This is a genomic window from Myxococcus virescens, from assembly GCF_900101905.1.
Classification (GTDB): Bacteria; Myxococcota; Myxococcia; order Myxococcales; family Myxococcaceae; genus Myxococcus; species Myxococcus virescens.
The window spans coordinates 339,987-397,657 of sequence record NZ_FNAJ01000001.1 but is presented as its reverse complement, the minus strand read 5'-3'; the positions used below and the strand labels follow the sequence as shown (position 1 = coordinate 397,657).

The following is a 57,671-nucleotide window of genomic DNA, read 5'->3' as shown; positions in this document are numbered from 1 at the left end:
GCCTGGCTCGCTCTGCACGGAGATGCGGCCTCCGTGGGTTTCGATGATGCGCCGGGTAATGGCCAGCCCCAGCCCGCTGCCTTCCGTCCTGCGCGTCAGCAGGTTGTCCACGCGATAGAAGCGCTCGAAGATGCGATTGCGCTCCTGCGGAGCGATGCCCACGCCGTTGTCCTCCACCGAGAGGTCCACGCCCTTGCCGCTGCCCCGGACCTGGAGGGTGATGCGGCGGTTGTCCGGCCCACTGTACTTGTAGGCATTCTGCAGCAGGTTGAGCAGCGCGCCGGCCACCGCGGCCCGGTCCACGTCCAGCGCGGGCAAGCCGTCTGACACCTCCACCGTCAGGTCCACGCCGTCCTCCATGCGCTGGGTGCGGAAGGCCTCCACCGCCGCGTTCACGAGCTCCGACACCGGCACGATTTCGCGCTGGTACACCTTGCGCCCGCCTTCGATGCGCGCCCAGTCCAGCACGCGCTCGACGAAGATGGACAGGCGTTCCGTTTCGCGCATCAGCAGGGTGAGCACCTCCTGCATCTGCGCCGGGTCCTTCAGCCGCCCCAGGGCCAGGGTCTCGATGAACATGCGGATGGACGTGAGGGGGGTGCGCAGCTCGTGGCTCACCAGCGACACGAAGTCCGTCTTCATCCGCGACAGCTGCGCCTCACGGTAGAGCGCGCGGCCGGTGTAGACGACGCCGAAGGTGAGCGTCAGGTAGAACACGCCCAGCAGCACGCCGTACAGCACGCGGTTGCGCGTGGACGCGCGCGCCACCGGGTCCTCGCCGGTGGGCAGCACCACCAGCCGGAAGTCCTGGAGGGGCGAGGACAGCACGCGCTCAGCGAGCCCCGTGGGCCCCAGGGCGCTGGCGCGCGCCTGCGCCACCTCGGACACCAGCCGTCCCATCAGCCCGCCCTCGGAGGGCTCCCGGGGCACGGGCAGCAGGGCGAAGCGCACCGGTTCACTGGACACGGCCCGGGGGTCCACGCGCTCGGCCAGCAGGGCCTCCAGCTGCTGCACCGACAGCCGCACGCCGTGCACCACGCTGCCGCGTCGCTCGGCGGCCACCAGCACCGCGCGCCCGCCCGCGGTGAGCGAGAAGACGGTGGGCTCGGTGGGCAGTCCGCCCGCCTCGGGCACCACGGTGGTGAGCGCCTCCGCCAGCTGGGGGTCCCGGGTGCGGACCTGTCCGTCCTCCAACTGGAAGGCGCCGTCCGGCTCCGACACGGGCTGCCCGTCGGGGAGGATGAACTGGAGTTGGCCATTCACCGGCTCCAGGCTCGCCGAGGCGAGGATGCCCGGCAGTTCCTCCGACAGCGACTCCAGCGTGCCGCGCCAGGCGGCCTCCAGCCGTTTCTCCACGGCCGCGCGCTCGTTGATGATGGCCACCACCCCGAAGCCGGACAGGCCGGCGGATGGCACCACCACCAGGACGATGAGCAGCGCGAACGTGCGCCGGAAGTTGAGGAATCGGGGCGGAGTGCGGGACACGGCCCCTCTCCTTTACCCCTACCCGGCGCTACACGCTCGTGGCGTTTCATCCGCGCCCGCGACAGGGAGTGTCCACCACTCACCCGGAGTGTGTGCGGACATCATCGACTTCGGGGGTGTTCTGGTGCAAGCATGGGTGCCTGCGGGGCAGGCGTGCGACGTGGGCCGGCCGCCTTCTTCCCCGCTCAGGATGCGGCCGCCCGGTGGCTGGTGGGTGGGACGGGCCGCCGCGAGGAAGGGAACCCCTCCATGAGACGGACGGTCCTGGCCACGGTGCTGGCCTCGATGCTCGCGCTTCCGGCGTGTGAAGACCGCGATGCCCAGGCGACCTGGACCCAGGCGTCGGGCTCGGTGGCGCTCAGCCGGGATGACGCCTTTCTCTACGTGGTGGACTCGGACAACGGCGTCCTCGCCGTGGTGGACACGGCGCGTCGTGAAAAGGTGGGCGAGGTGAAGGTGGGCCTCCTTCCCGAGCGCGTGGCGGTGGGGCCGGACGACACCGTCTACGTCTCCAACCGCGGCTCGCGCAGCGTGTCCGTCATCCGCCGGGGGGACTGGAACGAGGCGGCCCGCATCGCGGTGGGCGTGGAGCCCGTGGGCCTGTCGGTGTCGCCCGCCGGGGACACGCTGTACGTGGTGAACAGCGCCGCGCTGGCGACGTCGAGCCACGGCTCGTTGATGGCGGTGGACACGCGCTCGCTGTCGGTGCGCTGGGAATTGCCGGTGGGGGATGAGCCCCGAGGCATCGCGTTGGCGCAGGGCGGCAAGCGCGCGCTCATCACCCGCTTCCGCCAGGGCGACCTGGTCTCAGTGGACCTGACGGACGCGGACCGGCCCCGCGTGGTGCGTGAGCAGACGGACCTGTACGCGCGCGCCAATGTCCGGGACCACGTGGCCGCGTCCCCGGACGGGCTGACGCCGCTGCCCCCGGCCGCGGACATCCGCTTCCAGCCGCGCAGCATGTCGAGCGTCGCGGTGACGCCGGATGGAGAGCGCGCGCTGGCGACGGTGATGTGGGCGCGGGAGGACCCGCTGTCTCCAGACGGGACGCCCACTCCGCCGAGCGGGGGCTCGCTCTACGGCGGTGGTGGGCCCTGCAACACGGGCGGCGTGGTGGCGCCAGGGCTGGTCACCTTCGACACGGACACGGGCTCGCCCCGGGTGGATGACCTGGACCGGTGCCGTCCGCCGCCGGACCTGTCGCCGGACTTCCCGCCCTCCACCATCATCAGCCCGGAGTCGACGCACCCCATCCAGGGGCCGGTGGCGGCGGTGGTGGACCCGACGGGCCTGTGGGCCTTCGTGGTGAACCGGGAGACGGACAACGTCGCCATCATCCCCACGGGACGCCGTTCGGGCTCGGATTTGAGGTCGGGCCTGGGCAGCACGGTGCGCCAGTTGGTGCGCGTGGGCTCCGGCCCCACCGGCATCGCGATGACGCGGGATGGGCGCAAGGCCTACGTCTACAACGCGTTCGACCACACGGTGACGACGCTGGTGAGCGACGGCGCGGGTGGCACCGCCAACATCCGCACGGACGGCGCGCCGCTGCCCATCGCCGGGGACGTGCTGGGGCCCAATGAGGTGGCGGGCCGCAAGCTGTTCTTCAGCGCGCTGGACTCGCGCATGGCCAGTACCTCGGTGGGCGCGTCGTGCGCGAGCTGCCATCCCGATGGCCGCGAGGATGGCCACGTCTGGGGCTTCCCGGACGGGCCTCGTCAGACGCCCAGCCTCGCGGGCCGGAGCATGACGAAGACGGGGCCGTTCCACTGGAGCGGCGAGTTCTCCACCATGCGCGACTTCCTCGACGCGACGGTGCGCCACCGCATGGGTGGGACGGTGTTGGACGGCGTCATGGTGGCGCAGTTGTCCGACTTCATCGACGTGTTGCCCGCGCCGGACAACCCGCACAGGGCCGACGTCCTCACCGACGCGCAGACACGCGGCGAGGCCGTGTTCCGCAAGGCCGCGTGTGACACCTGCCACGGAGGGGAGCACTTCACCCTCAACACGCAGGCCGACGTGGGCACCTTCGTCACCTCGGGGCCGCTCCAGGATGACCCGGTGGTGCGCAAGCAGGGGCTCAACACGCCGTCGCTGTTGGGGCTGGCCCGCACCGCGCCGTACCTGCATGACGGCAGCGCCGTGTCGCTGAAGGACCGGCTGATGCAGGGCCGCGAGTCGAACCAGCACGGCGTGACGGCGCAGCTCACCGACGCCGAGGTCGACGACCTGGTGGAGTACCTGCTCACGCTGTAGGGGACGGAATCTGTCCGGTGGGCCTCAGGGCTCGCCGGCGTCCCCCGCGTCTTCTTTGGGGGCACCGGGTATCCCCGCGTCGAGCACGGCGGGCCTGGTGGCGATGAGCGCCGAGCGCGCCACCTCCACGGCCCGCTCCGTCTCACCGCCCAGCCAGGTGACGACGACCGCGCAGTCCGTGTCGTCATCCCAGGCCAGCACCTGGGACATGCCCTGGGCGGGCGCGCGCCGCACCGCGGCACGGCCGAGCGCGGGCACTTCCACGCCGCCGGCCTGGAGCGTGGGGGCCATCAACTCGTGGATGTCCGACTGGGCATAGCGGGCGTTGCAGTCCCAAGTGATGGAGACGGCGAGGCCGGGCTCCGCGTCCGAGCGGAAGCTGCACAGCGGGCCACATGTCGGGCAGGCGCGCTCCTGCTTCATGGTGAAGCCGGGGAGCATCAGCTCGCGGTCGTCCGCGGACAGCAGCACCTCGCAGTCGGGGAGCGCCGCGCGCTCGGCGGGGGGCGCTGGGGTGCCCGCGTCCACCACGGGTGTGTCGGAAGGTCGGCTCCGGCATGCCGCCAGTGCCAGTGCCATGAACAATGCCGCGCGCCCTCCAGCCCTCATCCCGTGTGACTCCCGTGTGCGCCTGCCGAAGCGGCGCGGATGGTAGACCGGAGGATGCCTCGCGCGGCGACGTTTCCCGCATGTCGCTGACCGCTTCCGGACGCCGGCCCCGCTTGGCCTCCGGGCGAGCGGGCTTGCCTCGTGCCTTATACGCCCGTCGGACTAAGCTGAGGCTTCCCACCATGCGCTCCACCCCCTCCTTGCCCTTGCTCGTGTTTGCCCTGGTGGGAGACGTCCAGGCTCGTCCGGCGGAGGGCGCTCCCGCGGCTGTCATGCCGTCGCAGTCGAGGGGGGCGGGCGCCGAGGCTTCGAAGGCGGGAGTCCCATCGGCGGGCTCGTCGAAAGCCTCCGCGCCGTCCCTGCCAGGACCGCCTGCGTCTGGGGGCGGGGCACCGGCACGTGTGTCCTCGGGAACCGCGCCCGCGGCGGCTTCTGCGCCAGCGGAGTCTCCTGGGGCGCCTCCGCGCAACCCGGCGCCGGACACCTCCTGGGCGGAACCCGGCCAGGTCCCCGCGCCTGCTCACAACGAAGCTCCGGACGACGCGGCCTGGGAGTCCTTCCCGGGCGCCACCGCTGTCCCCGAGGCGGAGGCGGCGGCCACGCTGCCCCAGCTGCCCGAGGTTCCGCCGCTGGTGCCCGTCGACGAGGTTGCCATCCCCGCGCCCCGGACGCCGCCGGCCCCCGTCAGGCCGCCGCCCGTCCCCAACCGCGTGAGCCTGCTCGGCGCCCAGACGGTGGGGGCAGGGGGCATGGCCGTGGGCCTGGCCCTGGGCTTTCCCATCGTGTCCGCGCGAGTCGCCGTGGGCGTCCATCGCCGCGTGGACGTGTTGGCCGGCGTGGACAGCGCCTACGGGTTGATGAACGAGTTGCGCGTGGGCGCGCGGTGGATGGTGCTCGACGGCGGGCCCCGGTGGAGCGTGGGCGTGGCGGTGGAGGGCAGCCACGCCTTCTTCCTGCGGCCCGCGAGCGTGGAGGACCGGGGCGCGCGCTACTACAGCGGGCGCCGCAACTGGAACGTGCTGCCCGGCATCGTCGGCAACCTCCAGTTCCCGGGCGCCCGCTCGCCGCGACTGTTTCTGGACGTCCGCTACCTGATGGCGCTGGACACCGAACCCATTCAAGGGGTGCCGCTGGGCGGCCTGCCCCCTGACGTCGAGCTGTCCGGCGCCTTTCCGGTGCGGGTGGGCGCGGAAATCCCCGTGAGTGAGAAAACGTCCTACGCTCTGACGATTGGCGGGGACATCCGGACCCGGCCTGACGAGACGGACTTCATGCCCGTCATCACCTTTGGCGTCGTGACTGGTTTCTAGCGAGGTCTTTCATGCGTGGCAGTGTCATCGGCTCCGGCTCCTTCGGTACCGCCCTGGCGAACGTGCTCGCGGTCAATTGCGAGGAGGTTCGTCTGTGGGGTCGTGAGCCCTCCGTCGTGGAGGCCATCAACACGCAGCACGAGAACCCCACCTACCTGAAGGGCATCCCCATCTCGGAGCGCGTGCGCGCCACGAATGACCTCCAGGAGGCGCTCGCGGGTTCGGAGTTGGTGGTGCTGGCCACGCCCAGCCACGCCACGCGCGAGGTGGTGGCGAAGGCCCAGGCGTACCTGCCGCGCCATGTCCCCATCGTCACGGTGTCGAAGGGCATCGAGAACGGGACGCTGCTGACGATGACGGAGCTGCTGGAGGACTGCCTGCCGGAGGAGTTCCACCCGTACCTCGCGGTGCTGTCCGGCCCCAGCTTCGCCAAGGAGCTGGCGCGGCGCATGCCCACGGTGGTGACCATCGCCTCCCACTGGGACAAGGTGGCGCTGCGCTGCCAGAAGGCGCTCCAGACGGAGACGTTCCGCAGCTACACCTCCACGGACGTGGTGGGCGTGCAGTACGGCGGCGCGCTGAAGAACGTCATCGCGATTGCCGCCGGCATGGCGGACGGCCTGGGCATGGGCCACAACGCGCGCGCGGCCATCATCACCCGCGGTCTGGCGGAGATTACGCGCCTGGCGGTGCGCAAGGGCGCCAACCCGCTGACGCTCTCCGGTCTGTCCGGCATGGGCGACCTGGTGCTGACGTGCACCGGCGAGCTGAGCCGCAACCGGCACGTGGGGATGGAGCTGGGCAAGGGCCGCAAGCTGCCGGACATCCTCGCGGACATGAAGGAAGTGGCCGAAGGCGTGAAGACGGCCCGCAGCGCGCACGAACTGGAGCTCAAGACGGGCGTGGAGCTGCCCATCTGCCATCAGGTGTACCTGATTGCCCACGAGGGCAAGAGCGCGCGCACGGCGGTGGTGGACCTGATGACGCGCCAGCCGAAGTCGGAGCTGGCGGGCGTCTGAGCGGCCTTCAGTAGCGGCGCGGCGCGGCGTCCGGCGTGGCGCCGCGGACGCGCCACACGGTGAGCCGCTGGGAGTTGGTGTGGCTCACCACCAGGCCCTCCTGCTGCATCTGCTCCAGCAGGCGGTTCGTCTTGAGCCGGTCCAGCCCCACGGACTTCGCCAGCAAGTCACCGGGCATGCCGCTGATGTTGCGGCGCAGCTCGTTGACGATGGCGCGCTTGAACTCGTTCTTCTGGAGGCCGTCCAGGTCCTGCGTGCGCCACGCCTGGAGGACGCCCGCGGCGATGATGACCAACGTCAGGATCGCCAGGACGGGGTAGATGATGTGGCTGTTCTGCTCCAGCAGCTCGAAGTACTTCGGAGACAGGGAGGACACAGGCTTCGCGTAGTCAGCCTGGGCCAGCAGCAGGGGTGTGAGCGATGGAGTCGACACGGCTCCCCGACTCTACGGGGAGCCGTGCCTGCGCGGCAACCGCGGCCTCAGACGGCGCCGATGGCCTCGGTGGCGCCTTCGGCGAACAGCGTGGTGTCCGCCTTGGCCAGCAGCGTCGCCAGGCCCTCGCGCGTCGCGGCGCTGATGGCCACGCCGCCCCGGGTGCGCAGCAGCGCCGCCACTTCGTCCGGCGGAAGCAGGTCCGCCTTGTTCCACACCATGAGGCGCGGCTTCTCCATCAAGTCGAGCGACTCGAGGATGTTCTCCACCGCCTCCACCTGCTCGTCGCGGGCGGGGTCCGCCGCGTCCACGACGTGGAGCAGCAGGCTGGCGTCGTACAGCTCCTCCAGCGTGGCGCGGAAGGCGGCGACCAGGTCCTTGGGCAGGTCCCGGATGAAGCCCACCGTGTCGGTGATGATGACCTCCCGCTCCTGCGGGAAGCGCAGCCTCCGGCTGGTGGGGTCCAGCGTGGCGAACAGCTTGTTCTCCGCCAGCACCTCGGCGTTCGTAATCGCGTTGAGGAGCGTGGACTTGCCGGCGTTGGTGTAGCCGACAATGGAGATGACGGGCAGCTCGCGCCGGTTGCGCTGGGCGCGGCGCACGCTGCGCTCCCGGCCAATCGCGTCGATGCGCTTCTCCAGGTGGGTGATTCGCTCGCGCACGCGGCGGCGGTCGATCTCCAGCTTCGTCTCGCCTGGGCCACGTCCGCCAATGCCGCCCATGAGCCGGCTGAGCGAATCGTCGCTCTGCACCAGCCGCGGCAGCCGGTACTTCAGCTGTGCCAGCTCCACCTGGAGCTTGCCCTCGGCGCTCTGCGCGCGCTGCGCGAAGATGTCGAGGATGAGCTGTGAGCGGTCCAGCACCTTGAGACTGGTGGCCTCGCCGATGTGGCGGCCCTGGGACGGGGTGAGGTCCTTGTCGAAGATGAGCAGGTCCACCATGGACTGCATGGAGCGCAGGTTGAGATCCTCCAGCTTGCCGCGGCCGATGAGGTAGCGCGGGTCCGCCTCGCGCTTCACCTGGAGCACGGAGTCGATGACCTCCACGCCCGCGGTGCGCGCCAGCTCCTTCAGCTCCGCCAGGCTGGACTCGGCCAGGGCGCGGTTGCCGTCCAGGCACACCGCCACGAGGATGGCCTTCTCCCGGCCGCCCACCTTGCGCGACGCCGCCTTGCGGTTGAACTCCTCCTCCAGCGCGCCCAGCGTGTCCATGAGGTCCGGCTGCGCCACGTGGACGGAGGGCAGCGTCTCGACGTGCCAGAAGTCGCCGGAGCCGTTCTCCGGGATGAGGTAGGCGTAGTGCAGGACGCCGGGCAGGCCCTCGTGGCCCACGCCAACGGCCGCCACGCAGTCCAGGCGCAGCAGCGCGAGGTCCGTGAGGTCGTCCTTGGTGAGCGGCTCGCTCTTCAAGTGGGTGTGGATCAGGCGGAGGCCACGCAGACGTACCTGGCCCGCGCGGGCGCGGCCGATGTCCGGCAGCTCGAGCTTGTGGGCGTTGCCCACGATGACGTGCTCGATTTCTCCCTTCCGGTTGACGAGCACACCCACCTGCCGGTTCAGCTCACGCGACAGCTCGGTGAGATGCCGGGCAAGCTCGGGCGACACGATTTCGTGCGGTGGGACGCGCCGGCGGAAGGTGTTGCGCAACCGGTGCTGTTCGCTCGACTTGAGGCCCAGGGTGTTGCCGTAGATTTCCTTCAAACCGTGCTCTCCTGGCGGAGGCATTGGGGCCCCCACCTTTTTCGTACGACTTTATGACTGCCGCTGTGGGGAAAACACGCCGGACGCGCGCGTCTTCCATTTCTGACCTACGCTGACGCCCCGTGAGTTCGATTTCCACGGGACGCACCGCCCTCCGCTCCGCCCGGCGGGTGGTGGTGAAAATCGGCACCAACGCGCTGACGAACGCCACCGGACGTTTCAACCGTCAGCACTTCGATGCGCTGGGCCAGGATTTGTTGTGGGCCGCGCAGGGCCGCGAGCTGCTGGTGGTGTCCAGCGGAGCCATTGCCCTGGGGGTCGAGCGGCTGGGCCTGCCCTCGCGCCCTCGCGACATCCCAGGTAAGCAGGCGTGCGCGGCGGTGGGGCAGAGCCGGCTGATGCAGGCCTACGAAGAGGCCTTCGCCGCGCATGGGAAGGCGGTGGCCCAGGTGCTGCTCACCCACGAGGACGTGCAGGAGCGCCGCCGCTACCTCAACGTGAAGCACACCCTGGAGCGGTTGCTGACGGCGGGCGTCGTCCCCGTCATCAACGAGAACGACACCGTCTCCGTGGACGAGCTCAAGTTCGGTGACAACGACACGCTGGCGGGGCTGGTGGCCGGCGTGGTGGATGCCGACGCGCTCGTCCTGCTGTCGGATGTGGAGGGCCTCTACACCGGAGACCCCCGGCGCGACGCGGGCGCGGAGCTGCTGGCCACGGTGATGCAGGTGACGCCCGAGGTCTTGGCGCTCGCCACCGGCACGAGCAGCGGGGTGGGGACGGGCGGCATGAGCACCAAGGTGCGGGCGGCCGCGCGCGCGTCCGATTCCGGCATCCACTGCGTGATTACGTCCGGCGCCGTGCCCGGCCGCCTGCGCGCCGTCCTGGAAGGCGCGGACGTGGGGACCCACTTCGAGCCCACCGGCAGCCGCCGCAGTGCCCGCGCCGCGTGGATTGCCCATGCCCTGCGCGCACGTGGGACGCTCACGGTGGATGCCGGCGCGCGCGAGGCCATTGTCACCGGCAAGCGCAGCCTGCTGCCTAGCGGCGTGCGCGGCGTGGAGGGTGACTTCGGGCGCGGAGACCCGGTGGACCTGGTGGACGCGGCGGGGGCCGTGTTCGCGCGGGGGCTGGCGGCCTACGACGCCAACGAGCTGCGACGCATCGCCGGACATCGCACGGCGGACATCGAAGCGGTGCTGGGCTACCGCTACCTCGACGAGGCCGTGCACCGCGACGACCTGGCCGTGCTGTAGCCGGGCAGGGCGCTGGTCAGATGGACGAGGTGGACACCGACTTGCCGCCGCTTTCGCCCAGTTGCATGAGCGCGCGGAACTCCGGCGAGTCCACCTTCATCAGCAGCAGGGAGACCTCGAGCTCTCCGGGGACGCGGCCAAGCTGGAGCTTGCGCTCCTGGCCGTGGAGCAGCGCGAGCTCGGAGTGGCCCTTCGCCTCGGGCAGGAGCAGGTCGAGCTGGAGGAGGAAGGACTGGCCTTCGGCCTTGGGCGTGAGGACCAGCCGGTAGTCCGGCAGGGGCGCTCCCGGACGGCGGCGCTCGGCGCGAAGGGTGCGGCCCGTCTCGCCCAACAGCTTGGGCTGGGCCACCAGCCGCCCGTCACGACGGACCTCGACGGCGAAGTAGAGGGGCTCCGCGCGCACGGGCGCAGGCGCGGCCATGCTCGTGAAGCCCACGAACATCGCCAACCCGGCCACCACATTACGGACGAGGGTGATGCCGCTCATCGTGAGTCCCTTCGGAGGCTCCGCTCGCCGCTTCGGCCGTGCGGCATCCGGACAGGCAGGCCCGTCCACGTCGCTTCCACTTCCACGGAATGGAGCAGCAATAACCCAGATCATGCCCGCAGTGCGAGCCCCCCGCCCAAGTCCTTGCCAGCCGCAATGAGTACAACCATGCGTACAGGTGATTACCTGCTTGTTTGTTCAGGCGTGTCCGGCTATCTCGCCGGACGCGAGCGGCCCTCTCACCTGTTTCCCACCCACACGTCCACTTCTTGACCCTCTCGGGTCCGCCCGGCATCGTCGCCGCCCTCTCCAATGGACCGCACTGAACGCATCCTCGACCTCGTGGCCCTTCTGCTCGACGCACGCGAGCCCATCTCCTGGGCCGAGCTGCGCGAGCACTTCCCTGGTGACTACGGCGGCTCCGATGATGCCGCCGAGCGCAAGTTCGAGCGCGACAAGGCGGAGCTGGTGGAGCTGGGCTTTCCGCTGACGTACGTGCAGGGAGACGACGAGCGCCGCGACGGCTACATCGTCGACCGGGACGCCTACTACCTCCCGGAGGCGGACCTCTCCAAGGAGGAGCTGGCCGTGCTCTACGCCGCCGGCTCCGCGGCGCTGGCGTCGGGGGCCTTCCCGGGCCGGGATGACCTGGCGCACGCGCTGCGGAAGATCGGCTTCTTCGCCGGTCAATCCCTCCCCACACCCCGGGTGCGCATGGAGCTGGGCTCCGTGCACGAGGGCCAGGAGAAGGAAATCTCCGTGCGCCTGGAGCAGCTCTGGGATGCGTGCGCGGCCCGCAAGTGGGTGGACCTGACGTATGCCAGCCCCAAGCAGGCGGGCACCACGCAGCGGCGGGTGGACCCGTATGGCCTGGCGCTGCGCCGCGGCGCCTGGACGCTGGTGGGGTACTGCCACCTGCGCAAGGACTTGCGGACCTTCCACGTCCACCGGATTCGCGAACTCAAGGTGAACACGGCGCGCCCGCGCACACCGGACTTCCAGGTGCCGGCGGACTTCTCGCTGGAGGCCCACGTGGCGTACTTCCCGTGGCAGCACCGCTTCCATGAGCAGGTGGAGGTGGCGCTCCACCTGTCGGGCACGCTCGCCTCGCGGGCCGCGGGCCTGTTGCCCGGCGCCACGCTGGAGCCAGCGGAGGAGGGGGCGGTGCGGGCGCGGCTGCCGGTCACGTTCGTGGACGGCCTGATGCGCTTCTGCCTGGCGCTGGGGCCGGACTGCCGCGTGGAGGGCCCGGAGCGGGCGCAGGCGCGTCTGCGGGAGATGGCCTCGCGCATCGTGTCGTGCCACGACGATTCGCTGGACAAGGTGAGCGCATGAGCAACGTCCACGAGCGGCTCCGCCGCCTGCTGTTCCTGGTTCCCTACGTCTCCAAGCACCCCGGCGTCACGGTGGACGCGCTGGCGCGCGCCCTCAACATCAGCCGCGAGGACCTGCTGGAGGAGCTGGACCTGCTCACCTGCGTGGGCCGGCCGCCCTTCAACCCGGACGACTACATCGACATCTACGTGGACAACGACCGCGTCTACGTGGACCTGGACCAGCGCCTGTTCGCGCCGCCCCGGTTGACGCCGGGCGAGGCCGCGGCGCTGGCCGCGTCGGCGGAGCTGCTGCGGCCGGCCACGGGGGACGCGTTGCAGAGCGCCCTCCAGAAGCTGGAGCGCGTGCTGCCGCCCGCCACCCGCGAGCGCTACCGGGAGATGTACCGGAAGATTGATGCGTCCACCGAGGCACCCCAGGCCCTGGGGCCGCTCACCCGGGCCATCATCGAGCGCCTGGAGGTGACGTTCGGCTATGCCAGCCCCGGCCGGTCGCCAGAGCCGCGCACCGTGCGCCCGTACGAGCTGCTCAGCCACCGGGGGCAGTGGTATCTGCAGGGCTATTGCCACACCCGGCAGGACGCGCGCCTGTTCCGCCTGGACCGGATGGAGGACATCCTCGTCACGGACGTGTCCTTCCAGCCGCCCGCGGACGCCCGGGCGGACGTGCCCAACCCGGCGCGGGGGCTGACGGACTCCTCGGTGCGCGTGCGCTTCTCCCCCGTGGCCGCACCCTATGTGAAGGAGCGCTTCGGCCAGGACGCCCGCCCGCTTTCCGACGGGAGCGTGGAGGTGCTGGTGGCGGGGGACAGCGAACGCTGGCTCACCCAGTGGGTCCTGTCCTTCGGTGGCGAGGCGCAGGTCATGGAACCGGCCTCCGCGCGCGCGGCCGTTGCCCGAGCGGCGCGGGCCTCTGTAGGATTGTAACCCCCCATGCCTTTCCAGCTGACGATCTCCGAGGGTAGAGAAGCCGGTAAGGAGTTCGTCTTCGACCAGGACTCCGTTCTCATCGGCCGTTCGACGGATTGCGACGTCGCGCTGTTCGACCCGGGTGTGTCCCGGCGCCACTGCCGCATCTTCCTCGACGGTGATGTCTACGCCGTCGAGGACCAGGGCAGCGCCAACGGGTCGCTCGTCAACGGCAGTCCGGTGAAGACGCAGGTGCTTGAGGACGGCGACAAGCTGACCCTGGGGCCGGTGACGTTCATCTTCGCCATGCTGACGGACGAGCCGGCCACGGGCGAAGAAGAGCTTCCCGCCGGCGCTCAGGACGGCGATGGCAGCACGCGCATCGTTTCCCTGGATTCCCTGAAGCGGCAGCGCAACAAGGGCGTCGCGTTGGCCCCGGAAGGTGCCGACCAGGAAGCGCTGAACGAAATCCGCGAGGGCGCCACCCGCTCCAACCTGCAGGCCCTGCGCCCCGTGTCCCAGGGGCAGAGCGGCTCACGGCCGGCGGCCATGGAGCGCTCGGCGCCAGCGGCGCCGCCCGCGAAGCGGCCGTCCAGTTCGCCTCCGCCGGCCCGGGCCCGTCCGGCGCCGTCCGCGTCGGGCGGCGGTGGCCTGTCCGCGGCGGAGCGCGCGCGCATCCGGCGTGAGTCCCCCGGCGTGGTGTCCAGCGCGAAGCTCTTCTGGGCGGATGCCAGCCAGGGCGTGCGCACCGGCATCATCGGTGGCGGCGTGGCCATGGTGCTCGCGCTGTTCGGCGTCCTCTACTGGCTGGTGCTGAGCGGCGACGACGGTCAACCGGTGGGCGAGGAGCCCTCGATGTTGACCGGCCAGCCCATCCGCGACTCGTTTGGCCTGGGGCCGGGCGTGACGTGGGAGCGCCCGGACATGAAGGTCTTCGAGTGGGAGTACACCGCCGCCACGCGCGCGGTGGTCATCCTCCACTACCAGGCCCAGGGCATCTCCAAGGACGAGGTCGTGGTGAGCGTCAACGGCGTGGACGTGGGCAAGGTACCGCCCGACACGCTGGCCAGCCAGGACCGCTCCATCGAACTGATGATTCCGGCCCAGCACCTGAAGAAGGGCGAGCCCAACCGCATCATCTTCGACAACGTGAAGAATCCGCCGGGTGAAGACCCGTGGGTCATCTGGAACATCTGGGTGGAGCGCGCGCTGCTGCCGGACCTGCTGCCGGAGGAGCTGGTGCGCGAGGCCACCGAGTACCACAAGCGGGGCTTGAAGCACTTCCAGACGCCGGACATCGGCGCTCGCAACCGCTACGAGGCCTGGAAGTCCTTCCGCGTGTCGTGGCTGATGCTGGAGGCCCACCCGGAGCCGAAGCCCGACCTCTACTACGACGCCCAGGAGCGCATGAAGGCGGCGCAGCAGGAACTGGACCGCACCTGCTCCAAGCTGCTGCTGGAGGTGGAGGGCTACTACAACCAGGGCAACTACAAGAGCGCCTCCGCCACCCTGGACCACGTGAAGGAGTACTTCCCGGAGTTCGACCAGCCGTGCGCCACCCGCGCGGACGCCAAGCGCGCGGAGTACGGCCTCTAGGCCGCGTCACGGCTTTCCGGTGTCCGTGAAGTCGCGGGGTTGTCCCGTCGGCTTCCGGACACCGGCTGGCACTGGAAGACAGGCTGCGATGCGGCTCGGGTTGCCGGGTCGCGCGGGCATCCGCACCGTTGGGAGGCCATGCGTGACCAGGAGGCGTTGACCGAGCAGTCGGGGGACGTGGACACGGGCGCGCCGCGGCGTGCGCCCACGCCCCCAGGGCCCGTGCCGGAGCATGGGCCGGTGTGGAGCCCCAACGTCTCCGGGCTGCTCCTGTCGCGCTACTACCTGCCGCGCCGCCACGGGGTGGTGCAGGGCAACGCATGCCAGCTGCTGCGCGACGGCGTGGAGGCCTACCCGGCGATGCTGGAGGCCATCCGCGGGGCGCGCCGTTATGTCCGCATGGAGACGTACATGTTCGTCTCCGACGCCGTCGGCGAACTGTTCGGCGAGGCGCTGGCGGAGGCGGCCGAGCGCGGCGTACACGTGAAGGTGTTGTACGACGCGGTGGGCTCCTGGACGAGCCGCCGGAGCTTCTTCGCCGGGCTGCGTGCGCGCGGTGTGGACATTCGCGCCTTCAAGCCCTTCAGCCTGTCACGCGGGCTGCGGCACCTGCTGCGGAGGGACCACCGCAAAATCCTGGTGGTGGACGGTGAGGTGGCCTTCACCGGGGGGGTGAACATCTCCGCCCACTGGGCGCCCGCGGAGATTGGCGCGGCGTGGCGGGATGACGTGCTGCGCATCGAAGGGCCGGCCGTCCACGAACTGGAGCGGTGTTTCTCCGCCACGTGGCGGATGATGTTCCAGGGCCGCTTCCACCGGCTGACCCGGCGGCTGGAGCGCCTGCGCAACCCACCGCCCCGGCCCGGCACGGTGGGGCTGGCGGTGTTGTCCAGTCGGCGAAGCATCCACCGGGCCTACCTGCACGCCATCCGCCGGGCCCGGCGCAGCGTGCTGGTGGCCGCCGCCTATTTCATTCCGGATCGGCGCATGGTGATGGCGCTGCGCGAGGCGGCCCGGCGCGGGGTGGAGGTCCATCTGCTGCTCAACGCTCGCAGTGACCACCCCATCCTGGAGTTCATGGCCCGGGCCTTCTACGAGCGGCTGCTGAGCGCGGGCGTCCGCATCTTCGAGTGGCAGCGCGGCGTGCTGCACGCCAAGACGGCCGTGGTGGATGGGGTGTGGGGCACCATCGGTTCTTTCAACCTGGAGCGCCTCAGCCTGGCCTTCAATCATGAGGTGAACGCTGTCTTCGCCGACCCTCGCTTGGGACAGCAACTGGAGGACTCCTTCCGCGGCGACTGCGGGGACTGCCGCGAGGTGACGCTGGCGGAGTTCCGCCGCCGGCCCCTGTGGCAGAAGCTGCTGGAGCGGGCCCTGTCTCTGCTTCGCAAAATCATTTGAGCCACACCTGTCCGCCCCTCAGCGGGCCGCATGGTTCCGATGAGCGGGGCTGCACATCCGCGGCTCGAAGCGTCCGGCCCTCAATGCGCTCGCAGGAACCCTTTGCAACGCGTCAACGGGGGGCCTAGAAGTTCCCGCATCCCGCGCAAGGAAGGACGGCAACACACATGACCGACAGTTTCGGCACGAAGTCCCAGCTCAAGGTGGGCTCTGCCACCTATGACCTCTTCAGCCTGGGCAAGCTGGCGAAATCCCACCCGGCGGTGAACCGCCTGCCGTTCTCGCTGAAGGTCCTGCTGGAGAACCTGCTGCGCCACGAGGACGGTCGTGTGGTGAAGCGCGAGCACGTGGAAAAGATGCTGGCGTGGGACCCCAAGGCCACCCCGGACGTGGAAATCTCCTTCCACCCCGCCCGCGTGCTGCTCCAGGACTTCACGGGCGTGCCCGCGGTGGTGGACCTGGCGGCCATGCGTGAGGCGCTGGCCTCCATGGGCGGCAACCCGGACAAGATCAACCCGCGCAACCCGGCCGACCTGGTCATCGACCACTCGGTGCAGATTGACTCCTTCGCGACGTCCGCCGCGTTCAAGGAGAACGCCGAGCTGGAGTTCGAGCGCAACCGTGAGCGGTACGCGTTCCTCCGCTGGGGCCAGAGCGCGTTCAAGGGCTTTGGCGTGGTTCCGCCGGACATCGGCATCTGCCACCAGGTCAACCTGGAGTTCCTGGCGCACGTGACGTTCCGCCAGGGCAGCACCGTGTACCCGGACACGCTGGTGGGCACCGACAGCCACACCACGATGATCAACGGCCTGGGCGTGGTGGGCTGGGGCGTGGGTGGCATCGAGGCCGAGGCCGCGCTGCTGGGCCAGCCGATTACGATGCTGATTCCGCAGGTGGTGGGCTTCAAGCTCTCCGGCAAGCTGCCCGCGGGCGCCACCGCCACGGACCTGGTGCTCACCGTCACGCAGATGCTTCGCAAGAAGGGCGTGGTGGGCAAGTTCGTGGAGTTCTACGGCAGCGGCCTGAAGAACCTGTCCCTGCCGGACCGCGCCACCATCGCGAACATGGCGCCCGAGTACGGCGCCACCATCGGCTTCTTCCCGGTGGACGAGGAGAGCCTCAACTACCTGCGCTTCACGGGCCGTCCGGACGACCTGGTGGCCCTCACCGAGGCCTACGCCAAGGAGCAGGGCCTGTGGCGGCGTGACGACGCCGAGGACCCCATCTTCAGCGACACGCTGGAGCTGGACCTGTCCACCGTGGTGCCCAGCCTCGCCGGCCCCAAGCGCCCGCAGGACCGCGTGCCCCTCAAGGACATGAAGTCCGGCTACGAGAAGTCGCTGGTGGAGATGCTGTCGGCCGGCAAGAGCAAGGGCGAGGACGAGGAGGGTGGCAAGGGCAAGGCCGCCGCCGCTGCGGTGCCTCCCGAGCGTCTGGCTCAGACTGTCACGGTGAAGAACGGCCGCCAGAGCTACCAGATGGGCCACGGCGCGGTGGTGATTGCGTCGATTACGTCCTGCACCAACACCTCCAACCCGGCGGTGCTGGTGGGCGCGGGCATCCTGGCCAAGAAGGCCGTGGAGCGCGGCCTCAACCCGAAGCCGTGGGTGAAGACGTCCCTGGCCCCGGGCAGCCGCGTCGTCAGCGAGTACCTGCGCGACGCCGGCCTGCTGCCGTACCTGGAGGCCGTGGGCTTCCACATCGTGGGTTACGGCTGCACGACGTGCATCGGCAACTCCGGTCCGCTGACGGAGCCCGTGGCCAACGCCGTCACCGAGGGTGACCTCGTGGTGGCCGCGGTGCTGTCCGGCAACCGCAACTTCGAAGGCCGCATCAACCCGCACGTGCGCATGAACTACCTGGCCAGCCCGCCGCTGGTGGTGGCCTACGCGCTGGCGGGCGAAGTGGGCATGGACCTGGACAACGAGCCGCTGGGCACCGACCCCAACGGGCGTCCCGTGTTCCTCAAGGACATCTGGCCCACCAACGAGGAGATTCAGGAGGTCATCCGCACCTCCGTGAAGCCTGAGCAGTTCCGCAGCCAGTACGCCAACGCCATGGAGGGCGACGCGCTCTGGCAGCAGCTGCCGGTGGGCAAGGGCTCCACGTTCCAGTGGGACGACACGTCCACCTACGTGCGCAAGCCGCCCTTCTTCGACAACCTGCCGAAGGAGCCCAAGGCGACGCAGGACATCCATGGCGCGCACGTGATGGCGCTGCTGGGTGACTCCGTCACCACGGACCACATCTCCCCCGCGGGCAACATCGCCAAGACGAGCCCGGCGGCCAAGTACCTCATGGCCAACGGCGTGGAGCCCAAGGACTTCAACTCCTACGGCGCGCGCCGCGGCAACCACGAGGTGATGGTGCGCGGCACCTTCGCCAACATCCGCCTGAAGAACCTGCTGGTCCCGGGCGTGGAGGGCGGCGTCACCGTCCACATCCCCACGCGCGAGCGGATGAGCATCTACGACGCGTCCATGAAGTACCAGGCGGAGGGCACGCCGCTGGTGGTGCTGGCGGGCGCGGAGTACGGCACGGGCTCCAGCCGTGACTGGGCGGCCAAGGGCACCATGCTGCTGGGCGTGAAGGCCGTCATCGCCAAGAGCTTCGAGCGCATCCACCGCTCCAACCTGGTGGGCATGGGCGTGCTGCCGCTCCAGTTCGAGGCGGGCCAGGACGCGCAGTCGCTGGGCCTCACCGGCCACGAGAAGTTCGACATCACCGGCGTGGCGCAGGACCTGGCGCCGCAGAAGAAGCTCACCGTGAAGGCCACGGGTGAGAGTGGCACCAAGGAGTTCACGGTGGTGTGCCGCATCGACACGCCGAACGAGCTCGACTACTACCGCCACGGCGGCATCTTGCAGTACGTGCTCCGCCAGCTGGCCAAGGGCTAGCGCGGAGAGGAAGGAACCGGCGCCCTGCTTTCCTCGGCGGGCGCTGGTAGCACTACGGCCCGGAGTCGCCCCCGTGGCGCTCCGGGCCGTCGTGTCTTCTAGGGCTCGCGCAGGCGGGCCCAGGCAGCGCGGTAGCGGGCCAGACGCTCGGCGTCCTTGGGCGTCACCGCGGCCAGCCGCCGCACGTCCATGTTGTCTTCCAGGTCCGCCAGCTTCACGCGGCGGGCGAGCGCCAGCGGGCGCAGCCGCTCGATGAAGGCCTCGTACGTCTCGTCCTGGCGGCGGGTGAGCGCGTCCAGCGCGCCCAGGATGTTTTCCGGGTAGCCCAGCTCACGCAGGCGCTCGAGCGTGTAGGGCGTGTCCTCCACCACGTCGTGGAGGATGGCCACGGTGCGCTCTTCATCCGTGTCCAGCCGCATCATCACCCGCAGCGGGTGGAGGATGTACGTCTGGCCGGCCTTGTCTCGCTGGCCGTGATGCGCGGCCACCGCGAGCGCGATGGCGTCTTCGAGTGCAGGCATGCCCGTCTTCTAACGCCAGACGCCCTCCCCAGGCGAGCGGGGAGGGCGGGCCTTCACGCCGTCACGGCTGGCAGCTGGCCGCGTTCTCGTGGCGGCAGGCGTGCTGTTCCTGGGTGAGGGGCAGCTCGTACACGTTCTGGAGCACCTCGCTGTTCTCCGACACGTCCACCGAGGTGGCCTGGCGCTGTCCGGGCTCCTGCATGACGGCGCTGTATTTCACGCTGCCGGTGGGCGAAATCATCACCGCGGTGGCGGGCTCGGGCGGCGGTGACAGCACCGCGCGCTCCTGGTAGCGCGCGTTCTCGAAGGACGCGGCGCAGTTGGGCAGGCCGCTGAGGAAGTCCGCCTGGTAGAAGCGGGCCCGGGCGGCGGTGCTGCTGCACACCTCGCCGTCCTGCGACGGGTAGATGACGTTCCACAGCGTGCAGCTGGCCACCGTGGCCGCGCCGCCCGCCGTCTTGTGGGTGTGGTTGTCCGTGTACTCCAACATCCACCCCGGGCTCTCCGGCGTGGCGCCCGTCGCGGAGCAGGCCCCGGACGCGTCGCAGGTGATGTTCGTCACGTCCACCAGGTCACCGCTGGTGTCGTTGTCGCTGGTGCGGTCGCTCAGGCGTTCCGCGTCGAACTGGCTCGCCGTCATGGGGCCCTCCGCGGAAACAGCGGTGGCATCCTCGGCGAACGTCTGCCCGGCCACGCCGTACACTCGAACGCCGTAGAAGCGATTCTTCCCAATGGCGTTGACGGTGCGGGTCAGCTCCAGGTCCGCGAAGTTGGGCGCCACGTTGCTCACGTCGAGGCAGCGGAAGTGGCCCTCGGCGTCCTTGCCGCACTCCACGCGCGCGGGGCTCATGGAGGTGTAGTCCTGGGGGGCTCCCGGGCAGGAGCGGGCCTCGTGCCGGGTGAACCGGGCTGACACCACCGTCTGGCCCGGGTCGCCACAGGCGGGCTGCGAGGCCGTCCCACGCGTCAGCGTGGACTGTGCCAGTCCCCGCTGCGTCCACTGGTGCCGCGACTGGGTGATGTTCTCGCCGATGCGGTCCACGCGGTAGTCCACCTCCACGTTGCCGCACCCGTAGCGCGCGCAGGCCTGCGGGTTGTCGAAGCGGCAGATGCCGGCCTGGTCATCCAGCAGCGCGTAGCGGTCACCCGTGCCGACGAGCGCGCGCATGGCGCCCGTGCCCGGCTGGATGCCAATGGAGGGCACGTAATAGAAGGGCCACGTGCGCGTGAGGCTGTCGCCCTGGCCGCCCGACGGCCCCACGGCGTCCCGGTCCATCTGGAAGGCGCGCGCGGCGCTCCAGTTGCGGATGAGCCGGGTGCTCGGGTCCAGCGCGCCGGGCACGGACATGCGCGCCACCCACAGCTGGCCGCGCATGTCACCGAAGACGGCCGTGTCGAAGAAGCCGTCCTGCTGCACGTTGCCCGCCACGCCGTAGTCCACCAGCGCCACGGGCGCCGCCACGCTGTGCGTGAGGTGCCGCGCGGGCCCGTGCTGCTCGCCGGTGGCGTTCGGGTCGTATTCGAACTTCCACCACAGGTTGTCGGTGCGGCCATTCACCTCGGGGGACCACGCGTCCACCATGTAGATGCCGCGGCCCTTCTCCTGGCCGGGGGACCAGCCGCCCGACAGGGCCACCATCCACCGCTCCTGGGTCTCCACGTTGTAGCGGGACACGGGACCGGCCGCGGTGCCCGCCTCCACCAGCACGGGGCCAATGGGCGGCGGCTTGGGGCTGAGCGAGAAGAGCGTCTTGCCGAAGAGGGCGGCCTCCGGGGAGTCCGGCTGCGGGTACATCCACTGCATCCGCGGCGCGCCGAAGCGGCCGGTGCCCGAGTCCGCGCGCAGCTCCAGCGCCAGGTAGTGCACGCCGCCGCGTCCCTCCGAAATCACCGCCATCGTGTGGTACTCGGTGGACTGCTTGATGCCGTCCGGCTGCGAGCCGTCCGAGCCGTCCGCCCACACGTCGCGCACCATGATGTCGCCGTCCACGTAGTACTGGTGGCCGGCCGCCATCTCGTGCAGGCGCGACAGCAGGTCGGGCGGGATGAAGGCCCACTCCTCCTCGCCGTTGCTGGGCGAGTACTCAATCATGGGCAGGCCGCCCTCGCAGTTGTCGTTGCTCGCGGTGCTGTCGCGGAAGGCGTGCAGCATGCCGTCGTTGGCGCCCACCAGCACCAGCTTGTCGCGGCGACGGTAGCGGTGCAGGTACGCGTCATACGCGTCCACCTCCACGGTGTTGCCGCAGCGGCTGATGCTCTCCGTGGCGAGCGGTGTGGGCGACACGCCCAGTTGCTGGCTGTAGAGGGTGCGCGTGCACTGGTTGCTCATGCCCAGGTTGCACAGGAACTTGTCCATGGGCGGGTCCACCAGCACTGGCGCGGAGTGGAAGATGTCGCCCAGCACGGAGCGGCGCACCTCGGTGCGGTTGCCGTTGCCGTCCTCGTCCGCCAGGTCCTGGCCGCGCACGTATTGGATGAGCGTGCGCACGCAGATGTCGTTCAACCAGGTCTGCGCCTGCGTCAGGTTGCCGAAGCCGGGCACCGCGACGCTCATGGCCGCGGCGGCCTGCTGGGGCGTCAGCCGGAGGCCCGTCATCAACGTGCCCGGGTCGATGTCCAGGGGGCTGAGCGACAGCACCTTCGGGCAGACGGGGGTGCCGAGGATGCCGAAGTAGCTCTTCAGCACCTCGCGGTTCTCCACGGTGAACTCGATGGGCGTCGCCGTGTTGTCCGCGGCGGTGATGCGCCCGTCCTGGTTGCTGTCCGTCACCGTGTAGATCTTCCGGCTGCTCAGTGCCCGGGCCAGCAGCGCGCGGCGCGCCTCCCAGAACTGGTTGGCCGGGGTGCTGCCTCCGTCCTTGACGAAGTTGCCGGATGTGTCCTCGACGACGATGTCCCCGTCCCGGTCCACGACGAAGATGTCGTCCATGTCGCCGTCGCCGTTCTTGTCGACACCTTCCACGAACTCGTTGAACTGGTTGAAGCGCCACAAGTCGCCGCGCCAGGCGCTGTCACCGGAGGCGGGCGACATGCGCGGCATCAGCGCGCTGAGCGTGGAGCTGCCCGTCTGGAACGAGGAGATGGCCGCGGCGGCGAACGCGATGTTCCGGTTCTGCACGTCGTCGACGATGGCCTGGAGCGCCGTCTTCAGCTGGCTGGAGTTGGTGGCCGCGTAGAAGCGACCGCCGCCCGCGTCCGCGGTGACGCGCAGCAGGTTGATGGCCTGCGTGTTCGTCAGCGCGAAGCCCACGGTGTAGGTGGCCACCGCCTGCGATCCTGACAGCTCCGGCCGCAGGTCGTGCGTCCACATCCACTTGGCGATGCGGTGGATGTGGCTGCTGGAGCCGCCGCTGTTGCTGCCCTGGCTGGCCGCGGCGCAGTTGGAGCAGGGGACTTCCAGGTTGCGCACCTGGGCCGGGACCTGGGCGGAGTCGCCGCCGGGCTCGTTGGGCTCCCCGTCCGTGAGCAGAATCATGGCGTTGAAGCCGCAGGTGAAGCAGGTGGCGGCTCGTCCGGGCGCGGCCTCGTCGTTGAAGCCCGAGTCGCGCAGGTAGTCGCTGCCGAACCAGTCGGGGAACGGGTCGCTGCCGGCGGAGCGGAAGTAGGTGCTGGCGCCCCACATGGCCTGTGTCAGGGGCGTGCCCGTGTTGAAGCGCAGCCCGTTCCGCATCTTGCTGAGCAGGTCGTTGCGGTGCTCTTCACGCTTCGCGCTGCTGAGCGAGTCGCCGCAGCTGGGACCGAAGTGCGCGAAGCGCACCACGTCCTGGCCGCTCCACTTCGCCGTGCCGGTGGCTTCGCTGCTCGCGGAGAACGTCACCACGCCGAAGCGCGTGCGCTCCGAGTCCTTGAGCACCTGGCTGATGACGTTGACGGCGGAGTGGCCGCGCGGCGAATAGAAGTTGAGGAAGTTACCGGAAGCCACGCGCTTTTCCTGCGTGTATTGGAAGTAGCCCTTCGTCGCGAGGCACTGCGCGCACGCGGCGCGCGCGGCGGCCTGGGTGGTGTTGTTGCCGGAGTCCACCACCTCGGCGCACGCCTCTGCCGCGGTGCCACTGATGACAGTGTTGGGCGGCGGCTCGTTGAATTTCACCGGGTTGCGGGTCATCCCGAAGCTGGACTGCGAGGTGCTGCCGTTGCCATCGAAGCGGTAGTAGCTGGTGGGCACGAACCAGGGCGAGTCCTGGTTGGTCAGCGACAGCCACATCCGCGGGTACGCGACGTTGGCGTCGTAGTTCAGCTCGTCGATGTTGGCCTGACGGCAGCCGGGGAAGGCGCCGGAGCTGTTTTTGGTATAGCTGTGGGAGTCGTTGTTGCTCCAGGCGATGGGCCAGTACGCCATGGAGCCCGACGTATCCAGGATGAGCAGGATGTTGGGCGGGCCGCTGGGGCTGGTGAAGAAGCGCTCGTCGCTGCCGCGCGCGGGGTTGAGCAGCGCGTCCAGGCGAGAGGTGGACTGCAGGCTGCAAGACGCCGGGTCCTGCGCGAGCGCGCCAGGGGCGGCCAGCAGCACGGACAGGGCTGTCAGGGTGGAGAAGAGTGCCTTCATGGGGGGCTCGGGGAAGGGCGGAGTCGGAAGGGGTCAGATGCCGAAGCGGAAGACGAACTCGGTCTCGGCCTGCCGGCCTCCGGGTTCGTCACACATGACGACCACGCGGTAGTAGCTGCCGCCGGCCGTGCCTTCTCGAAGGGTGTTGGCCGCGTCGCTCACCTGGTCCTTGCCGCTGCTGAACGAGGACGAGGCGAGCACCGCCGCGGTGGGCGCCGACGCGGTGTCACCCAGGTGGGCGGTGCGCATGACGCTGCTGTCGGCGACGACCTGGTCGTCTTGCAGCACCTGCTCCAGGCTGATGCTGGTGACGGGCACGGCGCCGGTGCCAAAGACCTTCAGCCGCGACAGCAGGTAGCGCCGCGCCGTCTCCGCGCAGGCCTCCACGCGGTCGCTGCGCGTCTTGGCCACGGCGGCGGACTGGTTGCGTCCGGTGAAGGTGATGGCGCCCACCACGAGCAGCAGCAGCACCGTCAGGGCAATCAGGGTGATGGCCAGGGCGCTGCCCCGGCGTGAGGCGAAGTGGGTCATGATGGTTAGCCTCCCCAGACGTTCTTGATGTCACCGGCGACGCCTTCGGCGCGCAGCTCGGGGATGAAGAAGGCGCGGGACGTCATGTTGGGAATGCGGACGGACGTCTCCACGGTGGTGCGGAAGAACATGTCCTCGGGATTCACGGGGTCCGCGTTGAAGAGCCTGCGGCCCTGGTTCTTCGTGCCGGAGGGCAGCGGGCGCGCCGAGCGCACCGTGAGGCCCACGCCCACCGAACGGATGTTGGCCGGGTTCATGTTGTAGCGGAGGGGCGCGTCGTACGGCGTGCTGTACGTGGGCGCGGGAACCTGGTCGTCGTATTTGGGCAGCACGACGGCGTCCTCGTCACCCAGCACCCAGGCCATGCCGCTGCCCACGGCGCCGTCGGGCGCGGGCAGGCCGGCGCAGCACGCGGAGTTCGCGGGCGGCCGGTTCATCTGGTAGCTGACCTGGAAGGACTCCACGTCCACGGCGATGGGGTCGAAGTCGGCGTTCTCCGCCCAGCCGTGCTTCACCACCAGGTACGGGCGCCCACCGTACGCCTCCACGCGCAGCCGCTTCTCATGCACCAGCATGACGAAGGGCATGCGGCCGGTGTCCGTCATGCAGGACTTGGGCACATCGCCCGGAAGGCCCGCGGCGAGCGCGATGTTCAGCGTGGCGCTGGTGCCATCCGCGGCAACGTCCGCCGCCAGCCGCCCGAGGAAGTAGTCCTGACCGCCTGGACAGGCGATGAGCATGGCCTGCCCCTGGCGCAGCGGCTGGCCGAAGGTCGTGGCGGCGCCCAGCTCCAACTGGAAGGGCTCCGCCCCGATGTCGGCGAGCTGGCCGCGGCGCAGGAACATCGGGTCGCGGTAGCGGAAGGCCAGGTCGTCGGTGACGAAGTGGCCCCAGTCCGCCACTTCCTCCGTGTAGTTGTCCTTGCGGGCCTCCGGCAGGCCTAGCGTGTCGAAGTCGAAGGCGATGGCGGGGTCCAGCCCGTAGCCCGCGTAGCGCAGCGTGCGGTTGAGGAAGTCGGTGCCGACGCGGCTGCCTTCGACGGCCGTCTTGGAGACGGTGTTGTTCTGGAAGATGTTGTTGACGGCGATGATGGTCCCCGCCACCGCCAGCAGCACCACCGAGGAGACGGTGATGCCGACCAGCAACTCGATGAGCGTGAAGCCGCGGCGCGCGTGCGTCCTGGGGTTGTTCACAGCTCCACCCCCGCGCCGTTCTCCGCCGGGTTGTAGAGCGCGACGAACTGCTTGACGTAGCGGCGCTGGCCGGCGCTGCGGAAGGACACCACCACCGCGACCGAGTCGATGGCCTGCGCCGGCGTCCAGACGAGGACGCGGCGGTAGTGCTCGCGCTCCTCCGGCGAGTAGCCGGGCACCACGCGGAGCAGCGCGTCTCCGGCCGCGGCCTCGAAGGCGTCCAGGTCCACGACGCAGGCGTCGGGCAGGGTGGAGAGGCCGCCGGCCAGCTCGAGCGTCTCCGCGGCGCCGGCGCAGCGCGCGCTGGACAGCGGCCCGGTGTCCGCGAAGAGGCGCGCGCGCCCCTGGAGCTGGAGGCCGGAGCGCACCTGCGAGGCGATGGCGCTGGCCTGCGACAGGCGGTTGGCGGCGGCGTTCTGCTGGCTGGCGAAGATGAGCCCACCGAAGACGCCGCTGATGCCCATGGCGAGGATGGCGGCGGCCGCCATGCCTTCGATGAGCGTGGCGCCGCGCACGTGGGCTCGGCGGGATGCGGGATTCAGGCGCCTCACTTGTTGACCCTCATGTCGACGAAGCCAACGGGCGCGGAGACGGCGAAGAGGTATTCGCGCTGCCCGTCGGTGGAGAGAAGGGCCAGCGACGCGGCCCGATTCACGGCGCCGTTGCCGGCGGGGATGACGGGCTGGCCCGCGCCGTCCACGAAGCGCGCGGAGCCGTCACTTCGAAAGACGATGGCGCCCCGCCGCGGCGCGCCGCTGCAGAAGCTGCAGTCCGTGGCGGCCAGTCCCTCGAAGATGCCGGTCCACTCCAGGTTGCCGCTGGCGCCGAAGCGCACGGTGCGCTGCGAGTAGCGGTCCAGGTACATGGCGTCCATCAACCGGCCCTGGTCCGCGGAAGGCTGGATGGCCAGCGGGGGCGAGAAGGTGTCGAAGCTCAGCTGTCCGCCGGCGCCCGCGGGGGCCCCGAAGTCGCGCAGGCGGTCCTCCAGCAGGAACCAGGCGCCATTGCCCGCGCCGGCCTGACCCTCGGGATTGATGTCCGGGTAGATGATGAGCCACACGTCGGCCTGACGGTCCACGGCGCGGGCCCGGGCCTCGGCGAGCGCGCCGGACAGGTCGGCGGCCGCGTTCTGCGGACCCGCCCTCGCGCTGAGCTGCGCGTAGCCCGCGTAGGCCAGCGCGGCCAGCACCGCGATGATGGCGAGGACGATGCTGACCTCCAGCAGCGTCATTCCGCGTGCGTCGCGCCGGCTCACTTGGCGACCTCCACGCGCACGCTCAGGGGCTGCTTGCTGCCCTGGCGCCACACGAGCACCTCGGACACGCCCAGGCTCAGCCCCTGGACCATGATTTGATTCGGCTCACCGAGCGACGCCTCGACCACCGCGGAGGCCTGGACCCTCACGCGCTCGGCGTTCTCCACGATGAACTGCGTCTGATGAAGGGGCTCCACCTTCACCACCAGGCCGGACGGCTGCGCGTTCTTCGCCTCGACGGCGTAGTCCAGCTCGGGCGCGGCGGCGGAGGGGGCGGTGGCGGCGTCCTGGGCCCACGCGGCGGAGGCGGCCAGCGTCAGCGCCAGGGGCGCCCACAGCTTCCAGCGGGGCGCGCGGGCACGGTACTTCTGGGAAGGCGTCGGAAAAACCGTGAGCAAGGGCATGGGGGAATGTCCTGCGGGCACAATGACCCCTGGGGGCTGGGGCAATGGAGACACGCGGGTGTCTTTGCACACCTCGTGCCTCCCCGCCTCGTGAGCCAAGTCCCCGACACTCCATGGCAAATTCCCAGGAGGAGGTCCCTGTGAGCAGCAAATGACCTCGCAACGTCTGCGAGCCCGCAAACTTTAGGCGCACCCTGACTGTCCGGCGACAGGGGGACTGGAGTCCGAATGGACCCTGGGTTACCAGCCGGATTTGCTGTTTCTCAGGGCCTTCTTTTCGGAGGTACGCTTCTTGCCCTCCAGGCGCCGCCGCTTGGAGCCGGCGGTGGGCTTGGTGGCCCGCCGCACCTTGGGCACGAAGGTGAGGACCTTGAGTCCCTCGCGCAGGCGCTCCAGCGCCACACCCTTGTTCTGTGCCTGGCTGCGGCGCTCGGTGGCGCTGACGGACAGCTCGGTGGGGGCATGCGTGAGGCGCACGCCGCTGGCGGTGGTGTTGCGGTGCTGGCCCCCGGGGCCCGAGGCGATGAAGTAGTCCACCTCACACGCCTTCAGGAGGGACTCGTCGTCCAGCTTGAGGGCGTCCAGCGCGGCCTGCCGGCGGGTGGGTGAAATGCTCATGGCTGTCTTCAAGGTATCCCTCCCAGGCCCCTTCGTGCACCGCTTGTCGTGCGTGCAGGCCCCGGCGCTGGACGGGGCTCCGTCGTCCGTCTGACGGGGGATTTCAGGTTGGCCGGGGGGGGCTCTCGAATGGATTCGGGCATGAGGCGGCTCCGGGACGAGGCCCCCAGATGCCAGTAGGGGGCCCTGGGGCCGTGGGCCGCTCTGGAGGGCTGCGGCGTGCGCCTCGCGAGGCGGTGCTAGCGCACGTTGATGGTGGTGCCCGTGCTGGCCTGCCGTCCGTCCTCGCTGGTGGCGGTGATGGAGGCGGCGACGGGCACGCGGGTCATGCCGCGGTCGGTGTCGATGTAGGGCTCCACGAACGTCTGGTCCGCGGGGATGGTGACGGTGGGCATGCTGATGCGGCGGGTGGGCGACTCCAGGGCGACGGTGACGGGGCCGGTGAAGCCCTCCGCCCGTGTCACGGTGATGCGCACCTTCTCGTTCTGACCGGCGAACAGGTCCAGCTGGCGCGGCTCGATGGTGACGGAGAAGTCCGGCTGGGCCACGGGGGGCGGAAGAATGACGAGGAAGATGTTGGCGCTGGCCGCGAACGTCTCCGTGGCGTTGGTGGCCATCAGCAGGGCGCGCATCATGCCCCGGGCCTGCGTGTCCTGCGCCACCGAGTAGGTGGCGGTCGCGGTGACGCTGGGCTCGCCTTCGGGCAGGACGATTTCCGGCGTGAGCGTCACGCCCTCGGGCGCATTCTGGAGGTTGAGGCGGAACGCGCTCTGGTCGTCGCCCTCGCGCCGCACGGTGATGTCCACCGGAAGGCTCTCGCCCGGAATGGCGGTGAGGGTGTCGGGGAGGTCGAAGGCGATGCGGAAGAAGGGCCCGTCGCTGCCGCAGGACAATGCGAGCGCGCTGCCGACGAGGAACAGGCCCCCGATGAGGGACCGGCGGAGGGATGGGGTCATGTTCTTGAATCTCCTGGTGCGTGCCAGCATCCGTCCACCGTGGCACCCGGGCAAGCCGCTCCAAAGCAGGCGGGCTCAGCGGAACAGCGCACGGGCCACTTCATAGGTGCCCACGTGTGCATCAATCGTGGCGGACAGGGGTTTCGCGTAGCCGCCACCCAGGGTGAGCACCGCGGGGATGCCTCGCTGGCGTGCCGCCTCCAGCACCAGCCTGTCGCGCGCTCTCAGTCCGGCGTGTGTGAGGGACAGCCGTCCCAGCGCGTCCTCCGTGAGCGGGTCCACGCCCGCCTGGAAGAAGAGGATGCAGGCGCCCGCGCTGTCGAGCACCTCGGGAAGGTGCAGGGCGAGCGCGTCCAGATAGGCCGCGTCTCCCGTTCCGTCCGGCAGGCCCACGTCGAGGTGGGAGGGCTGCTTGCGGAAGGGGAAGTTGTTCTCTCCGTGCATGGAGAAGGTGAAGACGGAGTCGTCGCCGGTGAAGACGGCGGCGGTGCCGTTGCCCTGGTGGACGTCCAGGTCCACCACCACGGCCCGGCGGATGTCGCGCGAGGCCTGGAGCGCGCGGATGGCCACCGCGATGTCATTGAAGACGCAGAAGCCCTCGCCGTGGTCCGGAAAGCCGTGGTGCGTGCCGCCGGAGAGGTTGCCGCCGATGCCGTCCTGGAGCGCCGCGCGGGCGGCGTCGAGGGTGCCCGCCACCGCGGCGGAGAAGCGCCGCACCAGCTCGGGGGACCAGGGGAAGCCGAGGCGCCGTTGCTCGGCGTCGGTGAGGGTGCCCTGGGACAGCGCGTCGAGGTAGCGGGGCGTGTGGACGCGCGCGAGGTCCTGGCGTGGGCAGGGCGTGGATTCAGTGAGGGATTCCGGGGAGAGCACGCCCCGCTCCAGGAGCGCCTCGCGCAGCAGTCGGTACTTCTCCATGGGGAAGCGGTGACCGGGAGGCAACGGGACTTCGTAGCTGTCCGAATGGAAGACGCGCACGCGGAGGGAGCCCTAACGCCAGGGCCGGGCGGGTGCAACCGGCGGCGTGCGTGAGAAATCGACCGGGGGCGTAGACCCGGGGGCGAAGTCATTCGTTTCGAACCTCGCCGTCGTCCTTCCCCTTGGAGAACGCCATGGACCGCAAGTCCCTGTCGCGCGCCGCGCTGTCGGCCGCGCTCGTCACCGCTCTGTCCGCTGCCCTGTCCCTGGCCGAAGAGAGCCCGATTTTCAAGCCCGTGGAGAAGCCCGCGCCCGCCAAGACGGCGACGCCGGCCGCTCAGGCGAAGCCCGCTCCGAACCAGAAGCCCGCGCAGCCGGCGCCGTCCCAGCAGCAGCAGGTCCCCGCCGCCGCCCGGCCGGAGATTGAAGTGGTGTTCGTGCTGGATACGACGGGCTCGATGAGCGGGCTGCTGGAGGGGGCGAAGCGGAAGATCTACTCCATCGCCTCGCGCATCGCGCAGGGCCGTCCGACGCCGCACCTGAAGGTGGGGCTGGTGGCCTACCGCGACGTGGGCGACGACTACGTCACGAAGCGCTTCGACCTGAGCGACGACCTGGACACGGTGTTCGCCAACCTGCGCAAGTTCGAGGCGGGGGGCGGCGGGGATACGCCCGAGCACGTGGGGCGCGGGCTGGGCGAGGCCGTGTCCAAGCTCTCCTGGAGCAAGAACCGCGAGGTGATGAAGGCCATCTTCCTGGTGGGGGACGCGCCCCCGGCGCAGCGCAACGACGACTGGGACTTCAAGCACTGGGCGAAGAAGGCCCGGGAGAAGCACATCGTCGTGAACACCGTGCGGTGCGGCGGGGATGCCGAGACGGAGGTGTCGTGGCGGTTCGTGGCGAAGCTGACGGACGGCACCTTCGACACCATTGACCAGGGCGGTGGCATGGTCGCCGTCGCCACGCCGTATGACGCGGAGCTGGCGAAGGTGAACGCGGAGCTGGCCACCAAGACGCTCTACACGGGCCGCAGGGAGGTCCAGGCGGAGAACATGGCGCGCGCCGCTTCCATGGGGGCGCTGGCGCCGGAGGCTGCGGCCGAGCGCATCAGCTACATGAAGAAGACGCGCGGCGGTGGGGCCGCGGGAGCCCCCGCGAGCAGCGCGCCCAAGGCGGTGGGCGGCGCGGTGGACCTGGTGGAGGCGCCGTCCGCGCTGGATGGCGTGAAAGCGGACGAGCTCCCCTCCGAACTCAAGGGCATGTCCAAGGAGGCGCAGGTCGCGAAGGTGAAGGCGCTCTCCGAGGAGAAGAAGGCGCTGGAGAAGAAGGCGGAGACGCTGGCCGCGGAGCGCGAGGCGTGGCTGACGAAGAACGCCCCCGCGAAGGAGGACGCCTTCGACGCCAACGTGATGAAGGGCGTGAAGGCGCAGGCCGCCCGCTACAACATCGCCTACTGAGCGTCAGCGAAGCGGGGGACAGGAAGCCGCGGGCGCGCTTGGAGGCGTCCGCGGCTTTCGCGTGTCAGGCGTGGGCGCGCAGGAACTCCAGCAGCGCCGGATTGACGGCTTCCGGGTGCGTCATGTTCGCCGCGTGCGCAGCGCCGGGAACCGGGATGAAGCGCACGCTGCCGGGCAGCGTCTGGTGCAGGTGCTCGCCGTGGACCGGGGGCATGCCGTGGTCCTCCAGCCCGTGGAAGACGATGGCGGGGCAGCGAATCTCCGTCAGCCGCCCGGAGATGTCGTCCCGGTCGATGAGCGAGCGGATGGCGTTGGCGAAGTGTCCGCCGGGGATTTGCCGCCAGCGTGGCAGCCAGGTGTCGAAGTAGCGCGTGTCCCCGATGATGGCCTGCGCCAGCCCCTGCACCAGCGGGTCGATGGGGCCCTGTGTCTCCCAGATGTCGGCGGACTGCTGGTAGGCGGCGCGGGTGGGCGCGTCGTCGTTGGTGCCCCGGGTGCTCATCAGCACCAGCGCCCGGACGCGCTCGGGGTGCTTCAGCGCCACGCGCAGCGCGCTGTAGCCTCCCTGGGACATGCCGCCCACGACGGCCCGCTCGATGCCCAGGTGGTCCAGCAGCGCCACGCAGTCCGCGGCCGAGTCCCACGGCGTGAAGGGCTTGCCGTCCCAGCGCGTCTGCCCGAAGCCGCGGGCATCCCAGCGGATGACGCGGAACTCGGGAGCGAGCGCCGCCACCTGCGCGTCGAACATCCGGTGGTCCATGAGGAAACCATGGCCCAGGATGAGGGGCCGGCCGTTTCCACCGGAGTCCTCGAAGTAGATTCCCTGTCCGTTCAGCTCGGCGATGGGCATGGCCCCTCCGTCTATCACCCCCGGGATGGCCGCGCGCGCTACTCCCGCGTCACCGCCTGGAGCACCACTTCCCGCCGCCGCTCCAGCAGCCGCAGCGCCAGGGGAAGCACCCCGCGATACAGCGCCGCGTTCAACGCGGCGGCCAGGAGAATCATCGCCGCGGTGTGCCACGTGGGCCCTTCCTTGCCCGCCAGCTTGAGCGCCCAGCCGAAGGGCATGCATCCCGCGCTGGCCGCGAGGATGCCCAGCATGGAGGCCGTCAGTGGAACCTTGTCCCGCCGCTTGAGGCTCGCGTGGAACTTCACCGGGAAGTACAGCGACAGGAAGTTGCCCGCGGCCAGCAGCATGGGCACCACGGCTCCTACGGCTGCCATGGCGCACAGCATGTCCAGCCCGGTGCCGAAGCCGAAGTACACCCGGTAGAAGAGCGCCACCATCGCCGCCATCCCGAGCGCCGCCGCGCCCTGCACTTGATTCTTCGCGCGCAGCACGTCCGCCAGGTCCAGGGGCGCCGCCAGGAAGGCCGCGAAGCCCTGCCCGTCGTACGCGAAGGTGTTCTGGGAGAACGTGGACGCAATCACCACCGCGCCGTAGATGCACAGGCCCCCCATCAGCCACGCGTCCGCCGAGCCGCCCAGGAGGAACACGAACAGGTCCCTTCCGGACAGCAGCTTCAACAGGATGGCCAGGATGAAGGGCACCGACGCCAGCAGCCTCGCGCGTGGGTTGCGCCACAGGTCCAGGGCCTCGCGCGTCACCAGCGTGGTGTAGCGCGTCCGCGTGGTGGCGAACGGGTTGCTGTCCCCCGAGTCCTTGCGCGAGCCCCCCGCGCGGCCCGCCTGCCGGTGGAAGCGCATCAGCAGCGCGTAGGCCACCGCCATGCCCACGCCCGCGAAGAAGAGCAACGCCGCCGCCTCGAGCATGGCCACCCGGGGCCGGTGCCAGGCGAGCTGCGCCAGCGCGTCTCCGAAGAGCCCCGGGGGCACGCGGCCCAGCGCCACCGCCGCGTTGATGATGAGGGACATGTCCAGCGCGTCCACGCCCGCCTCGCCCACCGCCGTCAGCCACGAGGTGTCGATGGGCGGAATGAACGACGCGCCCAGGAGGAAGAGCGCCAGTCCTCCGCCCATGATTTCCGCGCTGTGCTTCTCCCGCAGCACGTTGATGACGGCGTACAGCGCCACCCGGCTCCAGGCCGCGCACAGGAGCGCGAAGAGGACGTAGAGGACCACCGCCAGCCACGGCATGTACAGCACGTAGACGGACGCGAAGCCCAGCGCGGCCCCGGTGAGCGGCGCGTAGAAGACGAGCGCGCGCGGCTCGAAGAGGCTGGCCACCGTCGACGCGATGAGCAGCCGGAAGGGGGAGATGGGGAAGGCGGCGTAGCGGCTCAGCTCGGAGTGGTCATCCACCCCCGCGGACAGCAGCGGCCACGTCACCCACACCGAGAAGGTGACGAAGCACAGCAGGTTGAGGATGAAGTAGGGCCACACGTCGCTCTCCGCGATGGGCCGCAGCCGCATCAGCGCGAAGAACGTCAGGCCCAGGAAGAGGCCCGGCGCGCTCGACGCGGCGAAGGCGGCCACCGCGAGCAGCCGGCTGCGTCCGGGGCCCTGATTCAACCCGATGTCGAAGCGCAGCCCCCACAGCAGCCACAGGTGCCGGAAGAAGCCGGGCACGGCGGGGCGGCTCATGCGGTCTCCTGGCGCAGCGGCGTCACGGACGCGGGCGCCTCACCGTAGAAGGACAGGCGTGCGTTGCGCGAGGCCGGCACGGAGATGAGCTTCTCGAACACCGCCTCCAATGACGGGCACTCGTAACGCGACAGCAGCGAGCCCACCGGACCCTGGTCCAGCATGCGGCCGCCGCGGATGATGCCCGCGTGCGTGGCCAGCCGCTCGGCGATCTCCAGCACGTGCGTGGTGAGCAGCAGCGTCACCCCACGGCGGCTCAGCTCGCGCAGAAGCTCGCGGATGACGCCGGCGGCCAGCACGTCGATGCCCTCGAAGGGCTCGTCCAGCAGCACCAGCTCCGGCGCGTGGATCAGCGCCGCGGCGATGGCGAGCCTCCGGCGCATGCCCTTCGAGTACTCCGCCACCAGCGCGCCGGCCTTGTAGGTGAGCTCCGTCAGCTCCAGCAGCTCGGTGGCGCGCGCGGCGGCCTCGTCGCCGTCCAGCCCGTACATGCGCGCGCAGAAGGTGAGGTACTGCCGGCCGGTGAGCCGCTCGAAGAGGCTCAGCTCCTCCGGCACCACGCCGACGCGGCGCTTCACTTCCATGGGCCTGGCCACCGCGTCCACCCCGAGCATGCGGATGGAGCCCGCGTCGGGACCGTACACCCCGGTCAGCAAGGCGATGCTGGTGGACTTCCCGGCCCCGTTGGGGCCCAGGTACGCGTAGAAGGCGCCGCGGGGAATCTGCAGGTCCAGGCCGTTGAGCGCGCTGAAGCCGCCAAAGCGCTTCTGCAGTCCGCGGGCGTCGACCGCCAGGTCATCAGTGGGAGAGGGCATCATGGAATGTCCTCCATCTCACCCGAGCCCGGCACCGGGGGACAATCCCCACCCGTCAACAGGGGGATGCCCGTCGGCTCCTCCGGTGCCGTCTCAGTGGACGAGCGACATCTCCGGCGGACCGGCAATCTGCTGCACCGTCATCCGCACCTTGTCCAGGTCCACGGGCTTGGAGATGTAGCCCGCGGCGCCCACGAGCTCGGCCTCCCATTCGAAGCCGTAGCCGGAGATGATGATGATGGGCAGCCCCCGCGCGCGCGGCATCTTCTTGAGTGCGTCGAGCAATCCCCAGCCGCTCATGACTGGCATCCGCAAGTCGAGCAGCACGGCGGAGGGCATGTCTCCCTCCAGCAGGTCCAGCGCCTCACGACCGTTGGCCGCTTGAACCGTGGGATAGCCCATTTCCTCGAGTGCATCGCAGATGAGCGTGCGGTGGCTCGCGTCGTCATCGACGACCAGGATGTGGGACATGGCAGGGCCTCGGAAGCTGCGGCTGGGTGTGGCGCCGCGAAATTCTATGGGCAGGATGATGGGAACTCCTCTTCCATTCCGGAAGGGGCCCCGATGCTTTTCAACAGCGAACGGCCCGTGAGGACGAGGCTTGCATCCGGGGCCGGGTGTCCACGGGGCTCACGCCCCGTACAGCTGGAGCGCATTCTGCCCCAGGATGCCCGCGAGTACCGCGTCATCCCACTTCATCCCCAACATCGTCCGCAGCTCACGGTCCCAGGCGTAGGGGATGTTGGGAAAGTCCGTGCCGTAGAGGATGCGCTCGGGCCGGACCTCCAGCGCGCGGCGGGGGATGGGAACGGGGAAGTACCCGGCCAGGGCCATGGTGGTGTCCAGCCAGAGGTTGTCGTACCGCTCGAGCAGCCGCGCGTAGGCGTCGAACTCGTCCGCGCCCAGGTGGGGCACGCACAGCTTCAGCGTGGGATGGTCCTTCAGCACGCGCTCCACCCGCTCCGCGGCGCAGAGCGCGTAGGTGTCGCAATGGTAGTGGGGACTGGAGGGCTCCCGCCCCGCGTGCATGACGAGCGGGCGGCCCGCCTTCGCGCACGCGGCGTACACCTCGTGAAGGTGCGGCGCGTCAGGTGAGAAGCATTGAACGTGGCAGTGAATCTTCACCCCACGCAGGCCCGCGTCGAACGCCTCTTCCAACACGGCCGTGGCATCGGGTTCGCCCGGGAGCACGGTGGCGAGCCCCAGCACACGCGGCTCTTCCCGGGCCACCTCCGCCACGTAGGCGTTGAGCGCGCGGGCCATGCCTGGCCGGTGGGCGTAATGCAGCGCCACCACCCGGTGGACACCTCGCGACAGGAGGAAGGACACGACCTGCCGCGTGTGCAGCTTGTAGCGGATGGGCCAGCCGTACTGGTCGAACCAGCGCCACACCGCGTCGAACACCCGGTCCGGGAAGAGGTGGACGTGCGCGTCCACCACGGGAGGCAGCCCTTCGGGCAGGCGGGGGCCCTCCGTGTCCTGGAGGGCGGGCATGGGCATGCGGATGCCAGCGTCCCGCCACGTGGGCGCGGAGGCCAGGCAGGGGACGGGCACGTCAGCGTCGGAGTCGGTGGCCATGGCGAGCCACCCGTCTACGCCTTCTTGACGGTGTCGTCCTCGTCGCCGTCGGTCCGTCGCAGGTAGGTGTTGTGCGTGTACCCCTGGCGGGACAGCCGCTGCGCCTCGATGGCGTCCGCGACCTTGGCGCAGACCTGGCCCAGCATGCGCAGCGACTCGGCGAGGAGCCGCTCGGCGTGATCCTGCGCGTCGGCAGCCTGGATGGTGGTGCGCTCTTTGCGGAACAGTCCGGGCAGCTTCATCTCCCCCAAAGCATAGGTGACGCACTGCTCCCGTGCCACCGCCCCGCGAGGCCGGCCTTAACCACGTTGACGGCCCGCTCAATTTACATTTTTGAGCAGTTGCCCTGGCTGCTCGCCTGGATGCCCGCCAATTGTGCTTGTAACCCCTTGGACTTTCAGGCTTTTGACGAATTTTCAAGTGGGGGGATGACACGGAGTTAATCCGGCCCTACATTGCTTTCCGTTGGATTTACGGCAGAGGAGCTGCGCATGGCTTACGACGGCGAGCTGGTGAAGATGGAGAACGGTCGCTGGGCGCGGTTCCAGCGGTGCCAGGTGTACCGCCCGGGCGTCGAGGACGCGGGCGAGACGATGCTGTTGATCGCCGTGGAGCTCGAGGAGCGCTATCAGCGCCAGCTCGACGAGGCGGCTGACTCCCTGGCGCAGTACCGCTATCAGGGCGTCCCCGTGCAGGTCCGTTTCGATTCGGGTTCCCAGGGCATCACCCTGCAGCCCGAGCAGGCGGTGTCCGCACCCGCGGTGCACTGAGCGCTGACGCCGCGTGAGCGGAGTGTCAACGGGTTGACGGATTCACAACCCAAGGGGCCTCGCGATTCACATCGTGGGGCCCTTGGTTTTTACAGGCCCTGACGAGCAGCGTCAGGCGTCGTCCAGCCAACGGGTGTACGCCTCGAAGCCGTAGTCCCTGCCCAGGAATGACCGGACCAGGTCCGCCGCGTCACGGGAGCCGCCCGGACCCAGCACGGTGTCCCGGTAGCGCTGGGCGGTGGAGGTGTCCATCAGCCCGTGCTCCAGGAACGGCGTGAGCAGGTCCCGGGCGATGACGAGCGACCAGAGGTAGGCGTAGTACGCGGAGGAGTAGTAGCCGTCGAGCTGGACGAAGGAGAGATGGGCGTAGGTGTCGTCCACTGCGGGGAAGGGCATGTAGCGCTCCTGGAGCGCGTTCACCCGCGCGGTGGTGTCCACGCCGGCGGGGTCGCTCGCGTGGAGCTGGAGGCTGACGGCCGCGTAGAAGAGCTGTTGGCGCAGCCACAGTCCCTTGCCGAAGGCGTCCGCGCGCCGCATCCGGAGGATGGTCTCCGTGGGCAGCGGCTCGCCGGTGACGACGTGCCGGGCGAACGTCTGGAGTGACTCCGGGCGCCAGGCCCACTCCTCCAACACCTGGGCGGGCGCCTCCACGAAGTCGCGCTCCGTGCGCGAGCCGGACAGGCCGGCCCAGCGCGCCCGGCCGCCGAGGACGTGGTGCAGCAGGTGACCGAACTCGTGGAAGAACGTCTGCACCTGGGAGTGCTGGAGCAGCGCGGGGTGGGCACCGGGACGCGGGAAGTTGCCCGTCAGCACGCCCTCGGGAAGCGTCCTCCCCGCGCGGCCGGTGGCCAGGTCCCACTGCGCCGGATGGGCGTACTTGTTCGGGCGCGGGTGCATGTCCAGGTAGAAGCGCCCCAGGCGCGTGGGGCCCTCGTAGATGTCCCAGGCCTCGATGTCTGGGTGCCACACCTGCGCATCCCGGACGCGGCGGTAGGTGAGCCCGAAGAGCCGCGAGGTGATGTCCAGCACGCCCTGCTTCACCCGCGTGTATTCGAAGTAGGGCCGCAGCTCGCGCGAGTCGAAGTGGTAGCGCTCCGCGCGAACCTGTTCCTTGAGGTAGGTCTGCTCCCACGGCTCCACGCGGGACGCGCCGGGCACGTCGCGCCGCTTGCGCTCCAGCAGCGCGGTGTAGTCGTCCTGCACGCGCGTGGTGGTGGCGGTGGCGAGCTGTTCGATGAAGTCCTCGGCCACCTGCTGGTGCCGGACCATCTTGTCCTCGGACGCGTAGGCGGCCCAGCTCGGATAGCCCAGGAGCGTGGCCAGGTCGTGACGCGTCTGGAGCAGGCGTGTCAGCGTCTCCAGGTTGCGGGGATGGCCGCGCTGCTGGCCCGCGCGCCAGAGCGCCTCGCGGGCGCTGCTGTCGCGCGCGTACGTCAGGACGGGCAGGGCGTCGGAGGCGTCGGTGGTGACGCGCACCCGGCCGTCGGGCCCGGGCGGATGGTCCCGGATGTAGTCGTCGGGCAGGCCCTCCAGCGCTTCGGGGGCCACGTCCACGTGCCGGACGTCTTCGCGGATGTGCTGGCTGAACGCCTGTCCCAGTTGGGTGAGGGCGTCGTTCAGCTCGCGCAGCCGCGCGCGGGTGGCCTCGTCCCGGTTCACCCCCGCGCGCCGGAAGTTCCGCAGCACCAGGTCCACCCAGCGCTGGGTGGCGGTGTCCTGCCCGCTCAGGTCCAGCGCGGCCAGGGCCGCGTAGACGTGGGGGTTGAGCGACACGTCCGTGCGCATGCCATCCGCGGCCTGGGCGCAGCGCGCCGCCGCCGCGCGGAACGCGGCGTCCGGGTGGGTGTTGGCGCCGATGCCCGCGCGGCCGTTGGCGTCATCCAGCAGCGCGATGGCGTCGTCGTAGGCGGTGAGGGCCGCCTCCACGTTCCGGGGCTCGGGCAGTGACAGCAAGGCGTTGATGCGCGCCGAGGCCCGTTGCACATCGCACAGGCAGGCCGCCAGGAAGCGCCCGGGTGTGGCGGTCAGTTGGCGTCCTGCGTCAGGCTCCAGGGGGCTCGGCGCGGAAGGCACCGGAGGTTCGGTGGATGACGCAGGGCGCTGGGCGGAGGACGAGCCAGCGCAGCCTGCGAGCGCGAGGCTGACGACGAAGACGACCAAGCGGTGCAAATGCCACTCCCAGCGCGGGTGAGGGGGCAACGTGCGGGGGACCGGCCTATTTCCGCTGCGTGCTCCTGATGGGAATGACGAAGAGCGCGCCGTTTCATCGCAAGATTCCGCCCCGGAGGATGGCAGACCCGGGGCGACGGGCGCCGGCCACGGTGGCGGTACGGCGCCGCGCGAGCGTCAGCCGCTCACCTGGAAGAAGTGAGCGGCGTTCTCGTGGGTGATGCGGCGGACGATGCGCGCGGACAGGTTGGCCTTGGTCAGCAGGTTGGCGGCGCGCGCCAGGCCGAGGATGTCCCCGGCGCCGTCGCCCGCGTCGGAGTTGAGCATCAGCCGCTCACTGCCCAGCCGCCGCACCAGCACCACCGCGCGCTCGGCCTTGAGCGCCTCGGGGTGCAGCGTCAGCCCGGCCCAGTGGCCTACCTCCAGGATGGTGCGCACCGTCCGGGCGTTGGCGTGGTCCACCAGCGCGCGCGAGGGCAACAGGCCCGACTGCCGCAGGAGCGTGAGGATGCGCCGCGTGTGGCGCTCCTTGTCCGTGGTGGGGGTGTGCACCACCACGCGCAGCTTGAGGCTGCGGGCCAGCGCGAGCTGCTCCAGGAAGGCTTCTTCTTCCTCCTCGCCGCCTGTGTGCAGGCCCGTCTCGCCCAGGGCCACCACGCGCCCGCCCTGGAAGTAGTCAGGCAGCGCGGACAGCACCTCGCTCAAGCCGCGCCGGGGGATGCAGCGTGGGTGGACACCCAGGGCCGCGTAGGCGCGGATGCCCAGGCGCTCCAACCGGGGGAGCTGGCGTTCCACCAGGTCGTCGAAGTGCCGCAGCAGCGCCTTGGACGTGGGCTCCGGGAAGTGGTGCGCCACCACCAGCGCCCGCTCCACGCCGAAGAAGCGCATGGACTCCAAATCCTGGTCGCTCAGGCTCTCCGGGTGGAGGTGGGCGTCGAAGATGGGCGGTGGGGTGGGCACTGCTCAATCCTGCCCCAGGGCGGCGCCCTCGTTGCGCGGGTCGCTCGCGGAGAAGCGCAGCCCCGTCTTCGGGTCGCTGTAGACGGCCTCCGCGTCGCCCCACTGTTCGACGCGGCGCACCTTGTGGCCCTTGGCCTCCAGCACGGACAGCGTCGCTGGCTCCAGGCCCCACTTGTCCACCCACAGCTCGTCGGGCAGGTACTGGTGATGCACGCGGCCTTCATTCACCGCGCGCGCCACGTCCATGCCGTGGTCCACCACGTTGCTGATGACCTGGATGACGGTGGTGGGGATGGTGGAGCCGCCAGGGCTGCCCACCGCGAGCATGACGCGCCGGGGGTCTTCCTTGGCGAACACCAGCGTGGGGGCCATGGAGGACAGCGGCACCTTGCCCGGTGCGATGGCGTTGGGCTCGCCCGTCACCAGGCCGTATGCGTTGGGCACGCCCGGCTGCGCGGCGAAGTCATCCATCTCATCGTTGAGCAGCACGCCGGTGCCCTTGGCCACCACGCACGAGCCGAAGCCGTAGTTCACCGTGGTCGTCATCGCCACCGCGTTGCCGTCCTTGTCGATGACGGAGATGTGCGTGGTGTTCTTCTTCTCCGGTTCCGGCGTCAGGATGGTGGGCTCGTCCGTCAGCGTGGAGCCCCGCACGCCTTCCTTCGGCGCCAGCAGCGACGCGCTGGGCGTGGCCTTCTTCGGGTCGATGGAGCCCGCCAGGTCCGCGACGTGGCCGGGCGACACCAGCCGCGCCAGGGGCACGTCCACGAAGGCCGGGTCCCCCAGGTACTTCGCGCGGTCCACGTAGGCCCGCCGCACGGCTTCCGCGTAGAGGTGCAGCGCCTCCGCGTCGCGGAACGTCACGCCCTGGGGACGCAACTGCTCCATCGCGGTCAGCACCTGGATGACGGCCACGCCCCCCGCGCTCGGCGGCGGCATGGTGAGGATGCGGTGGCCGCGGTACGTGCCCTCCAGGGGCGTGGCGCTCCGCGTCTTGTAGGCCGCGAGGTCCTCCTGGGTGAGGATGCCGCCGCCCGCCTGGACCGACGTGGCGATGGCCTTCGCCACCGGCCCCGCATAGAAGGCCTTGGCGCCCCCCTTCGCGATGGAGGACAGCGTGCGCGCCAGGTCCGGCTGGCGGATGACGTGCCCCACGGGCGGGGCCTCCCACTGCCCCTGGGCGTTCTTCACCAGGAACACGCGCGAGGCCTCCGCGTCCCGGCTCAGGCAGGCCAGCCGGCCCTCCGCCATGGTGCGGTAGCGCGGCGTCACCCACATGCCCTTGCGCGCCGCCGCGATGGCCGGCGCCAGCACCACCGCCGGCTTCAGCTTCCCGTGCGCCTTGAGCAGCTCCAGGTAGCCCGCGACGGCGCCCGGCACCGCCACGCTCAGCGCGCCGTCCGTGGACAGGCCCGGCACCACCTTGCCGTCCTTCACGTACATGTCGCGCGTGGCCGCCTTGGGGGCCACCTCGCGGAAATCCAGCACCTTCGTGTCGCCGCTCCTGGCGTCGTGCACCAGCGCGAAGCCGCCGCCGCCAACGCCGGAGTGGTAGGGCCCCACCACCGCCGCCACGAAGGCCGCCGCCACCGCCGCGTCCGTGGCGTTGCCGCCCTTCTCCAGCATCTCCAACGCCGCCGCGCTCGCCTGCGGGTAGGCCGTGGCCACCGCGCCGCCCCGGTAGGGCCGCGCCGCTTGCGCCACACACGCCACCATCATCACCGCGGCCAGCAGCCCTCGCTTCAGCACCGCACCGCGGAAGCTCGTGTCCTTCACGGGTTCAGCCCTCCTCGCGCTGTCTGAACAGTCCATCGCTGGCTTTCGTCCTGGGTGATGTGTTACCCGGGCGACAAAAGCCTACCCTCCAGTCCGGCGACGCCAGGGGACCAGACGGACTACATGTGTCCCGGTATGCACGAACCGTATGGTCAGGACCAGGATTTCAGCCTGACAGCATTTTTCCTCTTGGATTGTTCTCCGGCGGCGTGCATCCTGGTCCCATCATGAATCGCGTCCGGGGGAGCGTATGAGCACGCAAGCCATACCCGAGAAAAAGGCCCTACCTGGCGCCGCGCCCACCGCGGCCGAGGTGACGGTCTTCTTGAAGCCCAGCTTCGGCATCACGATTCAGCGCAACACCCTGTGCGTCTCGGTCAGTGCGAAGGCACGGCCGGTGGACACCGTCACGCCTTCTGATCCGCGCGCGGTTGACGACTCGATTGGCTGTCCCTAATTCTCCGCCGCATGAGCGTTCTGGCGGCGGTGGTGCTGTGCGCGGGCAAGGGCACGCGGATGAAGTCGGAGAAGGCGAAGGTCCTTCACCCCATCCTCGGTCGGCCCCTTTGCGCGTATCCCCTCAAGCGGGCCCTTGAACTGGGCGCCACGTCGGTGGTCCCCGTGGTGGGCCACCAGGCGGAAGCGGTGGAGAAGGCCGTCCGAGGCCTCTTCCCGGATGCCCCCCTGCGCTTCGCGCTCCAGCGCGAGCAACGCGGAACGGCGGACGCGGTGCGCTCCGCGGAGGAGGCCCTGAAGGGGTACTCCGGACGGGTCCTCATTCTTTACGGCGATGTGCCGTTGCTGCGCCGCGAGACGCTGGAGGCGCTGCTGGCCGCCCATGACCAGGCGGGCGGAAAGCTGGCCATGGTGACCACCACCCTGGAGGACCCCACGGGCTACGGCCGGGTCATCCGCGACGGTGGCAAGGTGACGCGCATCGTGGAGCACAAGGACTGCACCCCGGAGCAGCGCGCGGTGCGCGAGTGCAACGCCGGCATCTACTCCGTGGACGCGGACTTCCTCTGGAAGGCGCTGGCGGAAATCAAGCCGCAGAACGCCCAGGGCGAGTACTACCTCACCGACCTGGTGGAGATGGCCGCGAAGCGGGGCCCGGTGGGCTCGGTGGAGGCGGACGCCACGGAGACGGCCGGCGTGAATGACCGGGTGGAGCTGGCCGCCCGCGCGCGCGTGCTGCAACAGCGCATCAACGAGGCGCACATGCGCGCCGGCGTCTCGCTACAGGACCCCGCCACTGCCTACATCGAGGAAGGCGTCACCGTGGGGCCCGACACCGAAATCGGTCCCTCCGTCACGCTGGCCGCCGGCACCGTGGTGGGCAAGGGCTGCACCATTGGCCAGGGCAGCGTGCTGCACGCCTCCACCGTGGCGGACGGCACCCTCATCAAGCCTTACTCCGTGCTGGAAGAGGCCCGGGTGGGGGAGCGCAACGTCATTGGCCCCTTCTCGCGGCTGCGCCCCGGGACGGAGCTGGCCGAGGACGTGCATCTGGGCAACTTCGTGGAGACGAAGAAGGCCCGCATCGGAAAAGGTTCGAAGGCCAACCATCTCACGTACCTGGGAGACGCTGTCATTGGTTCAGGGTGCAACGTGGGAGCGGGCACCATCACCTGTAACTATGACGGGGTGAACAAGCACCTGACTGAGCTGGGGGATGGTGTGTTCATCGGCTCCGACACCCAGCTCGTCGCGCCCGTGAAGGTCGGCGACGGCTCGTATGTCGGCGCGGGCACCACGGTGACGAAAAATGTGCCTCCAGGGAGCCTCGCTGTGTCCCGGACGCCACAGGTGACCAAGGAGGGTTGGGTGGCCACCAAGAAGGCGCGGCAGGCGAAGGCGCGGGCCGGGTAGTCGGCGCGGCTCTTGCTTGGGTACCAGGCAGAGCGCTGCCCGGCAGGGATGTAGGGGAATCCCGCGGATTGCTCCGGCGGGCGTGGGCGTGAGAGAGAGGTGCAACTATGTGCGGGATTGTTGGATACGTCGGTGACAAGGAATCAGCCCCCATCCTGGTGTCGGGTCTGAAGCGGCTCGAATACCGCGGCTATGACTCGGCGGGCGTGGCGGTGCTGAATCAGCGCAAGCTCAACGTCGTGCGGGCCACGGGCAAGCTCCGCAACCTGGAGAACCGGGTGGTGGCGGACCAGCCACCAGGCAACATCGGCATCGGGCACACCCGCTGGGCGACCCACGGGCGTCCCTCCGACGAGAACGCGCACCCGCACACGTACAAGGACGTGGCGGTGGTGCACAACGGCATCATCGAGAACCACCTGTCGCTCAAGGAGCAGCTGCGCTCGCGTGGGCACGTCTTCTCCTCGGAGACGGACTCGGAGGTGTTCGCGCACCTCATCTCCGAAGAGCTGGAGCGGGGCCTGGAGTTGCCGGACGCGGTGCGCGCGGCCATTGCCCAGGTGAAGGGCACCTACGCGCTGGCCGTGCTGACGGCCAGCGACCCCAGCCGCATCGTCTGCACCAAGGACGCTTCGCCCATGGTGCTGGGCCTGGGCCAGGGGCAGAACTTCCTGGCCAGCGACGTGCCGGCGCTGCTCGAGCACACGCGCGACTTCGTCTACATGGAAGAGGGGGACCTGGCCGTCATCACCGCGGCGGCCGTGGACATCTTCAACCGCCAGGGCCAGAAGGTGAACCGGCCCACGCGCCGCATCGACTGGACGCCGATGATGGCGGAGAAGGGCGGCCACAAGCACTTCATGCACAAGGAAATCTGGGAGCAGCCCCGCGCCGTCGCGGACACGCTGCGCGGCCGGATGCTCCTGTCGGAAGGCGACGTCCACTTCGAGGGCTGGAACCTGTCGGCGGAGAAGGTCCGCTCGCTGACCAAGGTCACCATCCTCGCGTGCGGCACGTCGTGGCACTCCGGTGTCGCGGGCAAGCACATGATTGAGTCGCTGGCGCGCCTGCCGGTCGAGGTGGAGCTGGCGAGCGAGTTCCGCTACCGCGACCCCATCGTCGATGGCACGCACCTGGCCATCGCCATCAGCCAGTCGGGCGAGACGGCGGACACGCTGGCGGCCTTCAAGGAGGCCAAGGCCCGCGGCGCCACGGCCATGGCCATCTGCAACGTCATTGGCAGCGCGATGACGCGCGAGGCCGACTTCTCCGTGCTCACCAACGCGGGCCCGGAGATTGGCGTGGCGTCCACCAAGGCGTTCACCACGCAGCTGGTGGCCTTGTACCTGCTGGCCGTCAAGCTGGGCCGCATGCGTGGCACCCTGTCCGTGCCGGCGGCGCAGGAGCACCTGACGCAGCTGACGAAGGTGCCGAAGATGATTGAGGACGTCCTCAAGTGCGAGCCGGCCGTGACGCGCGTGTCGCGCGAGTACATGAACGCGCAGGACTTCCTCTTCCTCGGCCGCGGCCCCATGCACCCGGTGGCGCTGGAGGGCGCGCTCAAGCTGAAGGAAATCTCGTACATCCACGCGGAGGGCTACGCGGGTGGTGAGATGAAGCACGGCCCCATCGCGCTCATCGACGAGAAGATGCCGGTGGTGGTCATCGCGCCGAAGCAGCCGCACGTCGCGTACGAGAAAATCATCGGCAACATCGAGGAGGTCCGCGCGCGCGGTGGCAAGGTGATTGCCATCATCGACGAGGACGACGAGCACGTGGCCACGCTGGCCGACCAGGTCATCCGGATTCCGGCGGCCTGCGCGCTGCTGGCGCCGGTGGTGGCCACCATCCCCCTGCAGCTGCTCGCCTACCACGTGGCGGACCTGCGCGGGAACGACGTGGACCAGCCGCGCAACCTGGCCAAGAGCGTGACGGTGGAGTAGCCGCCGCGCGTCTTCGGACCTGAAGCGCCAGAAGCCCGGGCTCCCGCGAAGGGGGCTCGGGCTTCGTCGTTTCCGCGTGAGGGAGCGGCACCTGGTGAAGGCCGCGCGCTCCCGGGTGCGCATGTCGGACAAGGCCTCGTTCAACGCCTGCTCTGGCTCGCCCGTTGTCCGGTGAAAGTTGCGGGGGCACGTCGCTTTGAACCGCTCCGGGGGCCGCGGCTACAGTTTCCTCCGTGTCCGACGCGCCTCGCATACATCCGCTCACGCAGCGGTCCATGGAGGACGGGGACGAGGCGCCACTGGGGGAGGTCGCGCCGTGGGAGGCGCCGCCCGAGCCCGCGCCGCTGGACGCCACGCCGGTTCCTCTGCTCCGGGGGACGCCCACGCCGCCGTTGGACCTCCCCCTGCCGGTGCTGGTGTTGACCGAGCAGGCCCGGCGGGTGCCGGAGGCGGAGCGTCCTCTGGTGGCGGCGCGGCTGAACCTCCAGCTGTCCCGGATGGCCAGGACGGGCGGAGACCGGCTGGTGGCGGACACCTTCCTGCGGCTGTTGGAGAGCGGGCGGCTCACTGGACTGGTGGATGCGAAGGGACGCACCTGCCGCGCGGCCGCGGTGGAGGCCCTGCTGTCCCTGGGCTTCCCCTACGCCCTGGAAGTCCAGCCCGAGGACCTGGCGCACCTGCGCGCCAACACCCTGCAGCGGAAGACGCACCGCCTGAAGCCAGGTGCGTGCATGGCGGTGTTGGTGGGAGGCATTGGGGCGCAAGTCGTCCATGAAGCGCTGTTCCGCCAAGGGGACGCCAGCCTGCTCACCTCCCAGGTGGGGCTGTCCCTGCTGGCGATGGCCGCCTTGTGGCTTGCTCCGCCCCGGACGCCCGTGTACCGCGTGGGGTTGCTGATGCTGACCCTGGTGTCCCTGGCCGGGGCGGTGTCCACGGTCCTGGGCGTGGCCGACATGGGGCTGTGGGTGGGATTGGCGGGGCTGGTGGCCGCCTTCCTGGCTGCCCTCCGCGAGGGCTGACCGGCAGGATGCAGCACGGATGTCAGAGGGGTGGACTAGGGTCTACCCATCGCGTACTAAAAGCGCGTTCAGGTGAGCCGGGGTGGCTCGCCAATACAAGGAGCTACGAGCAATGGCCGTGAATCAGGAGAAGGAAAAGGCGATCGAACTGGCGATGTCCGCGGTGGAGCGCCAGTTCGGCAAGGGGTCCATCATGCGGCTCGGCAACGACGAGCCGCTGATGCGAGACGTTCAGGCCATCCCGACGGGCTCCATCTCGCTGGACATCGCCCTGGGCGTGGGTGGTGTGCCCAAGGGCCGCATCATCGAAATCTTCGGGCCGGAGTCGTCCGGTAAGACGACGCTGTGTCTCCACATCGTCGCCGAGGCGCAGAAGCGCGGCGGCATCTGCGGCTACGTGGACGCGGAGCACGCGCTGGACGTGGGCTACGCGCGCAAGCTGGGCGTGCGCACCGATGACCTGCTGCTGAGCCAGCCGGACACCGGTGAGCAGGCGCTGGAAATCGCGGAGATGCTGGTGCGCTCGGGCGCCATCGACGTGCTGGTGGTGGACTCGGTGGCCGCGCTCGTGCCGAAGGCGGAGCTCGAGGGTGAGATGGGCGACGCGCACATGGGTGTGCAGGCCCGCCTCATGAGCCAGGCGCTCCGCAAGCTGACGGGCACCATCTCCAAGAGCCAGACGTGCGTCATCTTCATCAACCAGATTCGCATGAAGATTGGCGTGATGTTCGGCAACCCGGAGACGACGACGGGCGGTAACGCGCTGAAGTTCTACGCGTCGCAGCGCCTGGACATCCGCCGCATCGGCGCCATCAAGAATGGCGACAACGTGGTGGGCAGCCGCACCCGCGTGAAGGTGGTGAAGAACAAGGTCGCGCCGCCGTTCAAGGAGGTCGAGTTCGACATCATGTACGGCACGGGCATCTCCCGTGAGGGCGACCTCATCGACCTCGCCTCCAACGAGAACATCGTGGAGAAGAGCGGCAGCTGGTTCTCCTTCAACGGTGAGCGCATCGGCCAGGGCCGGGAGAATGTGAAGGACTACCTGCGCGAGCACCCGGAGATTGCCAAGGACATCGAAGGCCGCGTGCTGGAGAAGTACGGCATCGGCAAGTCGGGTGCGCCCGTCGCCGCGGCGCCGGACGAGTCCGCGCCGGCCGAAGGTGGCAGCGAGAAGCGCGGCCGCGTGAAGGCCGTGAAGTAGTCCCGTCTCCGGGGCGTTTTCCCCGGATGGTGGCGATTCGCCATGAAAGTCAAAGGGCCGTCCGCCGCGAGGTGGGCGGCCCTTTTGCTTGGTGTCCGGCGTCCTTCGCGTGGGTTCGCACCGGGTGTGGGTGACACGATGCGTTGTCGTTTCATTCCGTGGGGATGTTTCCTGCTGAGTGGAAGAGCGCTCTAGACTCGCGGCCCTGTCTCCTAACCCGCGCAACCCGGAGTCCCGCCTTGTTCGATCGATTCAAACGCCGCAGTTTCCTCCAGGCCGTCGTCGCCGTTGCCGCGACCACTGCGTTCGGATGTTCCGACGACGAGACGTCGTCGGATGCTGGCGAGAAGTACTTCCCGCAGTCCGTGTGCTCGGGTGACCCGCGTCCGGACAGCGTGGTGTTGTGGGTGCGGGCGGTGGACCCGGACAACGCGGGGGCGAACACGCAGGTGCGGCTGGAGGTGTCCACCAGCGAGTCGTTCAGCAGCCTGGTGCTGGACCAGCAGTTCACCGCGCAGGCGCAGTTCGACCATGCGTTGAAGGTGAAGGTCACCAACCTGTCGGCGCGCACGACGTACTACTACCGCTTCACCATCGACGCGAACGGTCAGAAGTACTCCACGGTGACGGGCCGCACCCGCACCGCGCCGGCCGCGGGCGACGACGTGCCGGTGAAGTTCGTCTTCGCCAGCTGCCAGGACTACATCGGCCGTTACTACAACGCGTGGCAGCACCTGCTGCAGCTCAACGAGGACCTCGACTTCGTCGTGTTCCTGGGCGACTACGTCTACGAGACGACGGGCGACGCGTCGTTCCAGTCCGTGGATGGGCGCGGCATCGTCTTCAGCGAGCCGGAGAAGGCGCTCCGCCAGGGCACGGGCCTGACGGCGTTCTACGCGGCCAACTCGCTGTCCAACTACCGCGACCTCTACAAGACCCTGCGCACGGACAAGGTCATCCAGCAGGTGCACGAGCGCTACCCGTTCATCATCACGTGGGATGACCACGAGTTCTCCGACGACTGCTGGGGCGACGTCGCCACGTACACGGACGAGCGCACCAACGAGAAGCAGACCGAGCGCCGCCGCAACGCGGAGCAGGCCTTCTTCGAGTACATCCCCATGGACCACGGCGCGAGCAACGCGGGCGCCATCGACATCAACGCCGTGGTGGCCCAGCCGACGCGCATCTACCGCGACTTCGAGTTCGGCCGGAACCTGAAGCTGCTGGTGACGGACACGCGCACGTACCGCCCGGACCACCTCATCCCCGAGGACGCGTACCCGGGCAAGGTGGCGGTGCCGGCCGAGCAGCTGGACATGGTGCTGCCGACGCTGCCGGAGGCCGTCCAGGCGCAGCTCCAGTCCGACATGTTCGCCTACGTGAACATCGACGCGGCGGAGCTGGCGCCCTACAAGGAGATCCTCACGGGCGTGTACGTGCAGCAGGCCGTCGCCGCCGGGCTCACGCCGGATGAGGCGTCCACGAAGGCGGGCGCCTGGGTCTCCGGTGGGCTGTCGCTGTTCTACGTCAACCAGGTGCTCAACGCCGTCAACCAGGCGCGTGAGGCGGCGGGTGGTTCAGCCATTCCGCTCATCCCCGCGACGGGGGCGCCGCGCGGTCTGGCCTATGCGCACATGGGCAAGACGGGCCTCTTCGGCATCCAGGGCTCGCGCTACGTCGTGGTGAAGCCCATCTTCGACCTGTACGCGGCCATCAAGTACATGGGCTCCGCGGGAGCCTCGGAGGGCATCTTCGGCAACGAGCAGCAGGCGTGGCTCCAGGAGTCGGTGCAGGCGGACAACGCGTGGAAGATCATCGTCTCCTCGATTTCGCTCACCTCCATGGTGTTCAAGCTGAGCGAGAAGGCGGACGTCCCGGACCCCACGCTGCGCCAGGACTTCTACTTCAACGTGGACCAGTGGGACGGCTTCCCCACGAAGAAGCAGGAGTTCTTGAAGTTCCTGCGCGACAGCCAGGTGAAGAACGCGCTGTTCATCTCCGGCGACATCCACGCGTCCTTCGCGTCCGTGGAGTCCGGCATCCCCGCGCTGACGACGCCGGCCATCTCCTCCGGCTCCATCAAGGAGCTGGCGGGCCTGGCCGTCATCGGCGCGGGCTTCTCCACTGGCAGCACGGTGTACCGGTACATCGTGACGGAGCTGGACAAGTCGCTGAAGGAAGCGCACCCCGGCATGGAGTTCGTGAACGGTGATGCCCACGGCTTCGTGGTGCTGGAGGTCGGCGGCACCGAGGCGAAGGCGGCCTTCCACCTCATCCCGAGCACGGAAATCACCAAGGACTACTCGCTGCGCCAGCCTTCCGAGCTGACGGCGAAGTTCACCCGCCGCGACTTCGTCATCAAGGACGGCACCATCACCTCCGCCTGAGGAGAGAAGGCCTCACCTGTTCGGTGAGGAGCGAGGGCCGCGCCGGGAGCCACGTGCTCCAGGCCGCGGCCCTCGGCCGTTTCAGGGTGGGCCGCGCCCGGTGGAATGCCGGCAAGGTGCATGGCGCAGGCGGTGCTGCTCCTGGTTCGCGCGGACCTCCTTGATTGCTGCGCCGCGGCGTGGGGCGCGCTAGAAGCGAGGCATGTTGCCCGGTGCTCCCGTTTCCGACGTCCGACTCGTTCCCGCCCGGCCGGAGCACGTGGACTTCTGGCTGGCCATGCGGGCGGCCCCCGGCGCGCGGCGCTTCGTGGACACCGAGGACGACACGCGGGAGCTGCTCCTGCGGCGCATCCTGGAAGCGGGCGCGTTGGGTGAGCCCCGCGTGCGGAGCTTCCGGTGGTTCGTGGAGGCGGACGGGCAGCTCGTGGGGACGGTGTCCGCGCGGGACTTGTCGCGCGTGCATGGCCGCATCGAGCTGGGCTACATGATGGCGGACGCGCACCACGGCCGGGGCCTGGGCTCCCGCGCGGTGGGGTTGATGCTGGAGCAGTTGTTCACGCTGCCCTACCTCCAGCGGGTGTGGCTGACGACGCTGGCGGAGAACACGGGCTCTCAGGGCGTGGCGCGCAAGCTGGGCTTCACGATGGAAGGCACCCTGCGCGGGCACTGTCTGTTCCAGGGGCAACGCCGGGACCAGCAACTCTGGGGCCTGCTGCGCCCGGAGTGGGACGCCCGGCGCGCGGCGTTCGTCGCGGGCTGAGCGCTTCGGACGACCGGTCTCTGGGAGCAGTGTGGGGCCCGGGTTATAGAAGCGGCGTCATGCATCCCTACGCCGCTGAGCTTTCCCAGGAGCTGGGCCTCAGGCCCGAGCAGGTGGACCGGACCCTCGCGCTGCAAGAGGACGGAGCCACGGTCCCCTTCATCGCGCGCTACCGCAAGGAAGTCACGGGCGGCCTGGACGAGGTCCAGATTCAAACCCTCTTCGACCGGGCCACCGAGCGCGCCGAGCTGGACTCCCGGCGCGACACCATCCTCCGCTCCATTGAGGAGCAGGGGAAGTTGACGCCGGAGCTGGCGAAGGCGCTCAAGGCCGCCAGGACGCGCACGGAGCTGGAGGACCTCTACCTTCCTTACAAGCCCAAGCGCCGCACGCGCGCCGCCATTGCCCGGGAGCGCGGGCTGGAGCCGCTGGCGGACCTGGTGTGGAAGCAGGACGGCCGCCGCGGCGAGGACGTGGCCGCGCGTGTGCGCCCCTTCGTCAACCCGGAGAAGGACGTGCCGGACCAGGCCGCGGCGCTCGCGGGCGCGCGCGACATCTGCGCCGAGCGCGTGGCCGAGGACGCCGGCCTGCGCCGCGAGGCCCGCGAGGTGAGCGCGCGCCGGGGCACGCTGTGCTCGAACGTGGTGCCCGCGAAGAAGGGCGAGACGACCAAGTTCGAGAACTACTACGGCCACGAGGAGCCCCTGTCCCAGGCCCCCTCGCACCGCGTGCTGGCGCTGCTGCGCGGCGAGGAAGAGGGCGTGCTGAAGGTGAAGCTCTCCCTGCCCGACGACGAGGTGAAGGGCCTGCTGGCCGGGCGCGTGGTGACGAAGCCGCAGTCCCTCTTCGCACAGGAGCTGCGCGCCGCCGTGGAGGACAGCTGGGACCGGCTGATGGGCCCGTCGCTGGAGGCGGAGCTGCGCGCGGAGCTGAAGGAGCGCGCGGACCGGCAGGCCATTGGCGTCTTCGGGGAGAACCTGCGCCACCTGCTGCTCACGCCGCCCGCGGGCGCCCGCGCGGTGCTGGCCCTGGACCCGGGCCTGCGTACGGGCACCAAGCTGGCGATGATGGACGTCACCGGCAAGGTGGTGGAGACGCTGACGCTCTATTCGGAGCGCGGCGCGGACGAGCGCGCCCGCGCGGCGAAGCTGCTGGCCGCGGTGGTGCAGAAGCACCAGCCGGAGCTCGTCGCCGTGGGCAACGGCACGGGCAGCCGCGAGGCGGAGGCCTTCGTGCGTGACACGCTGAAGGCGATGGGCTCGCAAATCCCCGTGGTGTCGGTGAGCGAGCAGGGCGCGTCCATCTACTCCGCCTCCGAGGTGGCCCGCGACGAGTTCCCGGACCTGGACGTCAGCCTGCGCGGCGCGGTGTCCATTGGCCGGCGCCTCCAGGACCCGCTGGCGGAGCTGGTGAAGATCGACCCCAAGAGCATCGGCGTGGGGCAGTACCAGCACGACGTGGACCAGGGGCTGCTCAAGAAGAAGCTGGGCGAGGTGGTGGACTCGTGTGTCAACGCGGTGGGCGTGGACGTCAACACCGCGTCTCCGCAGTTGTTGGAGCACGTGTCCGGCGTGGGGCCGTCCCTGGCGAAGAAGCTGGTGGCGCACCGCGCGTCGAAGGGCCGCTTCACCACGCGGCGCGAGCTGCTGAAGGTGAGCGGGCTGGGGCCCAAGACGTTCGAACAGGCGGCGGGCTTCCTGCGCGTGCGCGGGACGGAGCCGCTGGATGCCAGCGCCGTCCATCCGGAGCGCTACGGCGTCGTGGAGCGCATGGCCAAGGATTTGGGCGTGGCCGTGAGCGCGCTGGTGGGCAACGCCGAGCTGGTCCGCAAGATTGACCCGAAGCGCTACCTGGGCCCGGACCTGGGCGAGATGACGCTCAAGGACATCCTGGCGGAGCTGGAGAAGCCCAGCCGCGACCCGCGCGGCGACTTCACCGCGCCCCAGCACCGCGAGGACCTGCGCTCGCTGGAGGACGTGAAGGAGGGCATGGTGCTCCAGGGCGTGGTGACGAACGTCACCGCGTTCGGCGCCTTCGTGGACGTGGGCGTGCATCAGGACGGCCTCGTCCACGTGTCGCAAATCTCCACGCGCTTCGTGAAGGACCCCTCCGAAGTGGTGAAGGTGGGCGACCGGCTGACGGTGCGCGTGCTCACCGTGGACCTGGCGCGCAAGCGGCTGGCGCTCTCCGTGCGCGCGGTGCAGGAGGGGGGAGCGCCGCAGCCGTCGGGCCGCCCCCAGGTCGGCGGGGCCACGGGGCCGGGCCGCATGACGGAGCGCGGCGGCGGAAGCGGCGGGCCTCGTCAGGGCGCCCGGCCTGCCTCCGGCCCGGGGCCGAAGCCGCCTTCAGGGCCCGGTGAGAAGAAGGGCCCGGAGCCCTTCAACAACCCGTTCAGCAAGCTCAAGCGCTGACGGGCGTCGCCTCACTTCGCGTCGATGGGGAAGGGACGGACTTCCCCCGCGAGCACCTGGTTGCGCGCCAGCAGCTTCGCGAACCGGTCCGTCCCGTTTCGAGTGTCGAAGCGGTTCGCGATGTCCCGGGCCTGCCCCAGCGTCCAGGCGTGCAGGGCCCGGACGTCGTAGCCGCCATCCGCCTGGTGGTTGGGGAACGTCTTGGGCAGCCGCAGGCTCACCACGTCCCTGTCTCCAGCGGCCAGCACCCGCTCCAGCAGGAAGGCGGCGGCGGCGTAGAAGGTGAAGCGGTCCCGGTAGCTGGGGTGGTCCAGCGCCCAGCCCAGGTGCTTCTCCAGCAGCGTCAGCCCGCGTGACAGGTTGTCCGTCAGGGCGAGGAACTCCATGTGCTCGCCCACGGTGGAGAGGAACTCGCGGTTCTTCGTCACCATGGCGTAGCCGCGGCGGTGGATTTCGCGCGCGTGCTCCAGCTCCCCCAGCTTGAACAACGGGTAGAGCACCGTGCCCAGCGTCAGGTGCGGAATCTCCGCGCAGGACTTGCGGCCGTCCAGGATGGGCTTCGCCTTGCGCAGCACCTGCTGCCATTCGCCCTTGTCGGCGTGGTGGTCCAGTTCGTCGTCCAGCTCGCACACGCGGCAGTCGGTGAGGTGGTCGCGGCGCGTCTCCAGCCACGCGTTCCACAGCCGCTCCACTTCCTCGGCGGCGTCACCCATCTCCCGAGCGGCCTGGTAGCGCATCTTCAGCACCGCGCGCACCCCGGAGTCCGTGGCCTTGAAGCACTGCTCCACATCGTCCAGCGCGTCCTGAATCTGCTTGCGGGTGATGTGAGGGAACTCCTTGATGCGCCCCACCACCCACTTCTGCTTCCAGAACATCTCCTCCGGGTCGAAGCGCTTCGGGTCCTTCTTCTGCTGTCCCCGGCACCACGCGAAGGCCACCAGCGCCTTGTCCGGGAAGCCGCCGAAGGTCGCCGCGTCGATGAGGGCATCCCGCATCCGGTAGCCCATGCCCACGTCCTTGTGCGTGTCCGCCAGGCGCACCGCCTCTTCCAGGAGCCGCACCTTGCTCTCGCCTTCAGCCAGGCCGTCCGCCTGGGCGAAGAGCGACTCCACCTGCTCGCGCCAGTCACCGCTCATCAGTGCAGCCCCCGGGGACCCGCGCCGCCGCTGCCTTCGCCGCCGCGCCCGTCATCCCCGCCCAGTTGCGCGGAGATGAGGCCCAACAGGCCCTGGTTCAGCAGCACCATCTCCTGTGCGTTCAACGGATGGTGTCCCAAGAGCAGTGCTTGCACGTAGAGCATCTCCACTGACAGCTTCAGCATGTCCCGGTCCGCCACGGCGGCCAGCCGCCGCACCACCGGGTTGTGGAGGTTGAAGCACAATTGCGCCGGCTCGCTGCCCGAGGCCGCCATGACGCTGTCCAGCACACCGGCGTACAGGTCATCCGACTCCTCGCGGGCCCGCTCGGCGTCGCGCCGGAACGCGCCCTCCGCGTCCGAGCTGTAGAGCGTGGGCACCTCCGCCGGGTAGAACTTCTTCACCACCGCGCCGCAGCGGAACGGCGCCAGGACGTTCTCCGCCATGCGCAGCAGCGGGAAGGTGGCCTCGCGCTCGTCCAGGGTGAGCTCGTCGAAGCTCTGCGGCAGGTCCGCGGAGGAGAAGGGCTCCACCTGCACGTCTGGCACCGCGTGCGGCAGCTTCTCCAGCAGCGACGTGTCGTGCGTGTACGCCGCGTTGATGATGCACAGGCCCTGGGCACCGGCCACCTGGGCAATCTGCCTGAAGCCGTCCAGCGTGGACGTGTAGCGCACCACGGGGTGCGCGCGCCGGTAGTCCGCCAGCGTCATCATCCCCATCGACGTCTCGAAGGGCAGCCAGTGGATGATGAGGCGGTAGAAGTCATCGTCATCCAGCGCCAGCGCCTTCACGCTCAGCCCGTGCAGGGCAATCAGCCGCTGGAGCGCGCGTGGGTCCTCACGCGCCAGCTCCATCAGGTAACCGCGCAGGGACTGCCCCAGGGACTCGCGCGCCGCGGCGAGCGCGTCGTCCTCGTAGAAGGACTCCCGGCTGGCGGTGGGCCGCAGCGCGTTGGCGTTCACCACGCACTTCACGAAGAAGGCCCAGTCCGGCAGCAGGTTCTCCGCGCTCTCCGACAGCAGCATGTGCTTGAGGTACACGCGGTGCTTCTGCCGTGAGTTGAAGTGCGGCGACGCGGGCAGCACGTAGGCCACCCCGTCCACGTCTCCCGCGGTGGAGCGCAGGGGGATGCAGTCGACGAAGTCCGTGTCGAACAGCTCGCGCCCGTAGGCGAGCAGCGCCTTGCGCCGCTCCGAGGCGCTGTCGTACTCGCGGCGCCAGGGGGCGCCGGAGGTGTCCAGCCGCTCGGTGCCCTGGTCCGTGGTGAGGTGGATGGGGAAGGGCAGCAGGCCGCCGTAGTGGCTGGCGAGGTTTCGCAGCCGCGTGGCGGTGAACCAGTGCGCCATGTCCGGGCGGGCCACCAGGAACACCTGGGTGCCGGGCTGGGCGAGCGGGTGCTCGGAGGGCCGCACGGCGTACGTGCCGTCATGCCGGCCCCGCCACTCCAACGTGCGCCCATCGCCGCGTGCCGAGCGCGTCACCACCAGCAGCTCGTCACACACCATGAAGCAGGACAGCAGGCCGATGCCGAACTGACCGATGAAGTCGTTGCGGCGGGCCTCCAGGGCCTCGCGCTTGGAGGACTCACCGATGGTGGCCAGGAAGCGGTGGATTTCGTCCTCGGTCAGCCCCACGCCGTCGTCGCTGAAGAGCAGGGTGGGCGGGCTGCCGTCCTGCTTCTCCATCAGCTCCAGCCGGACGGTGCCCGCGTGGCCGGGCTCCAGGAGCTGGCGGGCGCGGATGGCATCGGTCGCGTTCTGGAGCAGCTCGCGTACGTAGACGCCCGGGGAGCTGTACAAGTGGTGAGACAGGAGGTCGATGACCCCGCGGAGGCTGACTTGAAATCGGTGGTCCACGTGCTGCCGACGTTAGCGCACGCCCCCCGTCGTATCGACAGCCGAATCGAGCTTGAGACGCGGCGCGCACTTGGGCATCCATGGCAGGCCCTTGAATGGCCGCCCGGTCAGTGTCAGGTGGCAATCCGGCCGTGGGGGACGTGTCACCACGGTGGCGGCAGGTCTTCACCTCGAAAGCAGGAGTGGATGGATATGCGGACGAAGCTCATGGCAGTGGTGGCGGGCGCGGCAATGGCCTTCGGCGGGACGGCGGCGGCGCAGGGAACCCCGGCGCCCGGCAAGGTCGCGGCCGCCAAGGCCCCGGCGGCGGCCACCCGCGGCAAGACGGAGGTGACGTGGTGGGGGCACGCGGCCTTCGTGATTCGCAGCCCGGGCGGCGCGGTGATTGCCATTGACCCCTGGCTCTCCAACCCCAAGGCCCCGAAGGGCGCCGCGCAGCCGGAGGCGCTGGACGCCATCCTCCTCACCCACGGCCACTTCGACCACGTGGGCGAGGCCAAGGCGCTGGCCGAGAAGACGGGCGCCAAGGTTTATGGCTCCTTCGAGCTCATCAACCTGCTGGGGCTCCCGGAGGCCCAGTCCGTGGGCGCCAACGCGGGCGGCACCTTCCAGGTGAAGGACGTCACGCTCCACCTGGTGGAGGCGGTCCACTCCAGCAGCTACGCCGCGGACCCGAAGTCGCCGGCGCAGTACGCGGGCGCGCCCCTGGGCTACGTGCTGGAAATCGACAAGGGTCCTACGCTGTACCACGCGGGTGACACCGGACCCTTCGAGGGCATGTCGCTCATCGCCACCCAGTTCAAGCCCACCGTGGCCCTGCTCCCCATTGGCGGCCACTTCACCATGGGCCCCGCGGAGGCGGCCCAGGCGGTGCGGCTCCTGAAGGTCAAGAGCGTGATTCCCATGCACTACGGCACCTTCCCGCTGCTCCAGGGCACCCCGGACGCGCTGACCGGCGAGCTGAAGAAGCTGCGCAACACGGCCAAGGTGGTGGTCCCGGAGCCCGGCGCGACGACCGCGCTGTAGGCGCCGGGCGCGGATGGTTGGGTCCGGTAGAAGTGGCGGTTCTACGCCCGCTGACTTCCGGGCCTTGACCCTGTCCCGTGGCCGAGTGGAAACCGGGATGCCCCTGGGTTACATCCCGCTCTTCGTGCCGCGCATGGGCCTTGCCTGGCGCTCCAGGAGTGTTCCGGTGCTGGACTTCACCAAGGCGGGGTGGCTCTTGCCACTCCTGACGGAGACGGTCGCCTTCGAGGCGGGCGCGCCGGCTCCGTCCGCGCCGCCGCTGGGCTCCGGGCGGGCCCGGGCCCGCGCGTACCTGCGGCGGACGCTGCGCGCCAGTGGCTTGCTGTACGGCACGCCCGCGGACGCCCCCTCCGC

47 protein-coding genes (2 of these 47 cut by a window edge) are annotated in these 57,671 nt (G+C 69.9%); 21 read left to right on the top strand and 26 right to left on the bottom strand.

The features are described 5' to 3' along the window. On the bottom strand, positions 1–1,485 hold the 5' portion of the coding sequence (locus tag BLU09_RS01605) for a sensor histidine kinase (protein WP_090484640.1). The gene continues 45 nt to the left of window position 1, outside the view; only the first 1,485 of its 1,530 coding nucleotides appear in the window; the start codon lies at positions 1,483–1,485; the stop codon falls past the left edge of the window. Positions 1,486–1,734: 249 nt separating this feature from the next. Here BLU09_RS01605 and BLU09_RS01600 point away from each other — a divergent pair, with 249 nt between their 5' ends. Beyond that, entirely contained in the window at positions 1,735–3,744 is a 2,010-nt protein-coding gene (locus BLU09_RS01600; RefSeq protein ID WP_090484638.1) for a c-type cytochrome, read from the top strand. A gap of 24 nt (positions 3,745–3,768) precedes the next feature. Here BLU09_RS01600 and BLU09_RS01595 read toward each other — a convergent pair whose 3' ends face one another. Next, complete coding sequence (locus BLU09_RS01595; RefSeq protein WP_090484636.1) at positions 3,769–4,353, bottom strand: hypothetical protein; 585 nt, start codon at positions 4,351–4,353, stop codon at positions 3,769–3,771. Positions 4,354–4,754: 401 nt separating this feature from the next. Here BLU09_RS01595 and BLU09_RS01590 point away from each other — a divergent pair, with 401 nt between their 5' ends. After that, positions 4,755–5,663, top strand: a complete 909-nt coding sequence (locus tag BLU09_RS01590) for a hypothetical protein (RefSeq protein WP_090484634.1) — start codon at positions 4,755–4,757, stop codon at positions 5,661–5,663. Between the two features lie 11 nt (positions 5,664–5,674). Then, the gene (locus tag BLU09_RS01585) at positions 5,675–6,682 is read left to right on the top strand and encodes an NAD(P)H-dependent glycerol-3-phosphate dehydrogenase (protein ID WP_090484632.1); all 1,008 of its coding nucleotides are present in this window, start codon (positions 5,675–5,677) and stop codon (positions 6,680–6,682) included. Between the two features lie 7 nt (positions 6,683–6,689). Here BLU09_RS01585 and BLU09_RS01580 read toward each other — a convergent pair whose 3' ends face one another. Beyond that, positions 6,690–7,115, bottom strand: a complete 426-nt coding sequence (locus BLU09_RS01580; RefSeq protein WP_011551472.1) for a hypothetical protein — start codon at positions 7,113–7,115, stop codon at positions 6,690–6,692. A gap of 47 nt (positions 7,116–7,162) precedes the next feature. After that, positions 7,163–8,815 (bottom strand): GTPase HflX, encoded by a 1,653-nt coding sequence (hflX, locus tag BLU09_RS01575; RefSeq protein WP_186817805.1) that lies wholly within the window; start codon positions 8,813–8,815, stop codon positions 7,163–7,165. A 122-nt stretch (positions 8,816–8,937) separates the two neighbouring features. Here hflX and proB point away from each other — a divergent pair, with 122 nt between their 5' ends. Beyond that, positions 8,938–10,071, top strand: coding sequence for a glutamate 5-kinase (proB, locus tag BLU09_RS01570; protein WP_090484628.1), 1,134 nt, complete (start codon positions 8,938–8,940; stop codon positions 10,069–10,071). A gap of 16 nt (positions 10,072–10,087) precedes the next feature. Here the strand turns inward: proB and BLU09_RS01565 are convergent, their stop codons facing one another. After that, complete coding sequence (locus BLU09_RS01565) at positions 10,088–10,672, bottom strand: hypothetical protein (RefSeq protein ID WP_090484625.1); 585 nt, start codon at positions 10,670–10,672, stop codon at positions 10,088–10,090. Positions 10,673–10,870: 198 nt separating this feature from the next. On the opposite strand from BLU09_RS01565, the gene BLU09_RS01560 reads away from it, so the two are divergent. The 5 genes from BLU09_RS01560 (at position 10,871) to acnA (ending at position 18,695) form a co-directional block, all read left to right on the top strand. Next, a complete protein-coding gene (locus BLU09_RS01560) occupies positions 10,871–11,893 on the top strand; it encodes a helix-turn-helix transcriptional regulator (protein ID WP_090484623.1) in 1,023 nt (340 codons plus the stop codon). After that, positions 11,890–12,819, top strand: a complete 930-nt coding sequence (locus BLU09_RS01555; RefSeq protein WP_090484621.1) for a helix-turn-helix transcriptional regulator — start codon at positions 11,890–11,892, stop codon at positions 12,817–12,819. The genes BLU09_RS01560 and BLU09_RS01555 overlap by 4 nt, the downstream gene beginning before the upstream one ends. A 6-nt stretch (positions 12,820–12,825) precedes the next feature. Further along, complete coding sequence (locus BLU09_RS01550; RefSeq protein ID WP_090484620.1) at positions 12,826–14,397, top strand: FHA domain-containing protein; 1,572 nt, start codon at positions 12,826–12,828, stop codon at positions 14,395–14,397. A gap of 138 nt (positions 14,398–14,535) precedes the next feature. After that, a complete protein-coding gene (locus tag BLU09_RS01545) occupies positions 14,536–15,798 on the top strand; it encodes a phospholipase D-like domain-containing protein (protein ID WP_244171343.1) in 1,263 nt (420 codons plus the stop codon). A gap of 167 nt (positions 15,799–15,965) precedes the next feature. Continuing rightward, entirely contained in the window at positions 15,966–18,695 is a 2,730-nt protein-coding gene (gene acnA, locus BLU09_RS01540) for an aconitate hydratase AcnA (protein ID WP_090484615.1), read from the top strand. A 98-nt stretch (positions 18,696–18,793) separates the two neighbouring features. Here the strand turns inward: acnA and BLU09_RS01535 are convergent, their stop codons facing one another. The 10 genes from BLU09_RS01535 to BLU09_RS01490 form a co-directional block, all read right to left on the bottom strand. Continuing rightward, the gene (locus BLU09_RS01535; RefSeq protein ID WP_090484613.1) at positions 18,794–19,216 is read right to left on the bottom strand and encodes an HD domain-containing protein; all 423 of its coding nucleotides are present in this window, start codon (positions 19,214–19,216) and stop codon (positions 18,794–18,796) included. 61 nt (positions 19,217–19,277) lie between these two features. Further along, positions 19,278–23,762, bottom strand: a complete 4,485-nt coding sequence (locus BLU09_RS01530) for a pilus assembly protein (protein WP_090484611.1) — start codon at positions 23,760–23,762, stop codon at positions 19,278–19,280. Positions 23,763–23,795: 33 nt separating this feature from the next. Continuing rightward, entirely contained in the window at positions 23,796–24,293 is a 498-nt protein-coding gene (locus tag BLU09_RS01525; protein ID WP_011551483.1) for a hypothetical protein, read from the bottom strand. A gap of 5 nt (positions 24,294–24,298) precedes the next feature. Continuing rightward, the gene (locus BLU09_RS01520; protein ID WP_090484609.1) at positions 24,299–25,486 is read right to left on the bottom strand and encodes a PilW family protein; all 1,188 of its coding nucleotides are present in this window, start codon (positions 25,484–25,486) and stop codon (positions 24,299–24,301) included. Next, the gene (locus tag BLU09_RS01515; protein WP_090484607.1) at positions 25,483–26,037 is read right to left on the bottom strand and encodes a type IV pilus modification PilV family protein; all 555 of its coding nucleotides are present in this window, start codon (positions 26,035–26,037) and stop codon (positions 25,483–25,485) included. Before BLU09_RS01515 ends, BLU09_RS01520 begins: the two co-directional genes overlap by 4 nt. Further along, on the bottom strand, positions 26,034–26,741 hold the full coding sequence (locus BLU09_RS01510) for a prepilin-type N-terminal cleavage/methylation domain-containing protein (RefSeq protein ID WP_090484605.1): 708 nt from the start codon (positions 26,739–26,741) through the stop codon (positions 26,034–26,036). Before BLU09_RS01510 ends, BLU09_RS01515 begins: the two co-directional genes overlap by 4 nt. After that, a complete protein-coding gene (locus BLU09_RS01505) occupies positions 26,738–27,145 on the bottom strand; it encodes a pilus assembly protein N-terminal domain-containing protein (protein WP_090484603.1) in 408 nt (135 codons plus the stop codon). The genes BLU09_RS01510 and BLU09_RS01505 overlap by 4 nt, the downstream gene beginning before the upstream one ends. Before the next feature lie 240 nt (positions 27,146–27,385). Next, complete coding sequence (locus tag BLU09_RS01500; RefSeq protein WP_090484601.1) at positions 27,386–27,763, bottom strand: peptide chain release factor family protein; 378 nt, start codon at positions 27,761–27,763, stop codon at positions 27,386–27,388. Positions 27,764–28,002: 239 nt separating this feature from the next. Continuing rightward, complete coding sequence (locus tag BLU09_RS01495; RefSeq protein WP_228558094.1) at positions 28,003–28,719, bottom strand: COG1470 family protein; 717 nt, start codon at positions 28,717–28,719, stop codon at positions 28,003–28,005. Positions 28,720–28,794: 75 nt separating this feature from the next. Next, positions 28,795–29,694, bottom strand: a complete 900-nt coding sequence (locus tag BLU09_RS01490) for a histone deacetylase family protein (RefSeq protein ID WP_090484597.1) — start codon at positions 29,692–29,694, stop codon at positions 28,795–28,797. Between the two features lie 134 nt (positions 29,695–29,828). Here BLU09_RS01490 and BLU09_RS01485 point away from each other — a divergent pair, with 134 nt between their 5' ends. Continuing rightward, complete coding sequence (locus BLU09_RS01485) at positions 29,829–31,091, top strand: vWA domain-containing protein (RefSeq protein WP_167371008.1); 1,263 nt, start codon at positions 29,829–29,831, stop codon at positions 31,089–31,091. Positions 31,092–31,155: 64 nt separating this feature from the next. On the opposite strand, the gene BLU09_RS01480 is transcribed toward BLU09_RS01485, so the two are convergent. The 6 genes from BLU09_RS01480 to BLU09_RS01455 all read right to left on the bottom strand — a co-directional run bounded on the left by BLU09_RS01480 (position 31,156) and on the right by BLU09_RS01455 (position 36,270). Then, positions 31,156–31,941, bottom strand: coding sequence for an alpha/beta fold hydrolase (locus BLU09_RS01480; protein ID WP_090484593.1), 786 nt, complete (start codon positions 31,939–31,941; stop codon positions 31,156–31,158). A gap of 38 nt (positions 31,942–31,979) precedes the next feature. After that, positions 31,980–33,635 (bottom strand): hypothetical protein, encoded by a 1,656-nt coding sequence (locus BLU09_RS01475; protein ID WP_090484591.1) that lies wholly within the window; start codon positions 33,633–33,635, stop codon positions 31,980–31,982. Next, positions 33,632–34,453, bottom strand: coding sequence for an ABC transporter ATP-binding protein (locus BLU09_RS01470; RefSeq protein ID WP_020477755.1), 822 nt, complete (start codon positions 34,451–34,453; stop codon positions 33,632–33,634). The genes BLU09_RS01475 and BLU09_RS01470 overlap by 4 nt, the downstream gene beginning before the upstream one ends. A gap of 90 nt (positions 34,454–34,543) precedes the next feature. Then, positions 34,544–34,921 (bottom strand): response regulator, encoded by a 378-nt coding sequence (locus tag BLU09_RS01465; protein ID WP_011551495.1) that lies wholly within the window; start codon positions 34,919–34,921, stop codon positions 34,544–34,546. Positions 34,922–35,080: 159 nt separating this feature from the next. After that, on the bottom strand, positions 35,081–36,028 hold the full coding sequence (locus tag BLU09_RS01460; protein WP_090484589.1) for an amidohydrolase family protein: 948 nt from the start codon (positions 36,026–36,028) through the stop codon (positions 35,081–35,083). A gap of 14 nt (positions 36,029–36,042) precedes the next feature. Further along, entirely contained in the window at positions 36,043–36,270 is a 228-nt protein-coding gene (locus tag BLU09_RS01455) for a hypothetical protein (protein ID WP_090484587.1), read from the bottom strand. A 249-nt stretch (positions 36,271–36,519) separates the two neighbouring features. On the opposite strand from BLU09_RS01455, the gene BLU09_RS01450 reads away from it, so the two are divergent. Continuing rightward, complete coding sequence (locus BLU09_RS01450) at positions 36,520–36,798, top strand: hypothetical protein (protein ID WP_090484585.1); 279 nt, start codon at positions 36,520–36,522, stop codon at positions 36,796–36,798. 111 nt (positions 36,799–36,909) lie between these two features. On the opposite strand, the gene BLU09_RS01445 is transcribed toward BLU09_RS01450, so the two are convergent. The 3 genes from BLU09_RS01445 to ggt form a co-directional block, all read right to left on the bottom strand. Next, positions 36,910–38,967, bottom strand: coding sequence for a M3 family metallopeptidase (locus BLU09_RS01445; protein WP_090484583.1), 2,058 nt, complete (start codon positions 38,965–38,967; stop codon positions 36,910–36,912). Positions 38,968–39,144: 177 nt separating this feature from the next. Continuing rightward, the gene (locus tag BLU09_RS01440) at positions 39,145–39,927 is read right to left on the bottom strand and encodes a TatD family hydrolase (RefSeq protein WP_090484581.1); all 783 of its coding nucleotides are present in this window, start codon (positions 39,925–39,927) and stop codon (positions 39,145–39,147) included. A 3-nt stretch (positions 39,928–39,930) separates the two neighbouring features. Beyond that, positions 39,931–41,739 (bottom strand): gamma-glutamyltransferase, encoded by a 1,809-nt coding sequence (gene ggt / locus BLU09_RS01435; RefSeq protein WP_090484579.1) that lies wholly within the window; start codon positions 41,737–41,739, stop codon positions 39,931–39,933. A 214-nt stretch (positions 41,740–41,953) separates the two neighbouring features. On the opposite strand from ggt, the gene BLU09_RS01430 reads away from it, so the two are divergent. From BLU09_RS01430 to BLU09_RS01395, 8 genes are all read left to right on the top strand, one after another. Then, positions 41,954–42,160, top strand: coding sequence for a hypothetical protein (locus BLU09_RS01430; RefSeq protein WP_011551501.1), 207 nt, complete (start codon positions 41,954–41,956; stop codon positions 42,158–42,160). Next, a complete protein-coding gene (glmU, locus tag BLU09_RS01425) occupies positions 42,160–43,572 on the top strand; it encodes a bifunctional UDP-N-acetylglucosamine diphosphorylase/glucosamine-1-phosphate N-acetyltransferase GlmU (protein ID WP_373284013.1) in 1,413 nt (470 codons plus the stop codon). Before BLU09_RS01430 ends, glmU begins: the two co-directional genes overlap by 1 nt. Before the next feature lie 107 nt (positions 43,573–43,679). After that, positions 43,680–45,515, top strand: coding sequence for a glutamine--fructose-6-phosphate transaminase (isomerizing) (gene glmS, locus BLU09_RS01420; RefSeq protein ID WP_090484575.1), 1,836 nt, complete (start codon positions 43,680–43,682; stop codon positions 45,513–45,515). A 233-nt stretch (positions 45,516–45,748) separates the two neighbouring features. After that, positions 45,749–46,534: a hypothetical protein gene (locus BLU09_RS01415; RefSeq protein ID WP_244171342.1), complete on the top strand. Its 786-nt coding sequence runs from the start codon at positions 45,749–45,751 to the stop codon at positions 46,532–46,534. Between the two features lie 112 nt (positions 46,535–46,646). Further along, on the top strand, positions 46,647–47,738 hold the full coding sequence (gene recA, locus BLU09_RS01410) for a recombinase RecA (protein WP_090484573.1): 1,092 nt from the start codon (positions 46,647–46,649) through the stop codon (positions 47,736–47,738). Positions 47,739–47,902: 164 nt separating this feature from the next. Next, positions 47,903–50,128: an alkaline phosphatase D family protein gene (locus BLU09_RS01405; RefSeq protein WP_090484571.1), complete on the top strand. Its 2,226-nt coding sequence runs from the start codon at positions 47,903–47,905 to the stop codon at positions 50,126–50,128. A 202-nt stretch (positions 50,129–50,330) separates the two neighbouring features. Continuing rightward, positions 50,331–50,888 carry a GNAT family N-acetyltransferase gene (locus BLU09_RS01400; protein ID WP_090484569.1) on the top strand — a complete coding sequence of 186 codons (558 nt, stop codon included), beginning with the start codon at positions 50,331–50,333 and terminating at the stop codon, positions 50,886–50,888. Positions 50,889–50,947: 59 nt separating this feature from the next. Beyond that, positions 50,948–53,299 (top strand): Tex family protein, encoded by a 2,352-nt coding sequence (locus tag BLU09_RS01395; protein WP_090484567.1) that lies wholly within the window; start codon positions 50,948–50,950, stop codon positions 53,297–53,299. 11 nt (positions 53,300–53,310) lie between these two features. Here BLU09_RS01395 and BLU09_RS01390 read toward each other — a convergent pair whose 3' ends face one another. Both BLU09_RS01390 and BLU09_RS01385 read right to left on the bottom strand, forming a co-directional pair. Next, on the bottom strand, positions 53,311–54,435 hold the full coding sequence (locus tag BLU09_RS01390; protein WP_090484565.1) for a hypothetical protein: 1,125 nt from the start codon (positions 54,433–54,435) through the stop codon (positions 53,311–53,313). Beyond that, positions 54,435–56,291, bottom strand: coding sequence for an HSP90 family protein (locus tag BLU09_RS01385; protein WP_090484563.1), 1,857 nt, complete (start codon positions 56,289–56,291; stop codon positions 54,435–54,437). The genes BLU09_RS01390 and BLU09_RS01385 overlap by 1 nt, the downstream gene beginning before the upstream one ends. Positions 56,292–56,477: 186 nt before the next feature. Here BLU09_RS01385 and BLU09_RS01380 point away from each other — a divergent pair, with 186 nt between their 5' ends. After that, on the top strand, positions 56,478–57,317 hold the full coding sequence (locus BLU09_RS01380) for a metal-dependent hydrolase (protein WP_090484561.1): 840 nt from the start codon (positions 56,478–56,480) through the stop codon (positions 57,315–57,317). Positions 57,318–57,414: 97 nt separating this feature from the next. Beyond that, positions 57,415–57,671 carry the start of an LETM1 domain-containing protein gene (locus tag BLU09_RS01375; protein ID WP_244171341.1) on the top strand. It continues 1,189 nt past the right edge of the window, so the window shows 257 of its 1,446 coding nt (coding positions 1–257); its start codon is at positions 57,415–57,417; its stop codon lies off the right edge, out of view.

Bases quoted from the DNA above. Each gene is read 5' to 3' on its own strand.
- BLU09_RS01600 (WP_090484638.1), top strand. From the start codon at position 1,735: ATGAGACGGACGGTCCTGGCCACGGTGCTGGCCTCGATGCTCGCGCTT.
- BLU09_RS01595 (WP_090484636.1), bottom strand. From the start codon at position 4,353: ATGAGGGCTGGAGGGCGCGCGGCATTGTTCATGGCACTGGCACTGGCG.
- BLU09_RS01585 (WP_090484632.1), top strand. From the start codon at position 5,675: ATGCGTGGCAGTGTCATCGGCTCCGGCTCCTTCGGTACCGCCCTGGCG.
- BLU09_RS01565 (WP_090484625.1), bottom strand. From the start codon at position 10,672: ATGATCTGGGTTATTGCTGCTCCATTCCGTGGAAGTGGAAGCGACGTG.
- BLU09_RS01560 (WP_090484623.1), top strand. From the start codon at position 10,871: ATGGACCGCACTGAACGCATCCTCGACCTCGTGGCCCTTCTGCTCGAC.
- BLU09_RS01555 (WP_090484621.1), top strand. From the start codon at position 11,890: ATGAGCAACGTCCACGAGCGGCTCCGCCGCCTGCTGTTCCTGGTTCCC.
- BLU09_RS01550 (WP_090484620.1), top strand. From the start codon at position 12,826: ATGCCTTTCCAGCTGACGATCTCCGAGGGTAGAGAAGCCGGTAAGGAG.
- BLU09_RS01545 (WP_244171343.1), top strand. From the start codon at position 14,536: ATGCGTGACCAGGAGGCGTTGACCGAGCAGTCGGGGGACGTGGACACG.
- acnA (WP_090484615.1), top strand. From the start codon at position 15,966: ATGACCGACAGTTTCGGCACGAAGTCCCAGCTCAAGGTGGGCTCTGCC.
- BLU09_RS01535 (WP_090484613.1), bottom strand. From the start codon at position 19,216: ATGCCTGCACTCGAAGACGCCATCGCGCTCGCGGTGGCCGCGCATCAC.
- BLU09_RS01530 (WP_090484611.1), bottom strand. From the start codon at position 23,762: ATGAAGGCACTCTTCTCCACCCTGACAGCCCTGTCCGTGCTGCTGGCC.
- BLU09_RS01525 (WP_011551483.1), bottom strand. From the start codon at position 24,293: ATGACCCACTTCGCCTCACGCCGGGGCAGCGCCCTGGCCATCACCCTG.
- BLU09_RS01505 (WP_090484603.1), bottom strand. From the start codon at position 27,145: ATGCCCTTGCTCACGGTTTTTCCGACGCCTTCCCAGAAGTACCGTGCC.
- BLU09_RS01500 (WP_090484601.1), bottom strand. From the start codon at position 27,763: ATGAGCATTTCACCCACCCGCCGGCAGGCCGCGCTGGACGCCCTCAAG.
- BLU09_RS01495 (WP_228558094.1), bottom strand. From the start codon at position 28,719: ATGACCCCATCCCTCCGCCGGTCCCTCATCGGGGGCCTGTTCCTCGTC.
- BLU09_RS01485 (WP_167371008.1), top strand. From the start codon at position 29,829: ATGGACCGCAAGTCCCTGTCGCGCGCCGCGCTGTCGGCCGCGCTCGTC.
- BLU09_RS01480 (WP_090484593.1), bottom strand. From the start codon at position 31,941: ATGCCCATCGCCGAGCTGAACGGACAGGGAATCTACTTCGAGGACTCC.
- BLU09_RS01475 (WP_090484591.1), bottom strand. From the start codon at position 33,635: ATGAGCCGCCCCGCCGTGCCCGGCTTCTTCCGGCACCTGTGGCTGCTG.
- BLU09_RS01470 (WP_020477755.1), bottom strand. From the start codon at position 34,453: ATGATGCCCTCTCCCACTGATGACCTGGCGGTCGACGCCCGCGGACTG.
- BLU09_RS01465 (WP_011551495.1), bottom strand. From the start codon at position 34,921: ATGTCCCACATCCTGGTCGTCGATGACGACGCGAGCCACCGCACGCTC.
- BLU09_RS01460 (WP_090484589.1), bottom strand. From the start codon at position 36,028: ATGGCCACCGACTCCGACGCTGACGTGCCCGTCCCCTGCCTGGCCTCC.
- BLU09_RS01455 (WP_090484587.1), bottom strand. From the start codon at position 36,270: ATGAAGCTGCCCGGACTGTTCCGCAAAGAGCGCACCACCATCCAGGCT.
- BLU09_RS01450 (WP_090484585.1), top strand. From the start codon at position 36,520: ATGGCTTACGACGGCGAGCTGGTGAAGATGGAGAACGGTCGCTGGGCG.
- ggt (WP_090484579.1), bottom strand. From the start codon at position 41,739: ATGGACTGTTCAGACAGCGCGAGGAGGGCTGAACCCGTGAAGGACACG.
- BLU09_RS01430 (WP_011551501.1), top strand. From the start codon at position 41,954: ATGAGCACGCAAGCCATACCCGAGAAAAAGGCCCTACCTGGCGCCGCG.
- glmS (WP_090484575.1), top strand. From the start codon at position 43,680: ATGTGCGGGATTGTTGGATACGTCGGTGACAAGGAATCAGCCCCCATC.
- recA (WP_090484573.1), top strand. From the start codon at position 46,647: ATGGCCGTGAATCAGGAGAAGGAAAAGGCGATCGAACTGGCGATGTCC.
- BLU09_RS01405 (WP_090484571.1), top strand. From the start codon at position 47,903: ATGTTTCCTGCTGAGTGGAAGAGCGCTCTAGACTCGCGGCCCTGTCTC.
- BLU09_RS01400 (WP_090484569.1), top strand. From the start codon at position 50,331: ATGTTGCCCGGTGCTCCCGTTTCCGACGTCCGACTCGTTCCCGCCCGG.
- BLU09_RS01395 (WP_090484567.1), top strand. From the start codon at position 50,948: ATGCATCCCTACGCCGCTGAGCTTTCCCAGGAGCTGGGCCTCAGGCCC.
- BLU09_RS01390 (WP_090484565.1), bottom strand. From the start codon at position 54,435: ATGAGCGGTGACTGGCGCGAGCAGGTGGAGTCGCTCTTCGCCCAGGCG.
- BLU09_RS01380 (WP_090484561.1), top strand. From the start codon at position 56,478: ATGGATATGCGGACGAAGCTCATGGCAGTGGTGGCGGGCGCGGCAATG.